The organism is Flavobacterium facile, from assembly GCF_036321945.1.
In the GTDB taxonomy this organism is placed as follows: domain Bacteria; phylum Bacteroidota; class Bacteroidia; order Flavobacteriales; family Flavobacteriaceae; genus Flavobacterium; species Flavobacterium facile.
In genome coordinates, this window is record NZ_JAZAYT010000035.1 from 1 (window position 1) to 57671 (window position 57671).

A 57671-nucleotide genomic window follows, 5' to 3' on the forward strand; every position below is an offset into this window, starting at 1 on the left:
TATTATTTTTGGGTAAAATCAATTTGTGGTAACACACAAACCAATTGGATTCCGGGAGGTTCATTTACAACCTATTCAGCTACAGGTTGTAACGCACCAACACAATTATATTACGATGGTTTAACGTCGACAACTAATAATATTGCATGGGTAGCAACAACGCCTGCACCAAGCAATGGTTACGTATATTGTTACAGCACCATCAATGATCCATTTTCTACTGGAGCTATCACTGGAACTACTTCAGATACCTTTGCTGTGTTAAGTAATTTGTCGCCTAACACTACTTATTATTTTTGGGTAAAATCAATTTGTGGAAACACACAAACCAATTCGGTTTCGGGAGGTTCATTTACTACGCAAGTACTTACAGTTGAATCTTTTTCATTGGATAAAGTAAAATTATATCCCAACCCTGTGAAAACTATTTTTACTATTTCATTGGATAAAGAAATTACAACTGTTTCTATATACAATTTATTAGGACAAGAAGTTTTATCAAAATCTGTTAATGGTAACGAAACCTCAGTAGATGTTAATGATTTAACTACAGGAACTTATTTTGTAAAAGTGACTTCTAATAATGAAGTAAAAACATTGAAAGTTATTAAACAATAATTTTTAAAAATATATTCAAATCCCAAATTCAAAAGAGTTTGGGATTTTTTTGTTTAATTAAATTTTAATTTCGATTTGATAATACCTCAAATTGAAAGAATTTTCTATCTTTAACAATAATCCAACTTAATTACTTTCAAATATGCCGATAAATAAACAAATCGCTAACGTCATTAAAAAATCACTTGCTAAAATTGATTTCAGTAAACTGGAAGAAAAATGTACTAATGAAGCACAAACAAGACAATATCTTATTGAGCCAATTATTGAAATTTTAGGATATAGCAGAATGGACGACATGCTAACTGAAATCAATGCAGGTTGGGGACAAAAAAATGACAAAGCTGATATTGGATTATTAATTAGAGGTAAAAATCCTGAAATAATTGTTGAATGTAAAAAATATGCTAAAACTCTAACTGATAAAGAAGCTTGGCAACTAAATGGCTATTTCATTAATACTCCAAGTTGTAAGTTGGGAATATTAACAAACGGTTTGGAATGGAGAGTTTATAGTGCCAATGAAGCAAATAAAGAAACTAGTTTAAATGTAAATCCGTTTTTAGTTTTTGACTTCAATGAAATAAATGACACTTTGATTGATAATTTATCGAAAATACATAAAAACAATATTGACATAAAAGAATTGTTAGAAGAAGCAACTGATTTCTATTTCTTACAAGGTTTTTCAGCAGCTTTTGCTAATGAATTATATGATCCTTCTGATGATTTTATCAAAGCTATTTTCAATAGAATGAATGGCAAAAGAATGACTGACCCAGTGAAATTAAAAATACGAGAACAAATTAATTCTTCTTCTATTCAAAAAGCTCTTAAGAAAGTAATTGAGGAAGAATCTAAAAATGGAAGTTTAATTATCACTACGGCTGAAGAATTAAAAATATATCATACAATTAAGACAATTCTAATTCATAGAAAAGAAATTGATGCTGATAGAATTTCTTATAGAGATCAAAAAAACAGTTTCAATATTTTAGTTGATGATAATAATAAAAAGATTATTTGTAAAATCCTTAGTTCAAGAAATAATTATTGCCTTGAAATTAATGGAATCAAACATGATGTCAAAGGAATAGAAAGCGTTGTTGCGATGAAAAAACAACTTTTAGACGCAGCAATGGTTTATTTTCAAAAATAAGTATTGATTAAATAATATTCTTACAAATCCCAAATTCAAAAGAGTTTGGGATTTTTTTTGTTACTTTGTTTTTATGAAAAAGAAAGAGAAAAAAGCAGCTATCGGATTTATATTTTTAACCTTAGTGATTGACATTACAGGTTGGGGAATTATCATTCCAGTTATTCCGAAATTGATTCAAGAATTAATAAATGGTGATTTAAGTGATGCTTCAAAAATTGGCGGTTGGTTGTTATTTGCGTATGCTTTTACACAATTTTTATTGTCGCCACTAATTGGAAATTTGAGTGACAAATACGGTCGCCGACCAATTATTTTATTTTCGCTTTTAGGATTTTCATTGGATTATTTGTTTTTAGCCTTCGCTCCTACAATTACTTTTTTATTTATTGGAAGAATTATTGCTGGAATCACTGGCGCAAGTATCACAACTGCTACAGCCTATATTGCCGATATTAGCACGCCAGAAAACCGAGCAAAAAACTTCGGAATGATTGGAGCTGCTTTCGGAATTGGGTTTATTATCGGACCAGTAATTGGTGGTTTGTTAGGACAATTTGGCGCTAGAGTTCCGTTTTATGCGGCAGCAGCTTTGTGTTTCATTAACTTCTTATACGGTTATTTTGTATTACCAGAATCACTTCCAAAAGAAAACAGAAGAGATTTAGATTGGAGCAAAACCAACCCTATTCGTGCCATCATGAACTTAAAAAAATATCCAAAAATTTTCGGTTTATTTATATCGATTATGTTAGTTTATATTGGTTCGCATGCCGTTCATAGCAATTGGAGTTACTTTACGATGTACCAATTCAAATGGGATGAAAAAATGGTCGGAATTTCATTGGGAATTATTGGGTTGTTAGTCGGGATTGTACAAGGTGGCTTAATCAGATGGATCAATCCGAAAATCGGAAACGAAAAAAGTATCATTTACGGATTGGTTTTATACACTTTAGGGATGTTTTTATTCGCCATCGCTACAGAAAGTTGGATGATGTTTACGTTCTTAATTCCGTATTGTTTAGGAGGAATTTCGGGTCCGGCTTTACAATCTGTAATTACCGAAAATGTTCCTGCTAACGAACAAGGAGAAATCCAAGGAACTCTAACGAGTTTGATGAGTGTGACTTCTATTATTGGTCCGCCCTTAATGTCGAATGTCTTTTATAATTTCACTAATAAAAATGCAGCTGTACATTTTCCTGGCGCACCTTTTGTTTTGGGAGGAATATTGATGTTATTTAGTGCGATTATTGCTTTTTATTCGTTTAAAAAACAACGACTAATTGCTACGGCAGCTATTGCAAATACAAATACAGATTTGGATAATCAATAATCGCCTTACCTTTTAGTAAAACATCTGCTCCAATAATTCCATCGACTGGTTTTATTTTTTGTTGTGATAAGGCTTCGTTGACGTGAGATAAATCGAAAAGTATAAACGTAGAGGGCAATTGTTTCCAAGAACCAATTTGGAGATAATTGCCTTTTGATATTTTAGCATGCATAGTTGTAGAACTTGCGCTGGCCGCAAAACTTTCATAATCTCTAACTTCCAATCTGTATTTTTCAATACTTTCTAAACCAATACAAGTATTAGAAGCACCCGTATCTAAAATAAAATTTCCAGCAACACCATTCACTTTAACTTTAATTAGTAAATGTTGTGTTTTTAAAAACTTAAATTTAATTCCTTTGTATTTTTGTGCTTTTAAAAACGCGGGTAATTCTTTCATAATACAATTTTTATATCTTCAAATATAGCGAAAACAAAAACGCCAAACTCATTTGAATTTGGCGTTTTTAATTTTATATGAAAATGATTTTACATTTTCATTAACCAGTTTCTAACTGAAACTTCTTTTTCAATAATATTTTTCAAATCGACGATTGCTACACGTTCTTGTAACATCGTGTCTCTATGACGAATAGTAACCGTTTTGTCTTCTACTGTTTGATGATCTACTGTAATACAAAATGGCGTTCCTAATGCATCTTGTCTTCTGTAACGGCGACCCACGGCATCTTTTTCATCGTAAGCTACGTTGAAATCCCATTTTAATTCTTCCATGATTTCTTTCGCAATTTCTGGTAAACCGTCTTTTTTAACTAAAGGTAAAATAGCTGCTTTTGTTGGCGCTAAAACCGAAGGCAAACGTAAAACTGTTCTTATTGAACCGTCTTCCAATGTTTCTTCTTGTAATGATTTTGAGAAAACTGCTAAAAACATTCTGTCTAAACCAACAGAAGTTTCAACAACATAAGGTACGTAGTTTTTATTTTCTTCAGTATCAAAATATTGTAATTTTCTACCTGAGAATTGTTCGTGTGCTTTTAAATCGAAATCAGTACGCGAGTGAATTCCTTCTAATTCTTTAAATCCGAATGGGAAATTAAATTCGATATCAGCTGCAGCATTAGCGTAATGAGCTAATTTTTCATGATCGTGGAAACGGTAATTTTCCGCTCCTAATCCTAATGAATTATGCCATTTTAAACGCGTTTCTTTCCAGTAATGATACCATTTCATTTCTTCACCTGGTTTCACGAAAAACTGCATTTCCATTTGTTCAAATTCACGCATACGGAAAATAAATTGCCTTGCTACAATCTCATTTCTGAAGGCTTTACCCGTTTGAGCTATTCCAAAAGGAATTTTCATACGGCCTGTTTTTTGAACATTTAAAAAGTTTACGAAAATACCTTGAGCCGTTTCTGGTCGTAAATACAAATCCATCGCCGTATCAGCAGAAGCGCCTAATTTAGTTCCGAACATCAAGTTGAATTGACGTACTTCGGTCCAATTACGAGAACCTGAATCTGGACAAGCGATTTCTAATTCTTCAATTAAAAGTTTCACATCGTCTAAATCACCAGCATCTAAACTTTTAGCCATTCTAGCTAAAATTTCGTTCTTTTTAGAAAGGTATTCTACAACTCTAGGATTGGTTGTAATAAATTCTTGTTCGTTAAAAGCATCACCAAAACGAGCTTTTGCTTTTTCGATTTCTTTTTGTGCTTTGATGTTTAATTTTTCGGCATAATCCTCAATTAAAACATCAGCACGATATCTTTTTTTAGAATCTTTGTTGTCAATTAATGGATCATTAAAAGCATCCACGTGACCAGAAGCTTTCCAAGTGGTTGGATGCATTAATATTGCGGCGTCTAAACCTACAATATTTTCATGCATTTGCACCATGGATTTCCACCAATATTCTCTAATGTTCTTTTTTAGTTCAACACCGTTTTGTGCGTAGTCATATACTGCACTTAAACCATCGTATATTTCGCTAGAAGGGAAAATAAATCCGTATTCTTTTGCGTGCGAAACTACATTCTTAAATAAATCTTCTTGTTTTGCCATACTGCAAAAGTAAAAATAGCAACGGAATTAAAAAAGGAATTTCTAATTAATTATAATTGAAAATAGTAGAACCGATTTTTGTCGTACCAGAATATAAATTTACAATATAACGACCTTTAAAAGTTTTGTTCTTTTCCAAATCTACATAACTACAAACATCAGTAATTTGTTGCTTGTAATCAAATTTTGCTAATTTACTGTATTTCAGAGTTATATTGTTTTTTTCAAACACTAAACCTTCTACAGAAACAATATTATTTTTAGGATTAATTACTTGCACAAAAAGTTCTTTTTCTCCTTGAGTAATCAACTCATTTTTATCAATTGTAAAGCAAACTCTAATTTGTTCAATCGTTTTAACTTTACTTGAAGTAACGTTTTCAGTTAAAAATTTCACCCCTTTAACCTGTAAATTTGTGATATCGAATTTTGAACTATTTGTTAAGTTATTTTGTATTATTATAGATTTCTTTTCTTTAGGTTTAGCTAACGATTTTATTTTTTCAATCTCTTGCAATCTCACTTGTAAGAAATTTATGGAATCTTTTATGGTTTGAATTTGTTTATTTAACTCAGATAAATTTTTATAATCTGTTGTCGTTTTTACAATTTTTTGATTTTCATTTTTATCATTTAAACTAGTAAAATTTACCTCATAATTATCATAAACCATTGAAATTGAATCATATTTATCAATAATTTCTGATAATTGATTTTGAGTTAATAAACTTTCTTGCTTTAGATTTTCTTGTAATTCTTTTGAAGATTTATTATCTTTATAGCTTTTGAAGAGCACAATCAATAAAAAAACTGACAGTGCTAATATGATAAATTTATGAGTGTTACTTCTGTTAGAGGACATACTTTAATTATTTTTACTAAATATAAAATTATTGTTTTAATATGTTAAAAATTATCGACGAAATACGAAAAAATCTGTTAAATGTTCTTTTTCCTGTTTTTTGCAATGGTTGCACAACATTATTATTGAAAAATGAAAATGTTATATGTGTCAAATGTAATCACAATTTGCCTTTTACACATCACCATAAGGTTAAGGAAACAGAAATTGAAAAAGTTTTTTATGGGATAATCCCATTTGAGTTTGGAGCTTCGGTTTTATATTTCTCAAAAAAAGGAATTACACAAAATCTTATTCACAATCTAAAATATAGAAACAGACAAGAAATAGGAACCTATTTAGGTGATTTATACGCTAAAGAATTAATAAACAATGAAACCATCAAAAATGTCGATTTCATTATTCCAGTTCCGCTGCACAAAAAGAGATTACATAAAAGAGGCTACAACCAAGTAACAACTTTTTGCAAAGCTATTGAAAAAAACCTAACAATTCCAATACTTGACGATGTTTTAGTGAAAACACAACACGTAAAATCTGTAACCGATAAATCAAAAGAAAATCGATTAAGACATAACAAAAATGTGTTTACTATTGAAAATCAAGAAAAAATTGAAGGCAAACACATCCTAATTATAGACGATGTTTTTACAACTGGCGCCACAATTGAAGCTTGTGCAAATCAAATTTTAAAAATTAAAAACACCAAAATTAGCATTCTTACTATGGCCTATTCGCAATCATAAATTTTATTTAAATATTATGATGGAAGTGAATATAATTGTTACTTTGCCAAACTAAATTCCGACATTATTAATGAAAAAATTCATCTTCCTATTTACTATAATTTCTGCATTATTTATAAGTTGCGCTAAAAGAGGAGCTATAACCGGTGGTCCTAAAGATTCTATAGCACCAGTTATTGTAAAAAGTAATCCTAAAAATTATCAAACTAATTTTACTGGAAAAACTATAAAAATTGATTTTAGCGAATATATAAAGATTAAAGACATCAACAAACAATTGATTATTTCTCCACCGATGGAAAAAACACCAACCATTGTTCCACAAGGAAGCGCGAGTAAATTTATTTCGATAACATTAAATGAAGATTTAAAACCCAACACCACATATAGTTTCAATTTCGGACAAAGTATTACAGATTATAACGAAGGGATTCCGTATTCTCAATTTAAATATGTATTTTCAACAGGTTCTTTTGTAGATTCTTTAACAGTTTCAGGAAACTTAAAAGATGCTTTTGACAACAAAACTGATGATTTTGTAACAGTTATGCTATATGATGCGGCAAACTTTAATGATAGTTTAGTTTACAAAAACAAACCCGTTTATATTACCAATACTTTAGAAAAAAATACCACTTTTAAAATTGAAAACATCAAAGAAGGCGAGTATTATTTAGTGGCTTTAAAAGACAAAAACAACAACTACAATTACCAATCAAAATCAGAAAAAATTGCCTTTAAAAAAGAAAAAATAAAAATCCCGTCTGACAGTGTTTATTCGCTAAATTTATTTGCTGAAAAAAGTGAAATTAAAACCTATAGACCCACTTTGGAAAGCAACAATAAGTTGTTTTTAGGTTATGAAGGCGAGGTAAAAAATGTGAAGATTTTCACAAAGAAAAACAATATTGAAACGCCTTTACGATTTTCAAAATATGAAAATAATAAATCAGATACGTTACAAGTCTTTATTCCAAATGATGTGAAAGATTCCTTAAATGTAATTGTAAAATCAGACAATTATATTAAAAATTATTCCGTGAAATTGAAAAAATTAAAAGAAGCGGATTCTTTAAAAGTGTCTCTTTTTATTAATAAGAAATTTAGCTTTAATGAAAAACTAACATTAGCAACAACAACTCCAATTAAAAAAATAAATTCAGAAAAAATATTTTTAAGAAAGAAAGATTCCACTTTAGTTTCTTTCACCACAGAAATTGATGATTTTGAACAGTTAATTTCATTCGATTTTAAGCAAGAAGAAAATGAAAAATACACTATAGAGTTATTACCTGGTGCGATTGAAGACGATTATAACACCAAAACAGATAGTTTGAAATTTGATTTCACAAAAGGTGCAATTAGCGATTTCGGAAACTTAAAATTACGATTAAAAAATGTAAAGAAGTTTCCATATGTACTTCAAATTTTAAATAATTCTGGAGATATTATTGCCGAAAAATATTGCACGAAAGAGACAGAAATGTATTTTGAAGCCATACAACCCAGCACATACCAAGTAAGAATGTTTTATGATGAAAACAAGAATAAAATTTGGGATTCCGGTAACTTCAAAAACAAGCTTCAACCTGAAGAAATGATTTATTTCCCTGCATTAATTGATGTAAGAGCGAATTGGGATGTGGATCAGGAATTGGAGTTGAATTGATTTAGGCATTAAGCAAAATAAAACTCATCTTTATCATTTAAAAAATTTAGTTTATTTCTAGTTTCGAGCATTTTGTCTTTATCTAAATTGGCCATAAAAACATCTTCGTTTTCTGTTGGTTCAATGATAGAATTTCCTAATTCGTCAATAATTTGCGAATGTCCGATGTATTCATAATTATTATTATCTGTTCCAATTCGGTTCACACCGATAACATAAGATAAATTCTCAACCGCGCGTGCTTTTAGTAAAACATCCCAAGCATTGGTTCTAATTTTTGGCCAACTTGCTACATAAACAAGCAAATCATAACCTTCTGTATTTCTTGAAAAAACAGGAAAACGTAAATCATAACAAACTTGCAAGCAAATTTTCCAATTGTTATAATTCACAATTACTTTTTCCGTTCCTGAAGTGTAAATTTTATCTTCACCAGCCAAAGTAAACAAGTGTTTTTTATCGTAATGTTGTATGTCTCCATTTGGAAAAACAAACACCATTCGGTTATAATAGCTTTTATTTTCTGCGATTACTAAGCTTCCCGTAATGGCGCAATTTTTTGATTTTGCCATTTCTTTTAACCACGAAATAGTTTCTCCATTCATGGATTCGGCTATTAAGCTTGGGTTCATTGTAAATCCAGAAGTAAACATTTCTGGAAGAATTATCAAATCAATTTCTTCATTTATAGATTTAATTTTTCCTTCTAAAATATTTCTGTTTGCTGATGGATATTCCCAAACGATATCCGTTTGAATAAGTACTGTTTTCATGAGTTAAAAATATAAAAAAAAACGCATTCAAAATTGAATGCGTTCTTTAAGAATAATCATTATTTTTTATTAAGGAAGTACGTAAGCAAAAGTACCAACAAGTTCATGAGTAATTGTAGTTAAATCAACTCCGTTATTTGTTGTGAAATTAAAATTACCTTTTAATAATCTGGTAGTAGTATCAAAACTAGTAATTTTAATAAAACCGCTTATTGTATTTACATTTTCCGTTGGGAGAACTCCAGAAACATCAAAATCTGCATAAAAATCTCCAGAATTAAAGGTTGAAGAAAAATTATGAATTCCAACAGACAAATTGTTTTTAGGAATTGCTAAGTAAATATTATATATTTTATTACCAATTCTATTAGTTGTAAAACCATTATTTAAATTTCTATAACCATTTAAAAGAAAATAGGCTGAACCTCCAAATGAAGACCCTCCAGAATTTTCAGCTAAATTTCCACCAATTTGTGGTGGAGTATCGTAAAATAAACCATCAATACTTGTTGACATGGCAACAGCTTCTTCAGGTATGTTTTGACTATCGTTTAATGAAGTTTCGTTTGTACTACATGATACAATAAAAAAAGTCAATAAGACGATGAACGAATTAAATATTTTTTTCATAATTATACTAAACTTGCTTTTAAATATTCTCTATTCATACGAGCGATGTTTTCTAAAGAAATTCCTTTTGGACATTCTACTTCACACGCTCCTGTATTGGTACAATTTCCGAATCCTTCTTCATCCATCTGACGTACCATATTTAAAACTCTGTCTGCTGCTTCAATTTTACCTTGAGGTAACAAAGCATATTGAGATACTTTTGCTCCAACGAATAACATGGCTGAACCATTTTTACAAGTAGCTACACAAGCACCGCAACCAATACAAGCCGCAGCTTCAAAAGCTTTGTCTGCATCAGATTTGTTAATTGGTGTTGCATTAGCATCAATTGTGTTTCCAGAAGTATTTACAGATACGAATCCACCCGCTTGTTGAATTCTATCAAAAGCACTTCTATCTACAACTAAATCTTTTACTACAGGAAACGCTTTACTTCTCCATGGCTCAATAAAGATAGTTTCTCCATCTTTAAATTTACGCATGTGTAATTGACACGTTGTTGTACCAGTATCTGGACCATGTGCACGACCATTAATGTATAACGAACACATTCCACAAATACCTTCACGACAGTCGTGATCAAAAGCCACTGGTTCATTTTGTGTATTTACTAATTGCTCATTCAATTGGTCTAACATTTCTAAGAAAGAACTGTCAGTAGAAACATTATCTAATTTATAAGTTTCCATTTTACCTTTAGCACTAGCATTTTTTTGACGCCAGATTTTAAGGTTGATATTTATATTTTTTTTAGCACTCATGATATCTTATTTATAGTTTCTAGCTGCAATTTTGATAAACTCATATTTCAATTCTTCTTTATGAAGTACTGATTGACTTGCATCACTTCCGTTATATTCCCAAGCAGCAACATAAGCGAAGTTTTCATCATCACGAAGCGTTTCTCCTTCAGCATCTTGATATTCTTCACGGAAATGTCCACCACAAGATTCTTTACGTAATAAAGCATCTTTTGCCATTAATTGTCCCAATTCGATAAAATCAGCCACACGAAGTGCTTTTTCTAATTCTTGGTTAAATTCGTTAGCAGCACCTGGAACTTTTGCATCAGCATAAAAATCTTCTCTTAATTGTCCGATTTCTGCAATTGCTTCTGTTAATCCTTTTTCATTTCTAGCCATTCCGACTTTATTCCACATAATTAAACCTAATTTTTTATGGAAATAGTCAACAGATTTTGTTCCGTTGTTATTGATTAATTGCTCAATTGATTGACGAACTGCATTTTCAGCATCCACAAATTCCGGAGTATCCGTAGAAATTTTACCTGTTCTAATTTCGTCTGCTAAATAGTTAGAAACCGTGTAAGGCAATACGAAATAACCATCCGCCAAACCTTGCATTAAAGCCGAAGCTCCTAAACGGTTAGCACCATGATCAGAGAAGTTAGCTTCACCAGCTACGAAACAACCAGGAATAGATGACATTAAGTTATAATCAACCCAAACTCCACCCATTGTGTAATGGACGGCTGGATAAATTTTCATAGGCGTTTCATATGGATTTTCATCTGTAATTTTTTCATACATCGTGAAAAGGTTACCATATTTAGACTCTACCCATTTTTTACCTAATTCTTGAACTTTTTTATCAGAAGGATTGTGGTCACCTTGTGTGTAAGCCGCTTGTTTTCCTTTTGTTATAATTTCTGAAGCGAAATCTAAATAAACTCCTTCATTAGTATCATTCGCTTCAATTCCATGACCTTCGTCACAACGCTCTTTAGCTGCGCGAGAAGCCACATCACGAGGTACTAAGTTACCAAAAGCAGGATATCTTCTTTCTAAATAATAATCTCTATCTTCTTCTGCAATTTGAGTTGGTTTTAATTTACCAGCTCTAATTGCTTCAGCATCTTCTTTTTTAGCAGGAACCCAAATACGACCAGAATTACGTAATGATTCTGACATCAACGTTAATTTTGATTGATTGGTTCCATGAACTGGAATACAAGTTGGGTGAATCTGCACATAACAAGGATTAGCAAAATGCGCTCCTTTTTTGTGAATTTTCCAAGACGCTGTAACGTTACTTCCCATTGCATTAGTTGATAAGAAATAAACATTTCCATATCCACCAGTTGCAACAATCACAGCATGAGCAGAATGACGCTCTAACTCACCAGTGATTAAATTACGAGCAATAATTCCACGTGCTTTTCCGTCTACTTTAACAATGTCAAGCATTTCGTGACGGTTGTACATTTTTACATTTCCTAAACCAATTTGTCTAGATAATGCAGAGTACGCTCCTAATAATAATTGTTGACCTGTTTGTCCGGCTGCATAAAAAGTACGTTGTACTTGTGTTCCACCAAACGAACGGTTATCTAATAATCCACCGTAATCTCTAGCAAAAGGAACCCCTTGCGCTACACATTGGTCGATAATATTTGAAGAAACTTCAGCTAAACGGTGAACGTTTGCTTCACGCGCACGGTAGTCACCACCTTTAATAGTATCATAAAATAATCTGTAGGTACTATCTCCATCATTTTGATAGTTTTTAGCTGCATTTATACCTCCTTGAGCAGCAATTGAGTGCGCTCTACGTGGAGAATCTTGAAAGCAGAATGCTTTTACGTTGTAACCCATTTCTCCAAGTGAAGCGGCTGCCGAAGCACCTGCTAAACCAGTTCCCACGACAATTACATCGATTTTTGGTCTATTATTTGGAGCAACTAATTTAAGATTGTTCTTATGGTTGGTCCATTTTTCTGAAATATGACCTTGAGGAATTTTAGAATCTAATGCCATATGTTTTTATTTTGAAAAAAAGTGAATGTAAATTGGAATTATCGCAAATAGTGTAGCAACAACTACTGAAAATGCTTTTCCGAAAAATTTAATTGCTGGTGTAAATTTACCATTAACTCCTAAAGATTGAAAAGCACTTTGAAAACCATGCCATAAATGGAAACCTAAAACTATCATTGAAAAAACATAAAACAAAGTAAAAAACAAGCCTTCTTTAGGAATTACATTAAACAACTTCCCTTTACTTTTGAAAAAAGAAACGGTTAGTTTATGTAAATCTTTATATCCTTCAAACAATACTTCATTATTCTTATTATTGATAATTTTATGTCCATCAATGTGAATTTGACTACCTGGTTGTTTATTCAACATTGTATTATCAAAAATTGGGCTTTGAACAGGAACACTAACTTGAGGTGATTCCGGAGTCGCAATTAACATATATTGTTTAGCCCCAGTATTTTGATCTACAACTTCTTTTACGAACAAAGGCATTGTAGTTCCAAACTTCATTTTAGCCCAAAAATTAATCATGTGAGTAGCAATGAAAATAAGAATCATTGTTCCTAATACCGCCATGTTTCTTGAAGCCGAACTACTGTTTTTTGAAGGATTATTCATCGCATAAGCAACAGGGCGTGCTTTTTTGTTTTGAATTGCTAAATAAATTCCATCAATTGCGTGAAATAAAATAGACAGGTAAGTTACATAAGATAGTAATTTTACTGCTGGATTAGTTGTCATGAAATAAGCATACTTGTTAAATTGAAGTGCTCCATCATAACCCGACATAAACAATTGAAGATTTCCAATTAAATGCCCTACTAAAAACAAGCATAAAAACAATCCCGTAAGAGCCATCCAATATTTTTTTGCAATAGATGACTTTAAAAATGCTGATTTTGCCATAATTATAGTTAAAGTTAATTTGAGTTTGAATATTGTAAGCAAAAATAAAGGTTATAAGTAAGACTTACAACCTTTGAAAGATAATTTATAATGATTTTAAATGAGTTTAACTTTTGTTGAATATCAACCCGTTAGACGTTAGTTTAAAATTGTATAACTAGGAATTAATCCTCTTAAACCCATATCTATTACATTTTCTCCGGCAGAAGGCTCAAATTTTCCGTCAGCATTGACCTCTTGCCACTCAAAACTATTGTTGATTGAAAGCGACAATTGCACTGCTACATTTTTAGTTTCATTACCAGTAACTACAAAAGTATTGGCGAATTTTCCCGTAACTAAACACGATCCAGAAGGAATTGGTGATGTGGCATTAATTGGATTAGGAACAGTGGTTGCACCAGCAGCAGTTTGTCCAAAAGTTGCATACCCAACAGATGGGATCGCGAACGCCCAATAACCTTGTAATTTATCATCATTAACCACAAATGGAGTTCCAGCAACACTATGTGTAGTAATGTAATTGTTATATCCTACAAAACTTGCTAAAGTCCCAACATAATCTGAACCACTTGCTCTAACATTGATGTTATAGTTTTGATACGACAAGGAAACGCGAACATATTCATAACTTCCTGCCGGAAGATTTTTTAAAGGAATTGATAAAAATGCTTCACCTTCCCCTACAATTTTAGCTTGACTAAAATCTATTGCATTAGCACCACCTAAAGCAGTTGATGGTCCTGTGTATAAAATAGCGCCTTGCCCAACTTGCGTTAATGCATTTGGAGTAAATTCTAAATAATGCGCACTGATGCCATTAAAAATTGGCGATTGCGCTGCATTTCCAGCCGAAACCGTTGCCGGTTGCCCGATATTATTTAATCTTATTTGCGTAGGATCAAATTTAAATTTTATGATTAATTGTGGTTCTTCTGCAATTACTTGGTCATCTTCATCCGTACATGATGTCCCAATAAACGTTAATGCTAGTAGTGCTAAAATTTTTATCTTCATTTTTTTTCTTTTATGAGTAACGTTTGGGTTTCTTTTCTACCGTTAGCGTCTAATTCAATCGTGTAATTTCCAACAGGTAAATACTGTTTTTTATTTTCAGCTTGACTGATTTTTATTTTCGAATCTTTCTTCTCAATGGCTGTTTTTGTTTTTTCATCGATACTTAAATCGTAATCCATTTTCAATATTCCTTTTTCGGCTTTAGCCTGACGATTAAAAACGACTATCCCCTCTTTGTTTTTTATCGTAATTGAAACATTTGAATTGTCCTTTAAATAATACCAAATGACAACATTCGGATTGTTTTCCGTTCCCCAAGCATACGATGTATTTCCCCAGTTTTTAGAAAAATAAATATCTTCTACTTTAAATAACGCAATCCCTTTTGCATTTATTGTTTCGTTAATTTGTTGCATATTAGCAACATTCACTTTATACAAAGAGCGACCATGCGTAGCAACGATTAAATCTTTTTCTCTTGGTTGAATGACTAAGTCATGAACCGCAACATTCGGAATCTCAGATGAAAAATCTTGCCAAGTTGTGCCTTTATCCATCGAAATAAACAAACCATTATCGGTTCCTAAATATAAAATATTTTCGTTTTCTGAATCTTCTAAAATTACATTGGCTGCATTTTGGCTAAAATTTTCTGTTAACAATTTCCAATTCGAACCTAAATCTTCAGAAACATAAGCATAAGTTGTAAAAATATCATTTCTGTATCCGTTTAACGTGATGTAAATTCTTTCTTTTTTAAAGTTCGAAAAGCGCACACGAGACACCCACAAACCTTGAGGTAAATTAGTTGAAATTTTCGCCCAAGTTGAACCATTATCTCTTGTTACATGAATATTACCATCATCAGTACCAACAACCAATTGTCCGAATTTAAACTTACTTTCAGCTATTGAAGTTATTGTTCCGAAAGGCACATTTCCGTCTACTTTTCCATTCGTTAAATCGGAAGAAATTTTTTCCCAATCTTTTCCTTGATTCATAGAACGGAAAACGTATTGTCCTCCAAAATAAATAATATCTTGATTGTGTGACGATAACAAAATAGGTGTTTGCCAATTGAATCGGTAAGGTGCTTCTTTTTTATCGGCTCTTGGCGTGATGTAGTCTCTTTTTCCTGATTTTCTATCAATTTTAATATAACTTCCAAATTGAGATCCAGTATAAACCAAGTCATTTGTTCTGGTATCAATTTGAACTTGCATGCCATCGCCACCACTTAAAAATTCGTACGGATATTTTCCGTCTTGCAACCAATCTACATTATGTTCGTAAGTATTTGGTCCAGCCCAAACGCCGTTATCTTGCAAGCCACCATACACTTCATACACTTCTTTATCATCCACATTAACTGTATAAAATTGTCCAACCGCTTGATTGTTGCATTTTACCCAGTGTTTTCCATTATCATAAGTAATATTTACTCCACCATCGTTTCCATTAATGACATGATTTGGATTTTTCGGATTCACCCAACAAACGTGATGATCTGAATGTACATTATCTTTACTTAATGATTTAAAGGATTTTCCGCCATCATTTGAAAAAATTATTGGAACTGCTGAAATGTACAATCTATTTTCATTCGATTCGTCAACAGTGATGTCGGCAAAGTAATATCCATAAGAATAAAAAGCATCATCAATAAATTTTTCATGTGTTTTCTTCCATGTTTTTCCGCCATCAATTGTTTTATAAATTTCTGCACCAATCACTTCCGTATCAAACAAATTTGTATTGGCATCCGTTGATTTTTCGCTTTTTGCATTTGGACGTAAATTTTGATTATCCACAATCGCGTACGCAATATTTTCGTTAAACGATGTCAACCCAATTCTTCCCATTCCACTATTACTTGGAAAACCAGAATTCGAATCAATTTTTGTCCAAGTTGTTCCTGCATCTTCACTTTTATAAATTCCAGACCCGATTCCATTTCCTTTGAAATTATAGGCTTTACGTTCGCGTTCCCAAGCTGCCGCAAACATAATTCTCGGGTTATTGGGTGCAAAACTAATATCTATAATTCCTGTTTCATCATTAATGAATAAGGTTTTTGTCCAGGTTTTTCCACCATTCGTAGTTTTAAAAACGCCACGTTCTTCATTTTTCGAATACAAATGACCTAAAACTCCGACTACAATTTCATTGTTATCATTCGGGTTTATCCAAATTTTAGAAATATGATGACTGTCTGGCAATCCAATATTGGTCCATGTTTTTCCTTTGTCTGTTGATTTCAAAACGCCAATTCCAGCATAGGAAGAACGCGAAGAATTCACTTCACCTGTTCCAACTAAAATTAATCCTGATTTCCAATCGACTGCCACACAACCGATATTCTGAGTTGGTGCATTATCCATTATCGATTCGAAACTCGTACCATTATTATCTGTATGCCACAATCCGCCAGTCGCATAAGCGGCATAAAATTCGGTTGGATTATTTGTGTTTACGGCTAAATCTACCACACGACCACTCATAATGGTTGGTCCGATGTTTTGAAATTTTACTGCTTGAAAATCGTTTTGTTGTGCAAATCCAAAAAGACAGGATAAGAATAAAACTGAGAATGCTATTTTTTTCATATTAATGTGTTTTTGTGACATCTTTATCTACCACAATTATTATATCGGCTTTGTTTTGATTTTCTTTTTCAAAACGAATAATATCTTCTTGTTCCACTGTTGCAATCGTGACAATTTTTACTTTTGGAACATATTTTTTCAAATACCAATTTATACCTTCAAAATTATCTGAATGATACGTGCCGTTATAATGTATAAATATAGTTTCGGGTTTTAAATTTTTGCTGATAAAGTAAGCCATTGTTGCATCTTTAGCGGCTTGTGCTTTTGGTAAATTTTCATTTGAATGTCCGTCACCCATATCTAACATGGCTTTATATCCTGGCAATTCAGCATCGTAAGCAATTGGAAGTGGCGCAATCCACGATTTTTGTTCTGTTGACAAACAATCTAAAGCTTGAAAACCATTCTTATATACTAAACTGGCAAATTTTCTAGGTATATTTGTAGCGATGAAATTAAATTTTTTCTCTTTAGCGAATTCTACTAAGGGTTTATAATCTGTACGATAATTTTTCCATAAACGCGCCGTAGTATCTAACTGTTTTTGATTGATTTTTCCAGATAAATAATCGTTTAATTCGTCTTGATTATCCGCTTCAAACATTTCGGCACCTAAAACCAAATTCTTTTTTTGAGCTAAATCTTTGGTTAGTTCTAATTGCAACCAATGAATGATCGAATTGTCATGCATTTCGCCAAACAAAACTACATCACTTTTGCTAGTTAGCGATAGCATTTTACTATAACTCATTTCTTGACCCACTCGATCGTAAATTTTATAAGGTGCTTTTTCTTGGGCCAATACAACACCATAAAAGAAAGTCGTAACTATTAAAACTATTTTTTTCATAACTGATAAAAATTGAAACTGATTTTCTTCAAAATTAAAAGAATAATTGGATACCTATTCATTTGAAAGTTATTATTTTTGAATTTATAACATCAAAATCACATGAATAGTACTTTATTTGAAGAATTTAAATCGTTTTTTACACCTTTAACTTTAAAGAAAAATGAGTTTTTGGTGAAAGAAAATGAAGTTTGTAAATACTTTTGTTTCATTGAAGAAGGTATTTTGCAACACGCTTTATTGGTAGATGATGAAGAAAAAACCACTTATTTAGCTTTAAAAAATTCCTTTACTTCTTCGTTAAAAAGTTTTTTGTTAGATGTGCCTTCTCGAAAATTTGTAAAAGCGATTCATGAATGTAAATTGTGGGTGATTGATCAAGATTCTTTTCAGAAATTATTGAAAGAAAACAAAACGTTTCATGATTTTTATTACACGTTAATTGAAAAACAAATTTGTTTAATAGACGATTATCGCATCGATTTATTGACGTTAACTCCAGAAGAACGCTATAAAAAACTATTAGAAAACGAACCGAAATTATTAAACGAAGTCCCACTACATTATTTGTCATCTTTCTTAGGAATTTCTTCTCGGCACATGAGCAGAATTCGAAAAAATATAAAATAACGCCATTTGGCTACTATTATTTATTTCGTATTACTTAATTTTGATAAAATTTAAAATTAGTTAAAATGAAATATTTACCAATTAACCGAGAACTTTTTATTAAGAATCGTAAAAACTTTATGGCGAAAATGAAGCCAAACGGAGTTGCTGTTTTTAATTCGAATGATATTTATCCTGTTTCTGCAGATAGTACCTTACCATTTGCACAACACAGAGATATTTTCTTTTTATCTGGTGTAGACCAAGAAGAAAGTATTTTATTATTATTTCCGGATGCACCTTATGAGCATTTGAAAGAAATATTATTTTTAAAAGAAACCAACGAACATATTGCAATTTGGGAAGGTGAAAAACTAACTAAAGAACGCGCTTTTGAAGTTGCCGGAATCAAATCGGTATATTGGTTACAAGATTTTCATAAAGTATTAAAAGAAGTGATGATGTACGCCGACACGATGTACATTAACACGAACGAACATTACAGAGCTTCGGTAGAAACAGAAACGCGTGAAGACCGTTTTATCAAATGGTGGAAAAACGAATATCCTGCGCATAAAGTCGAAAAATCGAATCCAATTTTACAGCGTTTACGTTCTGTTAAAGATCAAATTGAGTTAGATTTAATTCAAAATGCCTGTAATATTACAGAAAAAGGAGTGCGAAGATTATTAAACTTCGTAAAACCTGGTGTAACAGAATATGAAATCGAAGCAGAATTAGCACACGAATTTTTACGCAACCGTTCTAAAGGATTTGCGTATACACCAATTATCGCTTCGGGAAATAATGCAAATGTGTTACACTATATTGAAAACAACCAAGTTTGTCATGCGGGCGATTTAATTTTGTTAGATGTTGGTGCAGAATACGCGAATTACTCATCAGATTTAACACGTATGATTCCAGTTTCTGGACGTTTTACAGACAGACAAAAAGCAGTTTACAATGCGGTTTTAAATGTAAAAAACGAAGCGACAAAAATGTTGTTACCCGGAACATTATGGAAACAATATCATGTAGAAGTTGGCAAAGTAATGACTTCAGAATTATTAGGTTTAGGTTTAATTACTAAAGCTGATGTGCAGAATGAAAATCCGGATTGGCCAGCATATAAAAAATATTTCATGCACGGAACGTCGCACCATTTAGGTTTAGACACGCACGATTATGGTTTATTACACGAGCCAATGCAAGCCAACATGGTTTTCACTGTAGAACCAGGAATTTATATCCCAGCAGAAGGTTTTGGTATTCGTTTAGAAGACGATGTAGTGATTCAACCTAATGGAGAACCTTTCAACTTAATGAAAAACATTCCAATTGAAGCAGATGAAATTGAATCGATAATGAATAGCTAAACTTTAAATTTGTTTCAGGTTTCAAGTTTCAGGTTAAACGGTTTGCGAAAGTGAGCCGTTTTTTTTTTGGAACACAGATTGGAGAAATTATATTAATTTTTAAAATTTCTTAAATCTGTGTTTAAAAAACTAAACGGAAAAACTTTGCGAACTTTGCGAAAATCATTGCGCACTTTGCGGTTAAATCTTACTTTTGTCCATCATTACAATTTTATGTACAAACACACCCATTACAAAAACACGAAAATTTCTTATACCGATGCTGGAAAAGGCACTGCGGTAGTTTTGTTGCACGGTTTTTTGGAAAATAGTACGATGTGGAACTATTTGGCGCCGGTTTTAGCTCAAAAAAATCGTGTGATTTGTATTGATTTATTGGGTCATGGGCAAACCGATTGTTTGGGATATGTCCACACAATGGAAGATATGGCAGATGCCGTTCACCAAGTTTTATCGGAATTAAAAATTAGAAAAGCGGTTTTTGTTGGGCATTCAATGGGTGGTTATGTGGCGTTGGCTTTTGCTGAATTGTATCCAGAATTCATGAAAGGTTTGGTATTGTTAAATTCCACTTCTCGTGCGGATAGCGATGAACGAATTGCGAATAGAACACGCGCCATCAAAGCGGTAAAACAAAATTATGTTGCGGCTGTTCGAATGAGTATTGCGAATTTATTTTCAGAAGAAAACCGAGAAAAACTAATAGAACAAATTGAATGGGTAAGAGATGAAGCTTTACAAACACCTTTGCAAGGAATCATCGCCGCTCAAGAAGGCATGAAATTAAGAAAAGACCGTGAAGTTTTGTTGCATTTTGCACCTTATCCCATCATGCTAATTTTAGGAAAAAAAGATCCTGTTTTAATTTACGAAGAGAATTTAGAACAAATTGAAGGCACCAATGTCAAACTAGTAACTTTCAACGACGGACATATGAGTCACCTCGAAAATCAAGCCGAATTGGAAAAAGTTTTAGTTGGGTTTTTGAAGGGTTAACCGCAAGGAACGCCAAGATTTCGCAAGGAGCGCAAAAAAAAATACAATTTAACTTTAAAAAACTTTGCGAACTTCGCGATTCACTTTGCGTCTTTGCGGTAAAAACTATAAAACTTCTTTAAAAGAAATGACTGGATTCAAAATTTCTTCAACTAAAATCACCAATTCTTCCTTGAAATTATTCAAAAATACAGGTGTAATAAACGTTTCATTAATCGCGTTTTTTCCACTTCCGATTTTAAAAGTAAAAGGTAAAAATCCGCCTTTCATATTTTTAAATGAAAAAATTCCAACTTCTACATTATAGTTTCTTTTCAGTTCATTTTTCTGAAACATTAAAGCATAACACAACAATTGAATGATTTTATCATTGGCTAAATCCAAAGTCAACCCTTCAAAAGTGTTAATTTTTAATTTGTTCGCTTGTACTTTTCCAGTTTTATAATCAATGATTCGGATGGTGTTATTTCGCAATTCGATTCTATCTACTTTTCCAGCTATTCGGATTGGAAATGGTAAATTTTGATGAACAATTTCAGCTGAATGTTCCTTTTCTAATGACAAAATAAACAGCTCATCACCACTTTCAATATTCTGCTTTTCTTGAAGTAAGAAGTTATAAATATTACGTTTCGCGACTTCAAAAGCAATCAGGTTTTTCCCTTTTTTGATTTCACCTTCTTTGTAAACTTCTACAAATTTTTCTAAGGTAAACACTTCAATATTCTGAATCATCACATCAATATCTGACGTTTTAATTTGCGTATTTGTGCCTTCAAAAGGTTGATACATTTTTTCTAAAACCTCATGAATAATAGTTCCTAACGTATTCGCCGCCACATTTTCTTCCACTTCTTCATTTTCACGAACACCTAAAATTCGTTGGTAATAAAACTGAATCGGATTTCGTAAATAATTGGTCAACGCCGATGGTGAAAACCCTTTTATTGTGGCGATTTCTTTCAATCTATCCAGAATGGGTTGCGTTTTTAAAATCTCCATCGGTTGATAAATCGTATCCGGTTTTATCGCATTATAGAACACTTTTTTGAAGTTGTGATTCGGTAAATGTTCAATCTCCAATTGGGTGATGAAACGGCTTTTTTCACCCGCGTCAATTCCTTCCGAATGCGTGTTGTACAATAAGTAAATATTTTTCGCGCGTTGCAACAAACGGTAAAAGTGATAGGTAAAAATGGCATCACGTTCTTTATACGTTGGCAATCCTTTTTCCAATTTTACATCATGTGGAATAAATGAATTATTCGATTTTCCACCAGGTAATTTTCCTTCGTTAAGAGAAGTAATAATCACATTTTCAAAATCTAAAACACGACTTTCCAAAATTCCCATAATTTGTAAACCTTGTAACGGTTCCCCTTCAAAAGAAACTTGTGCTTGATCGATAACTTGCTTATAAATAGAAAAAAGGATTTCTAAATTTTCAATATTATTATAAGTTTCGTAGTAATTCGTAATTTTTATAACGATGTTATAAATCGAAAATACAAATGCTTTCGTAACTTTATCTTGCTCGTTTTGATTACTTAAATGTTCCTTTATGTAAATTAGAATCGCTTTTAATTTTTCTAGAATTTCTTCTACAGAAGTATTCCAATCAAAAAATAAAAGAGAAACCAATTTGTTTTCTTGCAAGTTATATTTCGAAAATAAATCTGCTAATCGGTTACTTGTAATGAAAGTTAAATTCGAATTCTTAATAATTTTAACCACTTCATTCGCATTCACACTTGAAACCACTAAAGGATTATTTAGGATTTCTAACACTTCTTTATAATAGAAAACACTTTGCTTTTTGTTTCTATTTTGTGCGTTTAAATGTAAATTGAATAACTTGTAAATTAGTATTTGCGCTGGATTATTTTTACTTGGATAACCCATGGTGATGTTTAAATTTTCCACCTCAACCGGTAAAGAATTCAACAATGGAATTAAGATATTTTCTTCACTTAACACCACAGCCGTGTTTTGCAAAGAAGGATTTTCTAATGCAATTTTTTCAATAATTTTTCCAGCAATTTTAGCTTGTCCGATAGATTTTGGTGTTCCAATTACTTCGATATTTTTTTCATTGGAAAACTCATTCATGATCCAGTTGAAAGGATTAGTTTCAAAGTGTTTCCACGAATTTTTAATTCTTCGTAAAAACAAACCCGCATCGTGAAATTCGTCTCTTAAGAAAACCGCATCGATATCCCAAAAAACGGTAGCTTTTTTATTTTCTAGTAAATATTTGATGATAGTTTCTTCAGCATTATTAAGCGCATTAAAACCTGCAAAAACAAAGTGTTTACTTTCTAAGTTTTTTGAGAATTCATTAATATTCTCAGCTGATTTTCTGTATAATAAACCTTGATAACCTACTTTTTTATTTAAAAGATGTTGCGTAAATTTTTCATAGTATAATGGCAATAATTTCCAGAACTCTAAATGATTTTCAACCAATTTGGTTTGGTTGTTAATATTTGGTGTCCAATGTTTGATACGTTCAATATCTAACAAATAGGAAAATAGTTCATTTTGATTGACTAAGTAGCGGTCAATTTCATTAAAATCTTGCATCAGTGTTATGGCCCAACCCGAAAATTTTTCAAAATCTTGTTGTTTGGATTGCTCTGTAATATCTAAATAGACGATATAAAACTCAAATAAAAGTTCAATATTATCTAAAGCTCTTAGTTGTGCAACATCTTCAATTAGAGTTTCAATACTAATTATTTGTGGTGCTAAAAAGGTATCTGTAGATTGTTTTTTTAATTCTTCAATTAAAAAAAGTTTTGCTCTTTTATTGGGCAAAACGATGTTTGTGTTATATAATGAAGTTGAATTATTGCTTAATAATTCTTTTGCCAGTTTAGATAAAAAAGATACATCCATGGCAATAAAGATAAAAAAAAGGCCTCAATAAATTGAGACCTTTTTTAAATATTATTAGAGAAAAATTATTTTACTAATTTAACTTCTACTCTTCTGTTTTGAGCTTTACCAGCTTTAGTTTTGTTTGAAGCAACTGGTTTAGTTTCTCCAAAACCTTCAGATGTTAATCTGTCAGCAGCAATACCGTTTTCAACTAAATAAGTTCTAACTGCAGCAGCTCTACTTTGAGATAAAGATAAGTTTAAAGCATCTTTACCATCTGAATCTGTGTGACCTTCTAAAGCAAACTTAGCAGTAGGGTACTCTTTTAAGATAGCAACCATTGCTTGTAAAACAGGGTAAGTTTGTTTTTGGAAAGATGATTTAGCAGTATCAAATAAGATAGTTTTTGCATAATCATTTAATTTTTTCATAGTTTCATCAGAAACTTCAGGACATCCGTTGTTAGCAACAGTTCCAGCAACAGTAGGACATTTGTCATCTTTGTCTAAAACTCTGTCACCATCTGTATCAGGCCATGGACAACCTTTGTTAGCTTTGTCTCCTTTTACAGTAGGACAAGCGTCATCTTTATCAGCAACACCATCACCATCAGCATCTGGACAACCTTGTAATACTGGTAAACCAGCTACATCGATACAAGCATCATCTTTATCAGCAACACCGTCACCATCTTGGTCAGGACAACCATTCATTTCTGGAGTACCTGCTTCTTCTGGACAAGCATCAGCTGAATCTTGGATTCCATCCATATCAGTATCAGGACATCCTTGGAAAGCTGCTAAACCTGGTACATCTGGACATGCATCTTCTTTGTCGATAATTCCGTCTCCATCTTTATCTTTTGCACCGAATTGGAATTTTAAACCAGCTTGGTGAAAAATATGCGTTGGAACATCAACGTTAGCTCCTCTTGTATCGTCGAAACCATATTTTAAAGTAGAACCTAAAGTCAATGCTACATTTTTAGCAAACCATAAGTTTAAACCCCATCCTCCATTTACAGTACCTGCAGAAGCATCACCGAAGAAAGTATAACCTCCACCTAAGTGTAAAGTTGGGTCAAACCATTTTGATTTTAATAAACTTTTGAAGCTGTAAGTAATTGCTCCATCAACTCCGTAATAATTTAAATCACCAGGATTAGTTACAGTGTGAGTGTTTACAGTTCCTGATACATGATCAACCATTTTAGTAATTTTGTTGAATGATCCTGTTAAACCAAAACTGAAGTTTCCTCCTACATTTCTAGCAACATTTACATAAGATACTGAAGGTATAATGTTCCAATTTCCTTGAGGATTGTACAATTCTTCAAATCTAAGGTGGTCATTTCCTTTCATGCTTATCTTCGTGTCAACTGCGTTAACTCCGAAAGATACTGCCCATGGGTTTGTGCTGTCTTGAGCATTAGCTGCGAATCCAGCTAATAATAACGCCCCAGCAAATAGTTTGTTAAGATGTTTCATACTTTTTATTTAATTTAATTACAATGCGTTATAATACGAACAAAAGTAATATGTTTTTTGTAATTCACAAAACTTTTGTGCTTTTTTTCCTAATTAAAAGTTAAATACTACTAATTTACTGAATAATATTTAGTTTTCTACCTACTAAAGTAAAGGCTTCGATTGCTTTATCTAGGTGTTCTTTGGTGTGAGCAGCAGACAATTGTACTCTAATTCTTGCTTTTTCTTTAGGAACAACTGGGAAAAAGAACCCAATTACATAAATTCCTAATTTTAAAAGTTCGTCTGCCATCACTTGAGACAATTTTGCATCATATAACATTACAGGTACAATTGCCGAATCGCCATCAATGAAATCTAAACCTGCCTTTCTCATTCCTTCTTTAAAGTAATTCGTATTCCACTCTAATTGATCTCTTAAAGAATTGTCTTTTTTCAATAATTCGAATACTTTTAAAGATGCACCAACAATAGCTGGAGATAAAGAATTCGAAAATAAATACGGACGAGAACGTTGACGTAAAATTTCAATGACTTCTTTTTTAGCGGTTGTATAACCACCCATCGCACCACCTAAAGCTTTCCCTAATGTTCCTGTGATAATATCCACACGCCCCATTACTCCTTTTGCTTCCATAGTTCCTTTACCAGTAGCACCGATAAAACCAGCAGCGTGACATTCGTCTACCATAACTAAGGCATCATATTTATCTGCTAAATCGCAAATTTTATCTAAAGGCGCGACTAATCCGTCCATAGAGAAAACTCCATCTGTTACAATTAGTTTGAAACGATGACCAGCTTCTGTAGCTTTAATCAATTGTTCTTCTAATTGTTCCATGTTAGAATTTTCATAACGGTAACGCGCTGCTTTACATAAACGCACCCCATCAATAATAGAAGCGTGATTTAAACTATCCGAAATAATACAATCTTCTTCTCCTAATAAAGGTTCGAAAACACCACCATTCGCATCGAAAGCTGCGGCATATAAAATCGTATCTTCTGTTCCATAGAAATCGGCAATCTCAGCTTCCAACTGTTTATGAATATCTTGAGTTCCACAAATGAAACGCACCGACGACATTCCGAATCCATGAGAATCCAAAGCGTCTTTTGCTGCTTGTACCACTTCTGGATGAGAAGACAATCCTAAATAATTGTTCGCACAGAAATTTAAAACTGTTTCACCATTTACAATTATTTCCGCACCTTGTGGCGAAGTAATAATTCTTTCTTTTTTATATAATCCGTTTTGTTGAATCGCATTTAACTCGTTTTGCAAATGCTCTTGAATTTTTCCGTACATAATATGGTATCGTTAGTTGTATTTTTTACAAATGTATAATTTTTAATTCTTCTCCTATATATAGTAACACTTTTTTACTCACTTTTACATTCATTTTTTCAATGACACGTGCATAGTTTTCAATTTGCATTTTATGTTTTTCTTCTGGCAATCCTGTTTTATAATCAATTAGGAAAGCTTCATTATTATGAAGCACCAATCTGTCTGGTTTTAAATTGATTTCATTTGGTGAAATAATATTGTGTTCGGTAAAAACGGTATAATTCGGATTAAAGAAATCTACCAATTCAGGATGATTTATAATTTGATTGATTTTTTCTTCGAAAATGATTTTTTGTGAATGTTGAATTAAACCTTCATCCAAACTTTTCGTCAAGGCGAATTGCAAATCGTTTTTAGTAACAATGTACGATAAAATCTGGTGCAAAATATTTCCGAATTCAATCGCATCTTGTTGCAAAGTTCCCCACATTAACGCTTCTTTTTTCGCAATTTTAATGGATGAAAAATCTAACGCATTAGCAACGGCATGAATTTCCGCTTTATTTTTAGAAAATAACTTTGGTTGCGATTGTCGTTCCGAATTTCCGAAAACATAGTCTTTTTGTTCAATAGAGAAATTCGCTTTTTGTTCTAAGAAATTGATGAAATACGTGGCTAATGTTTTTGAAGTTGAAATTTCTCCTTTTGAAGTGACTTTATAACTACTAATAATATGCAATTGTTCTTCGGCACGCGTTAAGGCCACATATAAAACGTTAATCGTATCTAAAATTTCTTCTTGCGATTTGGTTTGATAAATTTCGTTGGTGGTGTCGTTATACTTTTCTAAAACTTTCGTATTTTTCACCAAAGCTTGGGGCATATCTACACTTTCGTCTTCCATTGGAATCCAAATATTATTGCTCCTCGGATTTAAACTATCATCGGCAAACGGATAAATTACGACAGGAAACTCTAGTCCTTTCGATTTATGAATGGTCATAATTCGGATCGCTTTTTCACCTTCTGGCGATGGAATACTTTGTTTGAATCCGGTTTTTTTCCAATACTCTAAGAAATCGGCAATACTCGTTTGATATTTTACGTTTCTTTCTAAAACTAAATCCAAGAAATATTGCACATAAGAAATCGTAGTTTTATCTTTTAAAAAGACATGAACGATATTTTCAACAGCTTCGTACAATGATTTTTTTCTACAATTTTCAAAAGAAATCGCACAATTAAAATCGGCTAAATATTTTTCTAAATTCGTTTCCGACAAATCTTTAGTTTCCGAAATAAACTGGTGAATTTCTGGTTTAGAAACCTTTTCTTTCGCCACATAATACAACCAATTTATTTTCGATTCTTGATTGTTCGCGCTATCCAAATATTCTAAGAAATTGATAATGAATTTCACTTCCGAAGCATTCTGAATCAGCAAAGTTTCTGATGAAATAATAGGAATGTTATTTTCGGTTAAGAAATTCGCCAACAAAACACCATTTCTGGTTTTTCTAGTAAGTAAAACGATGTCAGAATATTCAAATCCGTTCGCAATAGAATTTTGAATAATCTCTAAAGTTTTCGATAAATATTGCTTGTCTTTTTCCGTGATATTTTCATCATCGGCAATTTCATCGTTAATCTCAATATCGTCATTTAAAAAACTTACGGAAACAAATCCTCCTTTTTTAGCATTAACTTCTTGGCTAGCCGTTTCTTGATATAATTTTTGATAGGCTTCATTGGTAAATTCACCAGAAAGAAATTGAAAAAATTGATTATTAAAAGCAATGACTTCCGAATAACTTCTGTAATTTTTTGGTAGATTTTTTACACGTTTGTCTTTGTTCGAAAACGGATTTTCATCGTTACTTAAATCGATAAATTGTTCCGCTTTTCCACCACGCCAACGGTAAATAGATTGCTTCGGATCGCCCACAATCATAAGTGAACCTTTTGTGCCATCTAAATCTTCACTCGCCAAAGCATTATCAATTAATGGAACAAAATTTTCCCATTGCAATTGCGACGTATCTTGAAATTCGTCAATAAAATAATGACGGTATCTGTCGCCCAAACGTTCGTAAATAAACGGTGCGGGTTGGTCTTTAATTTCGTTGTGAATGATCGTATTGAAATCGGAAATAGACAATACATTTTGATCTTCTTGTAACTGCTTATATTCTTGATAAATCACGTTAATTAATGATAACGGAATCATGTTTTTGATAATCAAATCGAACAACGCATTTTCATTTTGAGCGCTGTAAATAATCGTTAATTTTTGCTTCCAAGAAGCGGAAAAACTTTCCACAACTTCTAAATTATTTGATTTTTTTGGAACTGTAATTTCTCTGGCATTTACAAAATCGTAATCTGTTGCTTTTTCGTGAAACAAATTCACAATATGGTTGTAAAAAGTCCCACGATCAAAATCGTCTTTGGTTAAATTATGTGAAGTAAAATCATCTAAAATCTTTTTAGAATTTTCTTTGATTTTGGATGTATTGCTTTCAATTTTCTGCTTAATTTTTTCTGCAATTTTAGAAAAATCCTCCACCGATTTATCGCTCAATTTACCGAAATTGAAAAAATGTTCTTCGTTTAAAATCAGTTTCGAAACTTCGTATAAATCTAAAGTCACATCCCAACTTTTGTCGTCATCCGTTTTATTTTTGGCGAAATTGATTAAAATATTGGTCAATTGTTGGTCTTCACCCGCTTTAGCAACGACTACATCAATGGCGTTTTTTAATAATTCATCTGTATCAAGTGTGACGTCAAAATTCGTAGGTAAATTTAAATCGTGCGTAAACGTTCGGATGATTCGATGCGTAAATTTATCGATAGTTGAAATATCAAAAGCGGCATAATTATGAATTAAATTCTTTAAAATTTTTCTCGATTTCAGTTTTATAGAATGCACATCCAGCTTAATTTCCGAAGCAATTTCTTGCATGAAATCAGCTGTTTTTTCTGAAACTTCTTCTTCTGTAAAAGCGATTAAACTTTCTACAATTCGGCTTTTCATTTCCTCTACGGCTTTGTTCGTAAACGTAATCGCTAGGATTTTTTTATAGGCATCATTGGCTGGCGCGACTAAAAGAATTTTAAGATATTCTTTTGTTAACGTGTATGTTTTTCCAGAACCAGCTGAAGCGTTATAAAGTTGAAATGCCATATTTTTTGTTGTTTTTTTGCCACGAATTCACGAATGTAAAAATATCATTTAAAAAATTAGTATTCGACATAGTCGATAATTATTCGAATAAAATTACTTCGAATCAATATTAAAAATTCGAAAATTCGTGGCTACTATTTTGAATTTAATTAAGTTTATAAGATGTTAAATAACTCTATATGCATTTTTATTTTCAAAGTTAAAGTTATAAATTTGAAAATTATAATTAATCATTTAAAAATATATATCATGGCTTTTGAATTACCGCAATTACCTTATGCATATGATGCATTAGAACCACATATTGATGCGAGAACTATGGAAATTCACCATACGAAACATCATAATGCTTATACTACAAATTTAAATGCAGCTATTGCTGGAACAGATTTAGAAAATCAATCTATTGAAGCGATCATGGCGAATTTAGATATGAACAACATGCCAGTTAGAAATAATGGTGGTGGTTTTTTTAATCACAATTTATTTTGGACAGTAATGTCTCCAAACGGTGGTGGTTTACCAACAGGTGAATTAGCGGCTGCTATTGACGCTGCTTACGGAACATTTGATGCTTTTAAAGCGGAATTTGCGAAAGCTGCTGCAACACGTTTTGGTTCAGGATGGGCTTGGCTTTGTGTACAAAAAGGTGGAAAAGTAGAAGTTTGTTCTTCAGCGAACCAAGACAATCCATTAATGCCAGGAATTGGTTGCGGTGGAGCGCCAATTTTAGGTTTAGACGTTTGGGAACACGCGTATTACTTAAACTACCAAAATAGAAGACCAGATTACGTGGAAGCTTTTTTCAATGTAATTAATTGGGATGAAGTGACTAGACGTTTCAACGAAGCGAAATAATTTCATAAATATCAAATTAAAGCGTTCAAGAAATTGGACGCTTTTTTATTATCTGTATATTTGCTTTTAAATTACTAGTTTATGAGGATATTGTTTTGGATTTTGTTTTTAAGTTCTTTTGGAGCAATAGCTCAGAAGAATACTTCAAAGCAGGAGGAAAACACAATGAAACTGGTGAATAATATCATTCGTATTCAAAATAACAACAATTTAAAAGCTGTTGATTTTAGTTATTCTTTTTACGAAAAATCAATCATTTCCGCTCCGCCTGATTCTATTTCTGCTAAAATTGATACGATTTTCAAAAATAAGAAAAAAAAGAAGTTTACAATTGATTCTTCTAGCTACAAATTCAAGAAAATTATTACCAAACAACATCTGTATCAAACCGAAAAAGTATCTTCCATTTCTATAACTAAAGGAAGGAAAAAAGAAACTATTATAGGTTTAAAAATGGCGGGTTTAAAACAACCTGTTTACGAATTATTAGGTCAAGAATTTATGCCTTTTGATTTGAGTAAAAAACACTTAAAAATTCTACAGTTTACGTTTCAAAACCCTTTTACAACAGAAGGTTCAAAAAAATATAAATTCGAAATTACCGACACAATTACAACTTATGAAGGCAAAGAAATCGTACTACAATTTGAATCGAAAAAAAACATCTTTAAAAACCAAATAAAAGGTTCTGTAACAGTCAATTTAAAAACATTTTCTATTACCAAAAGCACTTTTTTTATATACAGTGTTATTAATGTAAAAACAGAAACAGTTTTTGGTTGGTTTAATAATGGGAAATCATGGTTTCCTGTTTCACAGAGTTTATATGTTACTAAAGGAAAAGGCAAACACAATATAGATTTTTTAGGAGAAACAGTTACGTTTGATAATTTAACGAGCACTTCTTCTAAAAAATTCGATTATTCGAATAATTTGTATGTGAAAATTGACAGAGATTTTACAGACTATAACTTTACAGAAAAGCCAAAAAAACAACATTATCAAATTCATATTGACAAAAGTGCTACAAAACCCAATACCGTTTTTTTTAATACTATCGCCAATGATACTTTAGATACTCGTTCGCAAAACACCTATCAAACCTTAGATAGTTTGGTCACAGCAACCAAAATTGAAAGAAAAATTTATTTCGGAAAAAAATTGATTAACGGACAAATCCCATTTGGTATTGTAGATGTTCGTGCACGAGATTTGTTTAAATTTAATAATTATGAAGGTTTCCGATTAGGTATTGGTTTACAAACTAATGACCGACTTTCATCATCATTTAAACTATTTGGATATGGTGCATACGGCACAAAAGACGGCATTTTTAAAAGCCAAATTGGAAGTTCATTCCGAGTTTCTAAAAATACCGACACATGGATTTCGGGCGCATTTACTGATGACATTACAGAATTTGCCGACTTAACCCTTTTAGCAGACAACAAACGCTATAAACTTTTTGATCCGCGCCCTTTTAATCTTTCAACGTTTTACAATCATCAATCTTATGAGTTGACTTTCGAATCGAAATTTATTTCTAAAGTGGAAACTACTTTGAAAATAAATCGCTCGAGAATCAATCCGCTTTTTAATTACGATTTTATTACTCCAAGTAAATCGAACCATATATACAATTTAACATTAGCGACTTTAAGTTTAGAATGGTCGCCCAACAGTAAGTTTTTACAAGCACCTCAAGAAATTTTAGAAGTGGAAAAAGGCTATCCGAAAGTGATTTTACAAATTTCACACGCAATTCCAAATGTATTGAGCGACAACATCGAATTCACCAAAATTGATGCACGTATTTTTCAAGAGAAAAAACATTTATCAGGACAAAAAACCACTTTTTTACTACAAGCTGGATTGAATTTAGGCAATGCACCCCTTTCTCATTTGTATAGCGTCGCACCAAATAATTTAGACCGAGAAGCGATTTTGAGTCGCATTACATTTGCAAATAAGACGTCATTTGAAACGATGTATTTTAATGAATTTTATTCCGATAGATATTCGCTTTTTCAATTGAAACATTACTTTAATAAATTGCAAATTTCGAAAAGTATTAAACCTACTTTAATCTTGGGAAGTAAAGTCGCATTTGGTGATTTTTCACATCCAGAAAACCATCAAGGCATTGTTTTTAAAACCATGGAAAAAGGTTTTTATGAAAGCGGTTTTGAACTCCAAAACATTTTTAAAGGCTTCGGATTGTCTACGTATTATAGATATGGCCCGTATCAATTGCCTAAATTCGACCAAAATATTGCCATAAAATTGGCATTTACTCTAAATTTGGGGATTTAAATGAAATAATAAATCATGTAATTAATGTTTGAAATTGTAAAAACAACTAAGATTTATTTTATTGCCTTTTTAGCTTTATTGATGTCATCTTGCAATAAAAAAGAAAATTGCGAAATTGAAATTAATAAAATTGAAAAGTGTTTTTTTAAAAACAAAAAAACGTATAATTATATTTTAAATAAATTCATTGAAAATAAAGAAAGTATTGATAGTCATATTAATAAATATTTTTTGAATTTAAAGATAAACAACATTCGAAAATGCAGAGATTTCGAAAGTGGCGAATATGAAATTAATTTTATTAAAACTGATCAATGTGATTATGTAATTCAGTCTGTTAATTTTAGATATTCTAAAGAACAATTGGTTTGTAAAAAAACGAATGAAATTGATATTAAACAATTAGATAAAAATTGGTATTTAGTAATCATTAGAGATTAAGTATTCTAAATATAATCATATTATAGCTCAAAATTCAAAATATAGCTTTTCGAAAACAAATCTCACATAACTAATCTGGTTAAAAAATTTTCATAATTCCCATCTTTTAACTCAAATTTCGCCTATATTTCACCATAATTCTTACCTTTGCACCCTAAATTTATATGATGACGAAGTGGTTAAACACCAATTTTTGGAATTTTGTAGCAAGTAAGCTTTTAAGAAATAGACATTGGGTTCTTTTGTTTATTGCGTTATTCACCATTTTTATGGCGACGCAATGGAAATACATACGTTTTACTCAAACCGAAGCCAATTTATTACCAAACGACCATAAAGACAATATTGCTTACACCGATTTCTTAAAGAAATTTGGTGAAGAAGGTAATGTGATCATTTTTGCGGTTAAAAGTTCCGATGTTTTTAAACCCGAAACGTTTAAAGCATGGAACAACATGATGGCTTCTATTGCGAAAAACAAAGAAGTCGATGGCGTTTTATCCTTTAATGAAATTTTAGATTTAGTTAAAAACGATACTTTAAAAACCTTTCAAACCAAACCTTTTATAGATCAAAATAAAGTGGCTGATGCCGCATATTTGAATGCGAAAAAACAAGATTTATTAAACAAAATGCCTTTTTACGAAAGCCTATTGTTCAATAAAAAAAGTGGTGTGGTTAGAAGTGTTATTTATCTGAAAAAAGATATTGTAAACAAACCAGAAAGAAAAGAATTCGTTTTAAACAAACTAATTCCCGCTATAGAAGAGTTTAAGAAAACGGCTAAAACCGACATCAAGGTTTCGGGAATGCCTTATATTAGAACCATGAATGCCAAAGCGATTATTAGTGAAATTGGCTTGTTCATTGGTGCGACTTTATTAGTCACTTCGTTGCTTTTCTATTTCTTTTTCCGTTCGTTCCGTACTACTATGATGGCGCTTTTTGTGGTGATGATTGGTGTAATGTGGTCTTTCGGATTTTTAGGATTATTGCGATACGAAATTACTGTTTTAACCGCTTTAGTTCCGTCGTTAATCGTCATTATTGGAATTCCGAATTGTATTTTCTTAACCAATAAATACCATCAAGAAACGCGTGCGCATGGAAACAGAGCTAAAGGTTTACAACGTGTTTTAACCAAAGTAGGAACCGCAACTTTTATTACAAATGTGACGACAGCTGTTGGTTTTGCTACATTCATTATTACCGACAATAAATTATTACAAGAATTTGGTATCGTAACTTCAATAAACATCATGGCGCTTTTTGTGCTGAGTTTATTCGTAATTCCAATTTTCTTCAGTTTCATGCCGATTCCAAAAGCGAAACATTTGGAACATTTGGAACGTGGTTATTTAGTCAACTTCAAAAATTGGATTATTGACCAAGTAAAATACCACAATGTAAGAGTTTATGGAGTTGCTGTTGGAATTCTAATTATTGGAATTATTGGAATTTATAAAATCAATATTTCTGGAAGTATTTTAGAAGACATGCCAAAAAACAATGCTTTTTTTGCAGACATTCGTTTCTTCGAAAAAGAGTTTAAAGGCGTTTTACCTGTTGAAATACTAATCGACACCAAACGTAAAAAAGGTGTGATGAAAATTTCAACTTTGAAAAAAATGGACGAGTTACAATCCGAAATTGAAGCAATTCCAGAACTTTCAAAACCGGTTTCTATTGTCAATTTAGTGAAGTTTTCGAAACAAGCGTATTACAACGGAAATCCAGCTTTTTATGATTTACCCGATTCGCAAGAACAAGCTTTTATTTTACCTTATTTGAAAAATTCGTCGAAAGACAGTAAAAATAATCCGCTAAAAAGTTATGTAGATTCAACCGGTCAATATGCTAGAATTTCGACTTTTATGAGAGAAGTCAGCACAGACGAAATGGTAAAAGTGGAAGAAAAATTGAATGACAGAATTAATAAATTATTCCCGAAAGAACGTTTTACGGTTACAATCACAGGAAAAGCTTTACTGTTTCAAAAAGGAACGAGTTATTTATTAGAAAACTTAATTGAATCACTGCTTTTTGCATTAGCATTAACCGGCGCTTTAATCTTTTTCTTATTCCGTTCGGTGAAAATGATTTTTGTAGCGTTGATTCCGAATTTATTACCACTTTTAGCAACAGCTGGTTTAATGGGTTATTTAGGCATTCCAATTAAGCCGTCAACTATCTTGGTTTTCGGAATTGCATTCGGACTTTCCGTTGATGATACCATACGATTCTTAGCCCAATATCGACAAGAATTAATTCGAAATAATTGGAAAATAAAAAAATCGATTTTCTCAACTTTGGAAGAAGAAGGACCAAGTATGTTTTATACTTCTTTCGTATTATTGTTCGGATTTTCGGTATTTACCTTATCGGATTTCGGTGGAACAGTCGCTTTAGGAGGTTTGGTTTCTATCACGTTATTATTCGGAATGTTAACCAATTTAATTTTATTGCCAAGTTTGGTTTTATCCTTAAACAGAAGTTTAGCTAACGAACAAGAATTGAAAGAACCAAGAATTGATATTTTAGAAAATGATGACGACCCAGATGCTGTGGTTGAAGAAATAATAAAAAAATAAAATGAAGAATTTAATAGAAGAATTACAATGGAGAGGTTTGGTACACGATGCCATGCCAGGAACAGAAGAGCAACTTTTAAAAGAACCAACAGCAGTTTATATTGGTTTTGACCCAACTTCAGATTCGTTACATATTGGAAGTTTAGTGCCAATTATTTTATTGATGCACTTGCGTAAATTCGGACATAAGCCGTTTGCTTTAGTCGGCGGTGCAACAGGAATGATTGGTGATCCATCAGGAAAATCAAACGAAAGAAATTTATTAGATGAAGCTACTTTAAATCGTAATGTAGAAGGAATTAAAGGTGTTTTATCTCGCTTTTTAGATTTCAATGCTACCGATGCACAAGCACCAGTTTTAGTCAACAATTACGATTGGATGAAAGAGTTTTCGTTCATTGATTTCGTTCGTGAAGTAGGAAAACGCATTACCGTTAACTATATGATGAGTAAAGATTCTGTAAAAAAACGTTTGTCTGGTGAAGGTGAAGGTATGAGTTTTACAGAGTTCACCTACCAATTAATTCAAGGATACGATTTTTATCATTTACACAAATACCACAATTGTAAATTACAAATGGGTGGAAGTGACCAATGGGGAAATATCACAACTGGAACGGAATTAATCCGAAGAATGAACGTAGATTCTGAAACGGAAGGAAAAGCGTTCGCGATGACTTGCCCATTAATCACCAAAGCAGATGGTTCGAAATTCGGAAAATCGGAAAAAGGAAACATTTGGTTGGATGCGGATAAAACTTCTCCATACGAATTTTACCAATTTTGGTTCAATACAACTGATGTTGATGCAGAAAAATACATTAAAATTTTCACGTTCTTAGATAAAGAAACAATTGATGCTTTATTAGCAGAACATGCTGAAGCACCACATTTACGTGTCTTACAGAAAAAATTAGCCGAAGAATTAACCGTTATGATTCACGGTGCAGAAGAACATGAAAAAGCGGTATTTGCTTCACAAGCTTTCTTCAAACCAACAGTGGACGATTTAAAACAATTGGATTTAAAAACCTTAACAGATGTTTTCCAAAGTTTAGATCAAGCGGAAGTAACTATAGCTGAAATTGAAGCAGGTTATCCAATTGTAGATGCGTTTGTAAAAACTGGATTTTTATCTTCAGGAAATGAAACCAGAAGAGCGTTAAAAGAAAATGCAGTTTCTGTGAACAAAGTAAAAGTAACAGAAGAATACGTAATTTCTACCAACGATTTAATTGCTAATACTTTCGTTTTATTACAAAAAGGAAAAAAGAATTATTATATTTTAAAAGTGGTGTAAGCTGGTTTTAAAACTAAATTAAAAAAGCCGTTCTGTATAATCAGAACGGCTTTTTGTTTAATCTTTCACGCCTAATTTGTCTAAAATATCTTCCATTAAACACCATTTGGTGATAGAAGATTGTAATAAATTAGCACCCACAAAGGCTGTGAACCACAACCAATTTTGGTTGACATAAATGGAAAGTAAAATACTTATTAGTACAAAACTTCCTGCGATGGCTCTGATGATTCTATTTTTCATAATTTGTTTATTTAGAAACCTACAAGGTTGGAAAAACCTTGCAGGTTAAATTTTACGTTTGTTTTGAATTTTGACAACGTGTTTATTCCTCAACACGCTTTTTCTCCCATTTTTTTCTTTCCGTGATGTAATAAATAATGGGTACAACAATTAAAGTTAATACGGTAGAAACAATAGCTCCAAATACTAATGAAATGGCTAATCCTTGGAAAATTGGATCGAATAATATAATTAAGGCTCCAATTACAACCGCACCTGTGGTTAATAAAATTGGAGTAGTTCTTACCGCTCCGGCCTCAATAATGGCTTGTTTTAATGGAACGCCTTCATTTAGTCTAATCTCAATAAAATCGATAAGTAAGACGGAATTCCGTACCATTACTCCAGCTAAAGCAATCATTCCAATGAAAGAAGTTGCGGTGAAATAAGCATCTAACAACCAGTGTCCGAAAACAATTCCTACTAATGAAAGTGGAATGGCCATCATCATTACAATTGGCGTTTTAAAGTTTTGGAACCAACCTACAATCAGCATATAAATAATAACAATTACGACTCCAAATGCAATTCCTAAATCGCGGAAAACTTCTAAAGTAATTTGCCATTCTCCATCCCATTTTACCGTAAAATCACTTTCATCTGAAGGTTGTTCCATGTACAATTCGTTGACTTTATAACCAGCTTGTAATTTCATTTTTTGCAATTCTTCGTTCATTCCCAAAATCGCATATACCGGACTTTCTAAATCTCCCGCCATATCAGCTGTTACATAAACTACTCGTTTTTGATCTTTTCTATAAATTGTTTTTTGTAAAATAGCTTCTTTCACTTTTACCAAATCCGAAACTGGAACTACATTGCCTTGACTGCCTTTAATTTTTAAATTCTGAATGTCTTGAAGCGACGTTTTGTCTTTGTCATCTAAAGAAAGAACAATTCCTACGCTGTTATTTGAATCTTCATCGTACAAATTTGAAATCGGATATTCTTTTAACAAATACGTCAAGTTTCCAACAATTTGTTGTGGTGCGATACCGTTCAACATCGCTTTTTCTTTGTCGACTTCCAATTTATATTCCGTTTGATTGTCTTCTACATACCAATCAATATCCACAATATCAGTCGTTTTTTCTAAAATTCCTTTTACCTGATTGGCTACTTCAATTTGTTGTTTGTAATCTGGTCCGTAAATTTCCGCAACTAAAGTTGACAGAACTGGTGGTCCTGGTGGCACTTCAATAATTTTGACATTCGCACCATATTTTTTTGCAATTTTTTGCACTTCTGGACGAACCACTTTTGCAATATCGTGACTTTGTAAATCTCTATCTTCTTTGTGTAATAAGTTCACTTGAATATCCGCCATATTGCTTCCACCACGTAAATCGTAATGACGAACTAATCCGTTAAATGTAATTGGTGCAGATGTTCCAATATAATTTTGATAATTCACTACTTCTGGAACCGTTGTTAAATATTGTGCGATTTCTTGAGTAACTGCAGCAGTTCTTTCTAATGTGGTTCCTTCTGGCATATCAATTACCACTTGGAATTCGTTTTTATTATCGAAAGGCAACATTTTTACTAAAACTGATTTCGTAAAAAACATCAATACAGAACCTGCTAATAAAACCACCGTAATTCCTAACATCACTCGACGTTTCGTAGAATTTTCTAAAAACGGACGTTCAATTTTATTGTACAATCTGTAAATCCAAGACGTTTCTAAACCTTGTTCGGCTTTGTGTTCTTGCTCTTCTTTTTCGTGTAATAAATGGTAACCCAAATAAGGCGTAACCGTTAAAGCTACAAACAACGACAATAACATCGCTATGGAAGCACCAATTGGCATCGGACTCATGTAAGGTCCCATCATTCCTGATACGAAAGCCATTGGTAAAATAGCAGCAATTACAGTAAATGTGGCTAAAATGGTTGGATTTCCTACTTCGTTAATCGCATAAATCGCAGCTTGTTTAAACGGTAAGCGCTTCATTTTGAAATGTCGGTGCATATTTTCGGCGATTATAATACTGTCATCTACTACAATTCCCACCACGAAAACTAAAGCGAAAAGTGTAATTCTGTTTAAGGTATAACCCAACATATAATAAGCAAACAACGTCAAGGCAAATGTTAGAGGCACTGAAAAGAAAACCACTAAACCACCGCGCCAACCCATCGCTAGCATTACTAATAGCGTTACCGCGATAATCGCCACACCTAAGTGCATTAATAATTCGCCCACTTTATCAGAAGCGGTTTCTCCGTAATTTCTAGAGATTTCTACATGAACATCATCTGTAATTAACGTCTCTTTTAAGGTTTCGATTTTCTCAATGATTTTATCCGAAATTTTCATTGCATCCGCACCTTTTACTTTTCCTACAGAAATAGTAACCGCTGGATATTCCGATTTGTTTTTCGCATACTTTTCATTCGCTTTTCCGTATCCGAAAGACACATAGCTTTTTGGAGTTGCTGGTCCGTCTTGAACAGCTGCTACTTGTTTTAAATAAACTGGCATATTCGCATTCACTCCCACTACTAAATTTTCTACATCTTCTGAAGTCGATAAAAATTCTCCAGTTGTAAGTAGATATTCTTTGTCGTTATTTACAAAACTTCCAGATTGTGAACTGCCGTTATTCGCTTGAATCATTTGCATAATTCCTAAAGCATCCACGCCATTTTCCGCCATTTTATCTTTATCTAAAACAACTTTTAATTCGCGCGTTCTTCCACCAATTTCTTTGGTAATGGCAACATCTTTTACTTTTTCAATTTCCGAAGTTACTTCTTCCGCAATTTGACGAATTTCGAAATCGTTTAATTTTTCGCTCCAAAGCGTTACGCCCAACATCGGAACATCGTCAATAGAACGAGTTTTAACCATCGGTTTGTAAACGCCTTTTGGGAAAATATTTTCGTTTTTCATTAACTCATCGTACAATTTCACATACGAGCGTTCTGAATCTTCGCCTACATAAAACTGCACAATTATCATCGCCTGACCGTTCATAGCCATACTATGTAAATGCTCTACACCTTTGATGTTAGACAATACTTTTTCTAGTGGCTTGATAACACGACTTTCTACTTCTGCCGGACTTGCGCCTGGATAGCCAATCATAACATCCGCCATTGGAATAGCGATTTGTGGTTCTTCTTCACGAGGAATTAAGAACGAACTATATACCCCAATAATCATCAAACCAACCATTAACAAAATCGTTAATTTTGAGTGGATGAAAAAATGGGCAATTTTACCTGATATACCTTCTTGCATGATTTTAATTTTTTAATGAAACAATGTTTCGATGTTCAATTAATTTGTCAATTTTTAATAAGTCAATGTGCCAATATTTTTATGTAAGAATTAGGCTAATTGAAAAATTGACTAATTGGCTAATTGAACATTGGCACCGTTATACAATTTCCCTTCAGCCGAAACTATATATTGCTCGTTAGCGGTTAATCCTGATAAAACTTCTACTTGATTGCCAAACGATTTTCCAGTTCTAATCCATCTTAAAATGGCAGTTTTTCCGTTCGCTATAGTATAAATTCCTGTTAGTTGCCCTTGTTTTACTAAAGCACTTTCTGGAACCATTACCTTATCTGTTTTTACAGTAGTTTCTGATTTGGGTTGATTAGCGATTGGAAATTGAACATTTACGAACATTCCTGATAAAATCGTTTTATCGTTAGAGTTTAAAGTCACTTTCACTAAATATTGTCCGCCTGTGTTTTTGGCTGAACCACTCACTTCTGAAACTTTACCTGACACTTCTTTGTTTAACGATTTCACCATAATTTTAACTGGCATTCCGTTTTTAATTTGAGAAATATCGCCTTCAGAAACCATTACGGTTACTTGCATTCTAGAAACACCTTCAACACTAACTAATGGCATTCCTGGGTTTGCCATGTCGCCTTCTTTGATGAAAGTATTGGTCACTTCTCCAGAAAATGGAGCCGTAATATTTGAGTACGAGAACTGCGCCATAACTTCATTTCGCATTTGTTTCGCACCCGCCAAACCAGCTTTTGCCATTTCGTAACGAGAAGTCATGTCGTCTAATTCTTTTTGAGAAGCACTTTGTTGTGCAAATAAATTCACAAAACGATCGTAGTCTTTTTTCGCATTATTATAGGCTGCAGTCGCTTGTAAAATGGAGGCGTCCACTTGTGCTTTTTTGGCTTGTAAGTCGGAACTGTTGATGCTTACTAATAATTGTCCTGCAGCAACTTTCTGACCTGTTTTTACGTGAACTTTAGTCACATAACCCATCATTCTAGTGCTTAAATTGGCACTGCTTTCCGCTTCCGTTTTTCCACTTGCGGTGATGAATTCTGAGTTGTTTGTAGCTAAACCATTTACTACCACTTTAATTGCTGGTTCGTTATTGGTTACTTCTTTTGCTTCTTTTCCACATGATAGAAATACTAAAGTGGAAAGGGTTAAGATGGCTATATTTTTTTTCATAATTTAAATTTTATTTTTGGAACACAGATTGGATAAATTCGAGAAATCTTCACTGATGTTGTTCTTGTTATTTATTTTCTTTTGGAACACAGATTAGAGAAATCATGTTAATTTTAATAATTTCATTTTCGATGTTTTTCGCTTTTTTAACACAAACAGAAGAAATTTTTTAGATTTCTCGGATTTCTTAAATCTGTGTTGTTTAAATATTTCTTGTTATTACTTCGTTAAAAACTGTAAATATTGTTTGGTGAAATTATATTCGAAAACGGCTTGCAATTGTTCTAATTCTTTTTGAATCATTTGGGTTTCCGATTGTAATAAGTCTGTTGTTTTTTCTAAACCTTGCGCGAATCTGTTTTGACGAATTCTGTACGCTTCTTGCGATTGTTCGAAAGCTAGTTTTGATAAATTGACTTTGTTTTCTGCGTCTTTTAATTGGCGATTGGTTTTATTTACTTCCAACTGACTTTGTTTGGTGTATTGGTCTTTTTCTGCATCAGCTTTTTGAGATTCCGCTTTTGCTTTTTCGAATTTCCCGATAGATTTATAACCATCGAAAACATTCCAAGACAATTGGGCGCCAATCACATAACCTTTTGCCGAAGTTCCTAGGATGTTTTTATCGTACATTTCATAACTTCCGAAAGCGTTTAATCTCGGTAAGAATGTCATTTTTGATGATTGTAACATTTTCGCATACGCTTCCGAAGATTTCGTCATCGCTTGAATGTCTTTTCTGTTTTCAGATAAAGAGGTGTTTATTTCTTCAATTGAAATGGTGTTTTCTAAAGCTTCTGAAGGCTTGTAGACTTTTCCTTGCGTGTCTTCGTTTAACAAAAATCCTAGATAATCTGAGGCGTTTTGCACGTTACTCTTCGCATATTGTAATTGATTGGCGATTTCACTTACACGAACTTGCACGTTTAGTAAATCTGTTTTTTGCAACATACCTTGTTTGAAATAATTTTCGACTAATTTCAAATTAGCTTTTCCTGTAGTATTAGCTTTTTCTAAAACGGTTACAGCTTTGTAGGCCAATTGCAATTGCATATACGCTTTGGAAACTTCTAATTCTAAGTATTCTTTGGTGCGTTCGGTTTGTAGTTGAAACGCTTCCATTTTGGCTTTAGCGGCTTGTCTTCCATAAAAACCATCTACATTAATTAAGGGTTGTTGGATTTCGAATTTCGTAGCAAAATTTTGAGTTCTTGCAGGATCGTTTAATAAAGCAGGATTGAAATCGGAAGCGGTTAAAATTTCCTGATTTAATTTCGAACCGAAAGCCATTAATGGATTAGTAGTTAAAATTCCGGTATGCGACACATTGATATTCGGTAAGAAAACGGATTTCGATTGGTTGTAATCTGCTTTTGCCGACTGAAAGTTTTTTTCAGCAATTCTTACTTGTAAATTATTTTCTGAGATTTTCTTAGAAATATCGTTTTTAGAAATGGTCAGCGTGTCTTGCGCCAATCCAAAAACGGAAAATAATAAAGTGGTTATAAAAATCGGTTGTTTCATTTTGTTCATAATCTGATTAATTATGAAGCAAATTTAAACGCAACTGAAATAGTCTACAGTTACAAATGTTACAGAGGTGAGATTTTTGTTTTGTGGTTGAGTTTTTGAATGTTTTGTAAAATGTGTTTCACGCAAAGACGCAAAGGCGCAAAGTTTTGAAATATGTTATAGGAGTTTGAGAGAAACTTATTCCCACCAATTTTTAATTGCCTCTGTACTTTTACTTTTAGACTCAGTAATATCTAAACTACCAACTTTGCCTTTTAAAGCTATATCAATCCAGCCCTTTTTATGATATTTTTCAGCAACATTAAATTCTGCAGCACCAATATCAAAACTACAATCGACACTTGGAACTCTATAATCGCCCCAATGGCATTTCTTTTCAATTTTAGAATGGTACATTTTCCAACTTCCCACAAAAGCATTGTTGAAATAACCATCAGAATGGATATTTATATTGTCATATTGCATTTTATCCTCTTTATCTAAAAACCATTTCGTTTCTAAATTTCCTGTAAAATAACCAGAATGTGATTGTAATTTGTTTTCGAAGAATTCATATTTCGCAGTTAGTAAACCTTGTGTTTTTATGCCTGAATTTTTAAATTCGTCATCCACTCCAAAATGTATTCTTTTAGATTCTTGAATTTTAAGAATCGTTATTTTTCCAACAAATTCACAAACATTTTCTTTGACACTAGATTTACCATAGACAAAATATTCGTTTGGATTGTTGATGTTCTTTTCGATTGTAAGCAACTTTATTTGTATTCTTTGAAAATCGTCTCCAAGAATTCCATACACTAAATTGTTGTTTGTTTGTAACCACAATTCAGAAAAATCATATTTTAAAAATGCATCAATTTTATTAGTTGGAAGAAGTTTTTCTTCATTCATAATATCTGTTTTACACAAATTTTGTGAAAAGGAAGGCATCGATAAAAAGAGGAATATTAATAAAATTTTATTTTTCATTTTTGCGAGATTCATTTACAACAACTCAATATACGCTCTATTCAATTTAATTTTTCCTTTGTTTTCTAGGGCTTTTAGAATTCGGGAAATTACGACTCTTGACGTATTTAAATCGTAGGCAATTTCTTGATGGGTGTTGTGAATTTCGTTAGAATGATTGATTTTCGATTTTTCTAACAGATAATTTAGCAATCTTTCGTCCATATTCATGAATGCTAAATGGTCGATTGTAGTTAGCATTTCTTTCAATCGGTTGTTGTAGCTGTTGAACACGAAATTTCGCCAAGTAGCATATTTTCCTAACCATTCGTTCATTTTGGCTACTGGAATTAATATTAATTGTCCGTCCGTTTCAGCAATGGCGCGGATTTCACTTTTGGCTTTTCCTAAACAACATTGCATAGACATGGCACAGGTGTCGCCTTTTTCTATGAAATATAAAAGTAATTCGCCTTCATCAAAATCTTCACGTAAAATTTTAATCGCACCCGTTAAAATTAGTGGTATGCTTTTAATGTTTTCACCAAAATCAATAATAATATCACCTTCTTTGAAATCATGAATCTTAGAAGCCTCTGAAATTTCATTCAATAAAGCTTCTTCAAAAATAAAATTATACGTGTTTTGAAGCGTGTTTTCCATTTTGAGGAATTTAGTTTTAATTCTTAGGCTAATTTAGTAAATTCAACAAGAAATAGGTATTAAAAAGTAATTTTTAATTTCTTTTGCCACAGATTAAAAGATAAAAGGATTACACTTAAAAATGAAAAAATCTGTGCTAATTAGTGAAATCCGTGGCTTAAAAACACCAAAATCTAATTTCATAAAAGTCTACAAAATAAAAAAGGTGAAACTTTCGTTTCACCCTTTTTGCCCCAAATCTACCATAAAACTTAACCTACTAATTTTCTGGTGATATAAAAGTAGATTAAGTTATTTTAATAGAATAAAATAGTTGTTGTAAGGTAAATATTCCCGATGAAATGCACTTTTTTTAATATGCGCGTTGTCCGTTACCTTCATAGAAATTAATAAACGCGGTGTTTACTACTCTATTTCCACCTGGTGTTGGGTAATTTCCTGTGAAATACCAATCACCTAAGTTTTTCGGACAGGCTTTATGTAAATCTTCCACTTTTTGGAAAATAATTTTCACATCAGCTTTTACTTCTTTTGAAGTTAACATTTCTGCCATTTTATCCGAAATTTGTTCGTCTGTAAATGGTGCGTAAATTTCTTTTACGTGGTTGACTACTTCTGTATCGTTTAATCCTTGTTGTGCTTTACATTTAGTGTACACTTCATCCACGATATGATATTGATTGGTGTCTTTTAACAATTCTAAAGCAGCTCTAAAAGCGATAAAACCTTCTAAAGTACTCATATCAATTCCGTAACAATCAGGATATCTAATTTGTGGAGCAGAAGAAACGACTACAATTTTCTTAGGATTTAATCGGTCTAAAATTTTAATGATACTTTGTTTTAAAGTAGTTCCTCGAACAATACTATCGTCAATAATAACCAAGTTATCTGTTGGTTTTACCACACCATAAGTGATGTCATAAACATGAGCAACCATTTCGTCTCTGCTACTATCTTCAGTAATAAACGTACGAAGTTTTACATCTTTAATCGCAATTTTTTCGGTACGAACTTTCTCTTCTAAAATCGCGTTTAAGCCTTTTTCGTCTAAGGTATCTTTTTGAGCGATAATGTCTTTTACTTTTTGCTCATCTAAGTGTTTTTGAGCGGCTTCAGCCATTCCGTAAAAAGAAGTTTCTGCTGTATTTGGAATAAAAGAGAAAACCGAATTATGAATGTCGTTTTCAATCTCTTTCAATACACTTGGGAAAACATATTTTCCTAATAGTTTTCTTTCTTTATAGATTTCGGCATCACTTCCGCGAGAAAAGTAAATTCTTTCAAAAGAACAGGCTTTTTTCTCGCCTGCTTCACGGATAGTTTCAAATTGAACATTTCCGTTTTTCTTAACGATAATCGCATCTCCAGCTTCTAATTCTTTTACATCTTCAAAAGCTACATTAAATACGGTTTGAATCACTGGTCGTTCTGAAGCGACCACTACAATTTCATCATCTTGATAATAATAAGCGGGACGAATTCCGTTTGGATCTCTAACTACAAAGGCGTCACCGTGACCTAAAAGTCCAGCCATGGCATAACCACCGTCAAAGTTTTTAGAAGCTCTTTTTAAAATTCTGGCGATGTTTAAACGTTCTGCAATTACTGGTGAAGCTTCTAATTTAGTAAGTCCTTCGTTTTTACATTCTAAATATAAATCGGTAATTTCATCATCTAAGAAATGGCCAATTTTTTCCATAACTGTCACCGTATCTGCCATTAGTTTTGGGTGTTGTCCCACATCTACTAAATCTTGAAACAATTCTTTAACATTGGTCATGTTGAAGTTTCCAGCTACTAATAAATTTCGGTGCATCCAGTTGTTCTGACGTAAAAAAGGATGTACACTTTCTATGCTGTTTTTTCCGAAAGTACCATAACGAACGTGACCTAAAAACAATTCACCTACATAAGGAATGTGTTCTTTTTGTAAGGCTACATTATTTTGGTACGAAGGATTTTTCGCTAATTCATCTGAAATTCTTGCATTGATTTGTGCGAAAATATCTTGAATCGGTTGTGCTTGATTCGAACGAATTCTGCTGATGTATCTTTGACCTGCTTTCACATCTAATTTGATGCTTGCAAAACCAGCACCATCTTGTCCGCGATTGTGTTGTTTTTCCATTAAAAGGTACATTTTTTCTACACCGTAAAAAGCAGTACCATATTTTTCTTTATAGTATTCTAATGGTTTTAATAATCTAAGTAATGCAATTCCACATTCGTGTTTAATAGCGTCGCTCATAGTTGTTGTTGTGTTGTATTATTTATTAGTTGTATTAAAAATGCCCCGAAAATTCGAGGCATATTTTGTGCTTATAATTTGATGTCAAATTGTGTTAATGACTTAAATTGTTGTAAACGTGCATAAACGTCTTCTTTGTTTAAATCTACCATTCTTTCTGTTCCGAATTTTTCCACACAGAATGAAGCTAAGTTAGAACCGTGAATAATCGCGTTTTTCATGCTTTCGAAAGAAACATCTTCCGTTTGTGCGATATATCCTGAGAAACCACCTGCGAAAGTATCTCCTGCTCCTGTTGGATCAAATACTTCTTCTAATGGTAAAGCTGGCGCGAAGAAAACATCTTTATTATGGAAAATTAAGGCGCCGTGTTCTCCTTTTTTAATCACTACATATTTTGGACCCATAGTATGGATTTTTGCAGCCGCTTTCACTAAAGAATATTCTCCAGATAATTGGCGAGCTTCTTCATCATTAATGGTAATTACGTCTACACGTTTTACAACTTCTAATAATTCTGGTAAGGCGCAATCCATCCAAAAGTTCATCGTATCTAAAACTACTAATTTTGGTTGCGTAGTCATTTGGTTTAAAACCGAAGATTGTACAATTGGATGTAAGTTTCCTAACATTACCACTGATGCATCTTTGTAAGCTTGAGGAACAACCGGGTTGAAATCTGCTAAAACGTTTAACTCTGTTGCTAACGTATCACGAGAATTCATATCGTTATGGTATTTTCCACTCCAAAAGAATGTTTTTCCACCTTTTACAATTTCAATTCCTTCAATATTTATGTTTCTTTCTGATAATAAATCTAAATGTTCTTGTGGGAAATCTTCACCTACAACAGATACAATTGCTGAATCTACATTAAAAAAAGACGCAGATAAACCGATATAAGTTGCTGCTCCGCCTAAAATTTTATCTGTTTTTCCAAAAGGTGTTTCAATAGCATCAAAAGCTACTGTTCCTACAATTAATAATTTGCTCATTTTCTTTGTTTTAAATAAGCGGCAAAGATAGTTATTCCGTTTGAAGTTTAAAAATTGTTAGGATAATTTTAAGTATAAAAAAAATCTCGATTCTGAAAACTATCAGAATCGAGATTTAAAATAAAATTTATTAAACTTATTTAATTACTTTTTTAGTAACCGATTGACCAGTTGTGAAAGTAATTTTTACAAATAACGCTTGGTTTCTATTTGCGATTGAAGTGATGTTTAGTATTTTATCATTTACAGTATTGTTTTTGTAAATGTTTCTTCCCAATACATCAAAAACTTCCACTTTAGCAATTTCTTGTGAAGCATTAATTTTTAATTCTTCATTTTGAGTAAATACTACTATGCTTTCTTCTGAAACAAATGATGGATTAGCCAAAGCAGCGTTTGTAAACACTAGTTTAAATCTGTTATTATATACTCCGTCAGATGTTGTAAATGTATAAGGTGTTTGTTTGATGTCGTGGACAATATTCGTTACAATATCTTTTACATATACATTTTGAGTTGTAAATAAACCATCTACATTTTCCAATGAAATTGTATATGTTCCAGCAGTTGTAGCTTTTAATCCTAAAGCAATTTCATCAGTATCTGTGAATGGTAAACCTTTTCCTTGAATCACATATTCTGAATCGGCAATTAGATTATATAACATCGTGTTATCTTTATCTAAAACTTCTCCATCAATAGCATGGTCAATTCCGTTTGTTGCGCCATTAACATAACCTACTAATATTTGGTTATAGTTATTTGTAGCATCGTTTAAGTTTAACCAAATTCTGTGTTTTTCAGTATCTAAAGTTGTTGCAACACTTTCAGCTGTTCTATAAAACTGAGTAGAAACAGATGCATTCACACGTTGTGCGTTGGTAAAATTTGCATTTCCTGCAGCTGTTGCTCGTACATAAAACCCTTGACCTGTTTGAATTGTTCCGTTTGGAACTGCTCCTCCAGCTGCTGCTGCTGTACCACCTAAAGTCGTATAAGAAGCATAATTATTTACTGGATAAACACCTCCACTTGCTGGAGCAGTATGTGTCCAGAAGTATAATGTTGGAATTGCTGCATTAGCACCCAAGAAAAGATTTGTAGAAATTGGAGACGCGTAAGGATTTCCTAATAAGTTGTATCCAATTCCGATTGCTTGCGAAACATTTCCGTTAGTTGGCACACCTGAAAACTGTCCATTAAACACAGTTGGCGTTACTGGCCAGTTGTCTGCTGCTCTAATCATATATCCTTTTCCTGCTACAAAATTTGTTGCAGGAGATACAACTTGGTAAGCTGTTGGCGTTGTTGTACCCGTAAATAAATATTGGTAAAATCTTGTTGGCAATGTACTTGGAGAAAACGCTTGTAATTGTTGTCCAGAAACAGGAGAAGACCAAGCTGTATAGTCCAATTTAACCATTCCTGCAGAATTTCTTCTAACAATAATATTTCCTGAATTGGCTACCGCATTTATTTGTCTTAATGCGGCATTATTGTTTATAGTTAATGTACCAGTTCCACTAACTGTAACTGCATTACCAGAGATTAAAGTATGTCCTGCATTAAACGTTACATTTACTCCAGTATTAACTGTTACTGAACAAGCATCTAAATCTGCCGTAGACGAATAGTTCCCTGTAAAAGTAACCGCAGTCACCTTAGATGGAGCACCGTTAGACCAAGCTGTTCCATTCCAGGTAGATGTTAAATCTCCACAAACAATTCCTGTTTTTGGACCAATTGCATAACCACCAGACATATTCGTATTGAAAGTGGCAGTGAAAGTTACATTTGATCCAAACGCACCAATTGTAGCTGCTTTTTCTTCAATAGTATAATTAGTATAATTTGAAGCGTTGATAGTTGAAATCGGATTGTTGATTACTTTAATGATTTGTAAGGCCGTTCTCGATTTCCCAGTGGCAGCTTCCCAAGCAGCAACTTCAGCTTCAGTACAATATAAAGTAATTGAATAATTACCTGTAGCTGTATCGTTTGCTGTAGTTACAGTATATGTTTTTGGCATAATTTTATTAGCAGCATTTGCATCGATAAATGTTGCACTACCAGAACCAACAGAAGTTTGGCTTCTATTTACTGAAATATTTGTACAACCATAGTTAAATGATGCAGAGTTAGTTGAAGATAATACAACTTTATTAGCATCAACAACATGGAAAGTTCCTGAAGCATTAATAGTACCGTTATAAGCGGTAGCCGTATTAATTTCAGTCTGAACATTAGTATTAGTTACTGAAACTAAATCTACTGTATCTAATAACAATAAACCTGTTGCAGTATTTAAATTACTATGTCTAAATGCAATATGACCAGTTTGACCAGCATAAGCATTTAAGTTGATTGTTCTTAAAGTAGAAGTATTTACTGCAATTGTTGCTGCTGCTTGAATAATAGTACCAGAAGTAATTTGTGCTTCAGTTGTTGGATTTAGTGTTGTTGTAAAGTAAGCTGAATAATTTCCAGCTAATGCACCAAATCCGGCAACAATATAAGTTAATGTTGTAGAAGTTGCACCTGCTGGTATAGTAAACTGAGGACTAACAAAATAATTATTTGGAGTTGCATTACCTGTTCCTCCTAAGTGTGTTCTGCTTTTTTCTGAATAAGCAGCAGTTCCAACTAATGTGTTCGGTGCTGTACCAATGCCATCAGTACCTCCAACTAATCCCCAAGTATCTGCATTAACGTCTACTAAAGTCCAACCCGTTGCATCTTCAAAATCTTCACTTATTAAAATATTATTTTGAGTAGGAGTTGGTGTAACATCGTTATCAACAATAGTAATTGTCATTGTTTTGGCTAAGTTATTCAAAACAGCATCTCCACCGTTAGCATTTAATGTTAAATCAACAGTTAATGTTTCGGTTGGTTCAACTATTCCATCATGAAAAACTCTTACCGTTAAGTTTTGAGTAGTTGTTGTTCCAGCAGGAAAAGTTACCGTACTATTAACTATACTATAGTCTGTATTCAAAGTAGCCGTTCCACCCGTTACATTAAAAGTTACAGTTGCATTTTGAGTAGCTGCTTTACCTAAAGTTACAGGAAAAGTTACATCGGTAAAACTACAGTTTGTATTTTCATTAACTGAACCCGTTGGATTCGTAAATCTAATAATTGGTGTAGGAGTTTGACAAGCTGTTGATGCATTTAACGTGTTTCTTTGTGGAGAATTTGTCATCACTGCAATCATTCTTGTTTTCTGATCAGCAGTAAAAGTATCCATACATGAATCATTAGTATAATCCATATAATTTTGTATCATATCATTTCCAGCGATGGCTGTACAAGAATTAATTACAGAACAAGAGTAATTTGCTGCTGCTGCTGCTGGAGTGTCGGCACAAAAATCTTCATTTGTGTAAACATTACCACCTGAAGCAGGGCAAACATCATCACCCCAAATATGACGTAATCCCACCCAGTGACCGACTTCATGAGTCATGGTTCTTCCTAAATTGTAAGTTGGATTTAATATAAAAGTACCATCATTTAAGGCAATTGTTCCCATAGCATCAAAAGCGGCTACTACTCCATCTGTATTGGCAGCACCACCGCTTGCAGACAAACCAGATAAGCCTGAAGCACTTGGGAATTGCGCATATCCTAACAAACCTTGTAATCCACCATTTGTAAGTGCTAAACCTCCTGGTCGAATGGTCCACATATTTAAATAATTATTTGGATCCCATTGAGTATTTGTTTTCATGGTTTCCACATCGGCATTGGTTTCCCAATCAGCTCCTCCAGCACCATTGGTAACTGTATTAGAATATGGAGCAATTACGTGCCTAACAACTCCAGTTGTTGCTAATCCATTTGGATCAGTTTGTGCCAAACAAAAATTAATTTCACAATCAACTGCAAGTCCTGTTGAATTTACTCCACCTGGCGTTCCAGCTAATCTTCTGAAATCCTGATTCATTACAGTAATTTGAGAAATTGCTTGTGCATCTGTAATATTTTCACCTGTTCCTAACGCATCTCCATTGTGAACAATATGAATAACTACCGGAATATTATAAATCGCTTGAACGGCTCTTCCGTTAGCTTTATCTTTATTAATTTTTTTAACGATTGGCGCTATCCAAGCTTCAAATTCTTCTTTTGTCGCTCTGTTAGGATATTTAGCTTGTAATTCTGCTTCGTTTTCTTCAGTATGACATCTTACATGTCCAGAAGGAGTTAATCCTTGAACTGGTACAAAGGGTTTGTTAAGTTGTTTTTTTTGTGCAAAAGAAATAATGCAAAAAAACAGAAACAAAAAGAGTAAGTTCTTTTTCATTTTATTATCAAATTAAGGGGTTTTTGGATTCCAAATATATAAAAAATTAGATGAAAAGCAAAAAAGAGAGACAAAATGCCTCTCTTTTTAAATTATTTAATAAAAATACTGCAATTAATACATTATTTTCTTATAAATTTTATTTCCGTTCACTAAATTAATTTCCAGGAATAAAGGCATGTTACGTTTTGCAATTGGAATGTTATAGTTATTTGTTTTAATATCATTTCCTTCAAATAATTTTCTACCTAACACATCAAAAACAAGAACACTTGCAATTTTTTCATTTGTAGATTGAACGTTTAATTCTTGATTTGAAATTACAACAACATCATTCTCACTCACTGATTGATTTCCAGATGCAGCATTTTTAAAAACGACTTTAAATCTATCATTAAACACACCTTCAGAAGCTGTAAATATATAAGGTGTTTGTTTGATGTCGTGAATACTATTTGTTACATTATCTTTTAAAAATACATTTTGAGAAGTAAATAATCCATCTACATTTTCCAATGAAATCGTATAATTTCCAGCAGCAGTAGTTTTTAGTCCTAAAGCGATTTCATCTGTTTCAACAAAAGGCAATCCTTTTCCTTGAATCACATATTCGGAATCGTTAATTACATTATACAACATAGTATTATTTTTATCTAAAACTTCTGCATCAATAGCTTGATCAACACCATTCGTAGCGCCATCAATATAACCTACTAATATTTGGTTGTAGCTATTGGAAGTGTCATTTAAGTTTAGCCAAATTCTGTTAGCATTAGAAGAAGCTGTTGGCACTTCAGAAGATACCGTTTTAAAAAATTGTGTAGAAACTGACGCATTAACTCTTTGGAAATTAGTAAATTTTGCCGTTCCAAAATCATAGGCTCTTACATAGAAACCTTGACCTGTTTGAATGGTTCCATTAGGAATAGCACCTCCAGCAGCTGATGCGGTACCTCCAAGTTTTGTAAATGATGCATAATTATTTACAGGATATACTCCACCACTAGCTGCAACAGTGTGGGTCCAAAAATATAAGGCACCAACTGTTGCTGGATTATCATCTAAAAATTTTGTGGCATTTATAGGAGAAGCGTATGGATTACCTAATAAATTAAAACCTCTTCCTAAATTAACCGAGGCATCACCGTTGAAAGGAACTCCAGTAAATTGACCGTTAAATACAGTTGAAGTAACTGGCCAATCATTTGCAGCTCTAATCATATATCCTTTTCCTTTAAGGAAATTTGTTGTTGAAGAAACTGCTTGATAGGCAGTTGGGGTAGTTGTTCCAGTATATAAATATTCATAAAATCGAGTAGCGATTGTACTAGGTGAAAATGCTTGTAATTGTTGTCCAGAAACTGGTGAAGACCAAGCGGTATAATCTAAACGAACCATGCCTGTTGAATTTCTCTTCACTATTATATTTCCAGTATTTACGGCGTTACCATCAATTTGACGCAAGGCAGCATTATTATTGATTGTCAAAGTACCTGTTCCAACTACGGCTACACTACCTCCTACTGTTAAAGTATGACCCGTAGCGATAGTAACGTTAGCTCCAGTATTTACAGTAACCGAACACGCTTCTAAATCTGCAGTAGACGTATAATTTCCTGCAAAAATAGCAGCAACATTTCTTACTGGAACACCATTAGACCAAGCAGAACCATTCCAAGTTGAAGTAATCGTTCCACAAGCAACTGGAGTTTCCAATACTTGTTTATAGCAAATTCTAAAAGTAAAACTATTTAAAACACCGTCTCTAGCATCAACAGTTACATCTGCCACTCTAAACAACCAGTTCCCTAAAGATCTTTGTCCGTTTAAAACCTGTAAAGTTGAAATCGGTTGCATCGTACCAAAAATATTATCCGCACCACAAGCAGCTGCAGTTCCTGATTCACTATCAAACGTTCCTACTAAATCTGAAATTGCATTTGTACACCCTCCATCTTGAAATAAAGCTACAAAAGTTCCAGCTGGGCTATTAATTCCTGCATATAATTGATTTCTTCTAGAGTGAGTTACATTTGAAGTTACGTTTACATCGGTAATGATAACATCATCTGGAATGTTTAATGCAAAATTTTGATACGCTAAAGGAGTTTGATCTGTTATAACATTTCCTGTAGTTAACGTTCTTGTATAATCAGTACAAATAGTTGAAACAGAATAACCAATAGCGAATGTTTGCGTGTTAATAGCGTAAAAATCATTGGCAGTTGGCTCAATTAAAATTCTACAATAAGGAGCAAAAACATTAGGAATAGTTACTGTTTGAGTACCATCATTTGGTGTATTCGCAAGTAAGGTAATTGGATAGGTTAATCCAGCGTCTGTAGATAATTTAATATTTACATTAGCAGCACCCGTCATAGTATTTGTTGAATTAACGGTCCAGGTTACAGTTTGAGTAGAACCTTGAGTGTAATTAATTCCGGCAGTATTTTGAGAAGTAACTGTGAATGGTCCTTTTGTAGCGTCAAAAGTTACAACAGTATTCACACTTTCGTTATTTCCACCACCGGGTCTGTTATCTCTAACTGTCAGTCTAAAATTAACTGTTCTAGCAACTCCAGGAACTTTTTCCCACTGATTGCCATTTACCCCGTTTGATACATGATCAATTAGTCTTGGAAAATATCTTGTACCAGCATTTTCAGGCATATATGAACGAAAAGCTACTCCAGTTGTTGCTGTAGTTGAAGGATAAGTTGTTGCAGCATTATTATCATCCATTTGTTCCCAACAATAAGATAAAACATCTGAAGTGTTAGCATCTGTTGCAGTTCCTGTTAATTTAAAAGCCGAACCAATTGGCAGCGTTTTTGTTGCAGGAGCAGAAGGCACTGGTACTGCATTTCCCGTGTTTACAAGTGCAGGACAAGTTTTTCCTTTTATGTTATTTGTTATTTGTTCAATAGAAACAGCATGAAAAATTGGAATAGAATGAGCTGCCACATCTGTTGCTCCAGTTATACCAGCATATCCCATAATAGTTACACCTGAACCTGGCTCTACTTGAGCTATAGTGCCTTCATCACCTCCATGTGTCCAAGTATGATTTCCTCCTAATTGGTGACCAATTTCATGAGTTACATAATCAATATCAAAAGTATCACCTTCTGGAATGGCATTTCCAGGAGAAGTAAATCCTTTACCTTTTGAGTTATCAGCAGAACAAACACAACCAATACAGCCTGCGTTTCCACCACCACCAGACGCACCAAATAGGTGACCAATGTCATAATTTGCATTACCAATAACAGTTTGCAGAGTAGTTCCTAATTCATTATTCCAAGCTCCTCCAGAACCAGTCGCACCATCAGAATAAGGATCTGTGGCAGCATTATAATAAATTACATTTGTGGTATTCGCAATTAACTGCATAGTGCAATTAAAATCCATTTCAAAAATACCATTACATCTCGTGTAAGAAGCGTTAAAAGCAGCCATAACTAAGGCTACATCAGCAGCACTTGTTGCTCCAAAATAATTTGAATATTCAGCTGTACATGATTGTGCCATTCTGAATCTTCTTAAATTGGCATCATCTGCATTTTTTAAAATACTCGCACCAGATTTTTCAATAGAAGGACCAAAAACTTTAACCGCATCCTCTGTTGAACATATGAATCCAGATTGCTTAGAAGTTTTTGATTTTTGAAAAACAATACATGTTTTATAATCCATTGAAAAAGGGTCAATAAAGTACGTCTCCCCAGATTCTACTGATCGTATCATAGCACTTAACCCATTGTAAGGAGAAACACTAAAACGAATAACATCACCAGCATTTTTTACACCTTGACCAACAAAAGACCTAATAGTTGAAAATTTTTCTTGAAGGCTGGGTTCAAATGTTGATGCTTCAAGTACTCTGTACGCTACTAACTCACCATTTGGATGCGGAACAGCAATAATCGCATCTGAAACACCAGTAAAAGTGTCTCTTTGAGGTATATTTACTAATTTTTGTATAAATGATTCGTAATCAAACTTATACAATTTATATTCCGACGGCAAAGTAGCTCTTCTTATTTTTTCAGAAGGATTTACTTTTAGTTTGTCTATTTCAGACCAACTGGCTTTATTTTGCGCAAAAGAAATCGTGCAAAAAGCTACCATTAAAATGAGTAATTTTTTATACATGGGGGGAGTTTTTAATTATACTAATCCCAAATATAAAAAAATAAAAAACAATATCACAAAAAAAGAGAGGCAAAATACCTCTCTTTTAGCGTGTTATGATAAATCCAATATTAGTAAATTGTTTTCTTATTTATCTTAATTCCATTTTCAAGAACAATATCGATAAATAAAGGTGCATTACGTTGGTGAACTGGTAATACAAAATTGTTTGTTTTAATGTCTTTCCCTTCAAATAGCTTTCTTCCTAAAACATCATAAACAACAAGGTCTGCAATTTTTTCTTTCGTTGAAACAACACTTAATTCCTGATTAGAAACTACTACAACATCAACATTCGCATCAAACGTATCATTTGCTAAAACTACTCCGTTATTGTAGCGAATTATAAACCTGTCTTTAATTGTACCTTTGTTGGCCATAAAAGAATAGGGAGCCGACTTTAAATCATAGATAACATTTAATAATTTATCTTCTAAATAAATGTTTTGATTGGCATTTGAAAACAATCCATCAACTGAACTTAAAGCTATTTTATATAATCCTTCTTGCGGTACACTCACTCCAATATTAACTTTATCATTGTCATTAAATGGCAATGTTCTACCTTGAATAAGCATTTGTTCATTTTCAATTAGTGAAAATATATTTAAGCTTAATTTCTCATTTGAGAAAGCATCAAATAATCTGTCTTTTCCGTTTGTAGCATCTTCAACATATCCTAATAATGATCTTACACTAGCTCCATTTGGCGCAACAATGTC

Annotated in this window: 39 protein-coding genes (1 of these 39 running past the window's edge); 13 read left to right on the forward strand and 26 right to left on the reverse strand. The window is 32.7% G+C overall.

What is annotated here, in order from left to right; translation table 11 throughout:
* The 3 genes from UEQ13_RS12640 to UEQ13_RS12650 form a co-directional block, all read left to right on the forward strand.
* On the forward strand, positions 1-618 hold a 618-nt coding region (locus UEQ13_RS12640), incomplete at its 5' end, for a T9SS type A sorting domain-containing protein (protein ID WP_329806694.1).
* 142 nt (positions 619-760) lie between these two features.
* Positions 761-1777 (forward strand): type I restriction enzyme HsdR N-terminal domain-containing protein, encoded by a 1017-nt coding sequence (locus tag UEQ13_RS12645; protein WP_329806695.1) that lies wholly within the window; start codon positions 761-763, stop codon positions 1775-1777.
* A gap of 73 nt (positions 1778-1850) precedes the next feature.
* Positions 1851-3116 (forward strand): TCR/Tet family MFS transporter, encoded by a 1266-nt coding sequence (locus tag UEQ13_RS12650; protein WP_329806696.1) that lies wholly within the window; start codon positions 1851-1853, stop codon positions 3114-3116.
* Here UEQ13_RS12650 and UEQ13_RS12655 read toward each other — a convergent pair.
* From UEQ13_RS12655 to UEQ13_RS12665, 3 genes are all read right to left on the reverse strand, one after another.
* Positions 3079-3516, reverse strand: coding sequence for a retropepsin-like aspartic protease (locus UEQ13_RS12655; RefSeq protein ID WP_329806697.1), 438 nt, complete (start codon positions 3514-3516; stop codon positions 3079-3081). The genes UEQ13_RS12650 and UEQ13_RS12655 overlap by 38 nt on opposite strands.
* Positions 3517-3605: 89 nt before the next feature.
* The gene (locus UEQ13_RS12660; RefSeq protein ID WP_329806698.1) at positions 3606-5147 is read right to left on the reverse strand and encodes a glycine--tRNA ligase; all 1542 of its coding nucleotides are present in this window, start codon (positions 5145-5147) and stop codon (positions 3606-3608) included.
* A 46-nt stretch (positions 5148-5193) separates the two neighbouring features.
* Complete coding sequence (locus UEQ13_RS12665; RefSeq protein ID WP_329806699.1) at positions 5194-6009, reverse strand: hypothetical protein; 816 nt, start codon at positions 6007-6009, stop codon at positions 5194-5196.
* Positions 6010-6050: 41 nt separating this feature from the next.
* Between UEQ13_RS12665 and UEQ13_RS12670 the strand changes: the two genes are divergently transcribed.
* Together UEQ13_RS12670 and UEQ13_RS12675 are read left to right on the forward strand one after the other, a co-directional pair.
* The gene (locus UEQ13_RS12670; protein WP_329806700.1) at positions 6051-6755 is read left to right on the forward strand and encodes a ComF family protein; all 705 of its coding nucleotides are present in this window, start codon (positions 6051-6053) and stop codon (positions 6753-6755) included.
* 70 nt (positions 6756-6825) lie between these two features.
* Positions 6826-8424, forward strand: a complete 1599-nt coding sequence (locus tag UEQ13_RS12675; protein ID WP_329806701.1) for an Ig-like domain-containing protein — start codon at positions 6826-6828, stop codon at positions 8422-8424.
* Positions 8425-8432: 8 nt separating this feature from the next.
* On the opposite strand, the gene UEQ13_RS12680 is transcribed toward UEQ13_RS12675, so the two are convergent.
* From UEQ13_RS12680 to UEQ13_RS12715, 8 genes are all read right to left on the reverse strand, one after another.
* Positions 8433-9197: a nitrilase family protein gene (locus tag UEQ13_RS12680; protein WP_329806702.1), complete on the reverse strand. Its 765-nt coding sequence runs from the start codon at positions 9195-9197 to the stop codon at positions 8433-8435.
* A gap of 69 nt (positions 9198-9266) precedes the next feature.
* A complete protein-coding gene (locus UEQ13_RS12685; protein ID WP_329806703.1) occupies positions 9267-9827 on the reverse strand; it encodes a hypothetical protein in 561 nt (186 codons plus the stop codon).
* A gap of 2 nt (positions 9828-9829) precedes the next feature.
* The gene (locus UEQ13_RS12690; protein ID WP_329806704.1) at positions 9830-10591 is read right to left on the reverse strand and encodes a succinate dehydrogenase/fumarate reductase iron-sulfur subunit; all 762 of its coding nucleotides are present in this window, start codon (positions 10589-10591) and stop codon (positions 9830-9832) included.
* Between the two features lie 6 nt (positions 10592-10597).
* Positions 10598-12607: a fumarate reductase/succinate dehydrogenase flavoprotein subunit gene (locus UEQ13_RS12695; protein WP_329806705.1), complete on the reverse strand. Its 2010-nt coding sequence runs from the start codon at positions 12605-12607 to the stop codon at positions 10598-10600.
* Between the two features lie 6 nt (positions 12608-12613).
* The gene (locus UEQ13_RS12700; protein ID WP_329806706.1) at positions 12614-13516 is read right to left on the reverse strand and encodes a succinate dehydrogenase cytochrome b subunit; all 903 of its coding nucleotides are present in this window, start codon (positions 13514-13516) and stop codon (positions 12614-12616) included.
* Between the two features lie 138 nt (positions 13517-13654).
* Complete coding sequence (locus UEQ13_RS12705; protein WP_329806707.1) at positions 13655-14533, reverse strand: hypothetical protein; 879 nt, start codon at positions 14531-14533, stop codon at positions 13655-13657.
* Positions 14530-17139 carry a WD40/YVTN/BNR-like repeat-containing protein gene (locus UEQ13_RS12710; RefSeq protein WP_329806708.1) on the reverse strand — a complete coding sequence of 870 codons (2610 nt, stop codon included), beginning with the start codon at positions 17137-17139 and terminating at the stop codon, positions 14530-14532. Before UEQ13_RS12710 ends, UEQ13_RS12705 begins: the two co-directional genes overlap by 4 nt.
* Before the next feature lies 1 nt (position 17140).
* Complete coding sequence (locus tag UEQ13_RS12715; RefSeq protein WP_329806709.1) at positions 17141-17992, reverse strand: ChaN family lipoprotein; 852 nt, start codon at positions 17990-17992, stop codon at positions 17141-17143.
* A gap of 102 nt (positions 17993-18094) precedes the next feature.
* Between UEQ13_RS12715 and UEQ13_RS12720 the strand changes: the two genes are divergently transcribed.
* From UEQ13_RS12720 to UEQ13_RS12730, 3 genes are all read left to right on the forward strand, one after another.
* Complete coding sequence (locus UEQ13_RS12720; protein WP_329806710.1) at positions 18095-18622, forward strand: Crp/Fnr family transcriptional regulator; 528 nt, start codon at positions 18095-18097, stop codon at positions 18620-18622.
* A 65-nt stretch (positions 18623-18687) separates the two neighbouring features.
* Positions 18688-19980, forward strand: coding sequence for an aminopeptidase P family protein (locus UEQ13_RS12725; RefSeq protein WP_329806711.1), 1293 nt, complete (start codon positions 18688-18690; stop codon positions 19978-19980).
* A 213-nt stretch (positions 19981-20193) separates the two neighbouring features.
* A complete protein-coding gene (locus tag UEQ13_RS12730; RefSeq protein ID WP_329806712.1) occupies positions 20194-20976 on the forward strand; it encodes an alpha/beta fold hydrolase in 783 nt (260 codons plus the stop codon).
* Between the two features lie 105 nt (positions 20977-21081).
* On the opposite strand, the gene UEQ13_RS12735 is transcribed toward UEQ13_RS12730, so the two are convergent.
* From UEQ13_RS12735 to UEQ13_RS12750, 4 genes are all read right to left on the reverse strand, one after another.
* On the reverse strand, positions 21082-23874 hold the full coding sequence (locus UEQ13_RS12735; RefSeq protein WP_329806713.1) for a PD-(D/E)XK nuclease family protein: 2793 nt from the start codon (positions 23872-23874) through the stop codon (positions 21082-21084).
* Positions 23875-23939: 65 nt separating this feature from the next.
* Complete coding sequence (locus UEQ13_RS12740) at positions 23940-25343, reverse strand: OmpA family protein (protein WP_329806714.1); 1404 nt, start codon at positions 25341-25343, stop codon at positions 23940-23942.
* 115 nt (positions 25344-25458) lie between these two features.
* The gene (kbl, locus tag UEQ13_RS12745) at positions 25459-26652 is read right to left on the reverse strand and encodes a glycine C-acetyltransferase (RefSeq protein WP_329806715.1); all 1194 of its coding nucleotides are present in this window, start codon (positions 26650-26652) and stop codon (positions 25459-25461) included.
* A gap of 25 nt (positions 26653-26677) precedes the next feature.
* Complete coding sequence (locus UEQ13_RS12750) at positions 26678-29821, reverse strand: UvrD-helicase domain-containing protein (RefSeq protein ID WP_329806716.1); 3144 nt, start codon at positions 29819-29821, stop codon at positions 26678-26680.
* A gap of 249 nt (positions 29822-30070) precedes the next feature.
* Between UEQ13_RS12750 and UEQ13_RS12755 the strand changes: the two genes are divergently transcribed.
* The 5 genes from UEQ13_RS12755 (at position 30071) to tyrS (ending at position 37324) form a co-directional block, all read left to right on the forward strand.
* Positions 30071-30679 (forward strand): superoxide dismutase, encoded by a 609-nt coding sequence (locus tag UEQ13_RS12755; protein WP_329806717.1) that lies wholly within the window; start codon positions 30071-30073, stop codon positions 30677-30679.
* A gap of 81 nt (positions 30680-30760) precedes the next feature.
* Complete coding sequence (locus tag UEQ13_RS12760) at positions 30761-32992, forward strand: DUF5686 family protein (RefSeq protein ID WP_329806718.1); 2232 nt, start codon at positions 30761-30763, stop codon at positions 32990-32992.
* Positions 32993-33016: 24 nt separating this feature from the next.
* Complete coding sequence (locus tag UEQ13_RS12765) at positions 33017-33433, forward strand: hypothetical protein (RefSeq protein ID WP_329806719.1); 417 nt, start codon at positions 33017-33019, stop codon at positions 33431-33433.
* Positions 33434-33600: 167 nt separating this feature from the next.
* The gene (locus UEQ13_RS12770) at positions 33601-36024 is read left to right on the forward strand and encodes an efflux RND transporter permease subunit (RefSeq protein WP_329806720.1); all 2424 of its coding nucleotides are present in this window, start codon (positions 33601-33603) and stop codon (positions 36022-36024) included.
* Between the two features lies 1 nt (position 36025).
* Entirely contained in the window at positions 36026-37324 is a 1299-nt protein-coding gene (tyrS, locus tag UEQ13_RS12775; protein WP_329806721.1) for a tyrosine--tRNA ligase, read from the forward strand.
* Positions 37325-37381: 57 nt separating this feature from the next.
* Here tyrS and UEQ13_RS12780 read toward each other — a convergent pair whose 3' ends face one another.
* The 11 genes from UEQ13_RS12780 to UEQ13_RS12830 form a co-directional block, all read right to left on the reverse strand.
* A complete protein-coding gene (locus UEQ13_RS12780; RefSeq protein WP_329806722.1) occupies positions 37382-37567 on the reverse strand; it encodes a YgaP family membrane protein in 186 nt (61 codons plus the stop codon).
* A gap of 82 nt (positions 37568-37649) precedes the next feature.
* The gene (locus UEQ13_RS12785) at positions 37650-40856 is read right to left on the reverse strand and encodes an efflux RND transporter permease subunit (protein WP_329806723.1); all 3207 of its coding nucleotides are present in this window, start codon (positions 40854-40856) and stop codon (positions 37650-37652) included.
* A 111-nt stretch (positions 40857-40967) separates the two neighbouring features.
* Positions 40968-42056: an efflux RND transporter periplasmic adaptor subunit gene (locus UEQ13_RS12790; RefSeq protein ID WP_329806724.1), complete on the reverse strand. Its 1089-nt coding sequence runs from the start codon at positions 42054-42056 to the stop codon at positions 40968-40970.
* Positions 42057-42275: 219 nt separating this feature from the next.
* On the reverse strand, positions 42276-43580 hold the full coding sequence (locus UEQ13_RS12795; RefSeq protein WP_329807238.1) for a TolC family protein: 1305 nt from the start codon (positions 43578-43580) through the stop codon (positions 42276-42278).
* Positions 43581-43766: 186 nt separating this feature from the next.
* On the reverse strand, positions 43767-44480 hold the full coding sequence (locus UEQ13_RS12800; RefSeq protein WP_329806725.1) for a hypothetical protein: 714 nt from the start codon (positions 44478-44480) through the stop codon (positions 43767-43769).
* Positions 44481-44573: 93 nt separating this feature from the next.
* Positions 44574-45200 (reverse strand): Crp/Fnr family transcriptional regulator, encoded by a 627-nt coding sequence (locus tag UEQ13_RS12805; protein ID WP_329806726.1) that lies wholly within the window; start codon positions 45198-45200, stop codon positions 44574-44576.
* A gap of 352 nt (positions 45201-45552) precedes the next feature.
* The gene (locus UEQ13_RS12810; RefSeq protein ID WP_329806727.1) at positions 45553-47451 is read right to left on the reverse strand and encodes an amidophosphoribosyltransferase; all 1899 of its coding nucleotides are present in this window, start codon (positions 47449-47451) and stop codon (positions 45553-45555) included.
* 71 nt (positions 47452-47522) lie between these two features.
* Positions 47523-48446 (reverse strand): PfkB family carbohydrate kinase, encoded by a 924-nt coding sequence (locus UEQ13_RS12815; protein WP_329806728.1) that lies wholly within the window; start codon positions 48444-48446, stop codon positions 47523-47525.
* 136 nt (positions 48447-48582) lie between these two features.
* Positions 48583-52755, reverse strand: a complete 4173-nt coding sequence (locus tag UEQ13_RS12820; RefSeq protein ID WP_329806729.1) for a T9SS sorting signal type C domain-containing protein — start codon at positions 52753-52755, stop codon at positions 48583-48585.
* Between the two features lie 114 nt (positions 52756-52869).
* On the reverse strand, positions 52870-56910 hold the full coding sequence (locus UEQ13_RS12825) for a reprolysin-like metallopeptidase (protein ID WP_329806730.1): 4041 nt from the start codon (positions 56908-56910) through the stop codon (positions 52870-52872).
* A gap of 110 nt (positions 56911-57020) precedes the next feature.
* Positions 57021-57671, reverse strand: the final stretch of a protein-coding gene (locus UEQ13_RS12830) for a GEVED domain-containing protein (RefSeq protein WP_329806731.1). Its footprint extends 4980 nt past the window's final position; only the last 651 of its 5631 coding nucleotides appear in the window; its start codon lies off the right edge, out of view — the gene reads right to left on this strand; its stop codon occupies positions 57021-57023.

Bases quoted from the DNA above. Each gene is read 5' to 3' on its own strand.
- UEQ13_RS12700 (WP_329806706.1), bottom strand. From the start codon at position 13,516: ATGGCAAAATCAGCATTTTTAAAGTCATCTATTGCAAAAAAATATTGG.
- UEQ13_RS12805 (WP_329806726.1), bottom strand. From the start codon at position 45,200: ATGGAAAACACGCTTCAAAACACGTATAATTTTATTTTTGAAGAAGCT.
- UEQ13_RS12715 (WP_329806709.1), bottom strand. From the start codon at position 17,992: ATGAAAAAAATAGTTTTAATAGTTACGACTTTCTTTTATGGTGTTGTA.
- UEQ13_RS12660 (WP_329806698.1), bottom strand. From the start codon at position 5,147: ATGGCAAAACAAGAAGATTTATTTAAGAATGTAGTTTCGCACGCAAAA.
- UEQ13_RS12785 (WP_329806723.1), bottom strand. From the start codon at position 40,856: ATGCAAGAAGGTATATCAGGTAAAATTGCCCATTTTTTCATCCACTCA.
- UEQ13_RS12770 (WP_329806720.1), top strand. From the start codon at position 33,601: ATGACGAAGTGGTTAAACACCAATTTTTGGAATTTTGTAGCAAGTAAG.
- UEQ13_RS12685 (WP_329806703.1), bottom strand. From the start codon at position 9,827: ATGAAAAAAATATTTAATTCGTTCATCGTCTTATTGACTTTTTTTATT.
- UEQ13_RS12750 (WP_329806716.1), bottom strand. From the start codon at position 29,821: ATGGCATTTCAACTTTATAACGCTTCAGCTGGTTCTGGAAAAACATAC.
- UEQ13_RS12665 (WP_329806699.1), bottom strand. From the start codon at position 6,009: ATGTCCTCTAACAGAAGTAACACTCATAAATTTATCATATTAGCACTG.
- UEQ13_RS12755 (WP_329806717.1), top strand. From the start codon at position 30,071: ATGGCTTTTGAATTACCGCAATTACCTTATGCATATGATGCATTAGAA.
- UEQ13_RS12705 (WP_329806707.1), bottom strand. From the start codon at position 14,533: ATGAAGATAAAAATTTTAGCACTACTAGCATTAACGTTTATTGGGACA.
- UEQ13_RS12760 (WP_329806718.1), top strand. From the start codon at position 30,761: ATGAGGATATTGTTTTGGATTTTGTTTTTAAGTTCTTTTGGAGCAATA.
- UEQ13_RS12720 (WP_329806710.1), top strand. From the start codon at position 18,095: ATGAATAGTACTTTATTTGAAGAATTTAAATCGTTTTTTACACCTTTA.
- tyrS (WP_329806721.1), top strand. From the start codon at position 36,026: ATGAAGAATTTAATAGAAGAATTACAATGGAGAGGTTTGGTACACGAT.
- UEQ13_RS12690 (WP_329806704.1), bottom strand. From the start codon at position 10,591: ATGAGTGCTAAAAAAAATATAAATATCAACCTTAAAATCTGGCGTCAA.
- UEQ13_RS12680 (WP_329806702.1), bottom strand. From the start codon at position 9,197: ATGAAAACAGTACTTATTCAAACGGATATCGTTTGGGAATATCCATCA.
- UEQ13_RS12725 (WP_329806711.1), top strand. From the start codon at position 18,688: ATGAAATATTTACCAATTAACCGAGAACTTTTTATTAAGAATCGTAAA.
- UEQ13_RS12790 (WP_329806724.1), bottom strand. From the start codon at position 42,056: ATGAAAAAAAATATAGCCATCTTAACCCTTTCCACTTTAGTATTTCTA.
- UEQ13_RS12800 (WP_329806725.1), bottom strand. From the start codon at position 44,480: ATGAATGAAGAAAAACTTCTTCCAACTAATAAAATTGATGCATTTTTA.
- UEQ13_RS12765 (WP_329806719.1), top strand. From the start codon at position 33,017: ATGTTTGAAATTGTAAAAACAACTAAGATTTATTTTATTGCCTTTTTA.
- kbl (WP_329806715.1), bottom strand. From the start codon at position 26,652: ATGTACGGAAAAATTCAAGAGCATTTGCAAAACGAGTTAAATGCGATT.
- UEQ13_RS12795 (WP_329807238.1), bottom strand. From the start codon at position 43,580: ATGAAACAACCGATTTTTATAACCACTTTATTATTTTCCGTTTTTGGA.
- UEQ13_RS12710 (WP_329806708.1), bottom strand. From the start codon at position 17,139: ATGAAAAAAATAGCATTCTCAGTTTTATTCTTATCCTGTCTTTTTGGA.
- UEQ13_RS12820 (WP_329806729.1), bottom strand. From the start codon at position 52,755: ATGAAAAAGAACTTACTCTTTTTGTTTCTGTTTTTTTGCATTATTTCT.
- UEQ13_RS12810 (WP_329806727.1), bottom strand. From the start codon at position 47,451: ATGAGCGACGCTATTAAACACGAATGTGGAATTGCATTACTTAGATTA.
- UEQ13_RS12645 (WP_329806695.1), top strand. From the start codon at position 761: ATGCCGATAAATAAACAAATCGCTAACGTCATTAAAAAATCACTTGCT.
- UEQ13_RS12650 (WP_329806696.1), top strand. From the start codon at position 1,851: ATGAAAAAGAAAGAGAAAAAAGCAGCTATCGGATTTATATTTTTAACC.
- UEQ13_RS12780 (WP_329806722.1), bottom strand. From the start codon at position 37,567: ATGAAAAATAGAATCATCAGAGCCATCGCAGGAAGTTTTGTACTAATA.
- UEQ13_RS12735 (WP_329806713.1), bottom strand. From the start codon at position 23,874: ATGGATGTATCTTTTTTATCTAAACTGGCAAAAGAATTATTAAGCAAT.
- UEQ13_RS12655 (WP_329806697.1), bottom strand. From the start codon at position 3,516: ATGAAAGAATTACCCGCGTTTTTAAAAGCACAAAAATACAAAGGAATT.
- UEQ13_RS12675 (WP_329806701.1), top strand. From the start codon at position 6,826: ATGAAAAAATTCATCTTCCTATTTACTATAATTTCTGCATTATTTATA.
- UEQ13_RS12730 (WP_329806712.1), top strand. From the start codon at position 20,194: ATGTACAAACACACCCATTACAAAAACACGAAAATTTCTTATACCGAT.
- UEQ13_RS12815 (WP_329806728.1), bottom strand. From the start codon at position 48,446: ATGAGCAAATTATTAATTGTAGGAACAGTAGCTTTTGATGCTATTGAA.
- UEQ13_RS12695 (WP_329806705.1), bottom strand. From the start codon at position 12,607: ATGGCATTAGATTCTAAAATTCCTCAAGGTCATATTTCAGAAAAATGG.
- UEQ13_RS12825 (WP_329806730.1), bottom strand. From the start codon at position 56,910: ATGTATAAAAAATTACTCATTTTAATGGTAGCTTTTTGCACGATTTCT.
- UEQ13_RS12670 (WP_329806700.1), top strand. From the start codon at position 6,051: ATGTTAAAAATTATCGACGAAATACGAAAAAATCTGTTAAATGTTCTT.
- UEQ13_RS12740 (WP_329806714.1), bottom strand. From the start codon at position 25,343: ATGAAACATCTTAACAAACTATTTGCTGGGGCGTTATTATTAGCTGGA.